General features: G+C 67.9%; 51 protein-coding genes and 1 pseudogene (2 of these 52 cut by a window edge). 43 read left to right on the top strand and 9 right to left on the bottom strand.

Features of this window, described 5'->3' with window-relative positions; all coding sequences use genetic code 11:
* A protein-coding gene (locus AC3WR5_RS20005; RefSeq protein ID WP_492486582.1) for a LytR/AlgR family response regulator transcription factor crosses the window boundary here: on the top strand, positions 1-489 show its 3' portion. 378 nt of this gene lie to the left of the window's left edge; only the last 489 of its 867 coding nucleotides appear in the window; the start codon falls outside the window, past its left edge; the stop codon is at positions 487-489.
* 14 nt (positions 490-503) lie between these two features.
* Here the strand turns inward: AC3WR5_RS20005 and AC3WR5_RS20000 are convergent, their stop codons facing one another.
* Together AC3WR5_RS20000 and AC3WR5_RS19995 are read right to left on the bottom strand one after the other, a co-directional pair.
* On the bottom strand, positions 504-2,327 hold the full coding sequence (locus tag AC3WR5_RS20000; protein ID WP_492486580.1) for a S8 family peptidase: 1,824 nt from the start codon (positions 2,325-2,327) through the stop codon (positions 504-506).
* A gap of 169 nt (positions 2,328-2,496) precedes the next feature.
* A complete protein-coding gene (locus AC3WR5_RS19995) occupies positions 2,497-3,201 on the bottom strand; it encodes a lysoplasmalogenase (RefSeq protein ID WP_492486579.1) in 705 nt (234 codons plus the stop codon).
* 168 nt (positions 3,202-3,369) lie between these two features.
* Between AC3WR5_RS19995 and AC3WR5_RS19990 the strand changes: the two genes are divergently transcribed.
* From AC3WR5_RS19990 to AC3WR5_RS19845, 30 genes are all read left to right on the top strand, one after another.
* Entirely contained in the window at positions 3,370-4,281 is a 912-nt protein-coding gene (locus AC3WR5_RS19990; protein ID WP_492486578.1) for an SMP-30/gluconolactonase/LRE family protein, read from the top strand.
* A gap of 180 nt (positions 4,282-4,461) precedes the next feature.
* Positions 4,462-4,947: an ATP synthase subunit I gene (locus tag AC3WR5_RS19985; RefSeq protein ID WP_492486576.1), complete on the top strand. Its 486-nt coding sequence runs from the start codon at positions 4,462-4,464 to the stop codon at positions 4,945-4,947.
* A gap of 21 nt (positions 4,948-4,968) precedes the next feature.
* On the top strand, positions 4,969-5,847 hold the full coding sequence (gene atpB, locus AC3WR5_RS19980) for a F0F1 ATP synthase subunit A (RefSeq protein ID WP_141287880.1): 879 nt from the start codon (positions 4,969-4,971) through the stop codon (positions 5,845-5,847).
* A gap of 69 nt (positions 5,848-5,916) precedes the next feature.
* Positions 5,917-6,183 (top strand): F0F1 ATP synthase subunit C, encoded by a 267-nt coding sequence (gene atpE / locus AC3WR5_RS19975; protein ID WP_492486574.1) that lies wholly within the window; start codon positions 5,917-5,919, stop codon positions 6,181-6,183.
* Positions 6,184-6,269: 86 nt separating this feature from the next.
* A complete protein-coding gene (locus AC3WR5_RS19970; protein ID WP_141287878.1) occupies positions 6,270-6,740 on the top strand; it encodes a F0F1 ATP synthase subunit B in 471 nt (156 codons plus the stop codon).
* Positions 6,741-6,743: 3 nt separating this feature from the next.
* Positions 6,744-7,277 (top strand): F0F1 ATP synthase subunit delta, encoded by a 534-nt coding sequence (locus AC3WR5_RS19965; protein WP_492486572.1) that lies wholly within the window; start codon positions 6,744-6,746, stop codon positions 7,275-7,277.
* Positions 7,278-7,353: 76 nt separating this feature from the next.
* The gene (atpA, locus tag AC3WR5_RS19960) at positions 7,354-8,904 is read left to right on the top strand and encodes a F0F1 ATP synthase subunit alpha (RefSeq protein ID WP_141287876.1); all 1,551 of its coding nucleotides are present in this window, start codon (positions 7,354-7,356) and stop codon (positions 8,902-8,904) included.
* A gap of 35 nt (positions 8,905-8,939) precedes the next feature.
* Positions 8,940-9,824, top strand: coding sequence for a F0F1 ATP synthase subunit gamma (gene atpG, locus AC3WR5_RS19955; RefSeq protein WP_492486570.1), 885 nt, complete (start codon positions 8,940-8,942; stop codon positions 9,822-9,824).
* A 58-nt stretch (positions 9,825-9,882) separates the two neighbouring features.
* Positions 9,883-11,307, top strand: a complete 1,425-nt coding sequence (gene atpD / locus AC3WR5_RS19950) for a F0F1 ATP synthase subunit beta (protein ID WP_141287874.1) — start codon at positions 9,883-9,885, stop codon at positions 11,305-11,307.
* A 126-nt stretch (positions 11,308-11,433) separates the two neighbouring features.
* Complete coding sequence (locus AC3WR5_RS19945; protein WP_141287873.1) at positions 11,434-11,850, top strand: F0F1 ATP synthase subunit epsilon; 417 nt, start codon at positions 11,434-11,436, stop codon at positions 11,848-11,850.
* Between the two features lie 118 nt (positions 11,851-11,968).
* A complete protein-coding gene (locus AC3WR5_RS19940) occupies positions 11,969-12,685 on the top strand; it encodes a beta-ketoacyl synthase chain length factor (protein ID WP_492486567.1) in 717 nt (238 codons plus the stop codon).
* Positions 12,682-13,470, top strand: coding sequence for a lysophospholipid acyltransferase family protein (locus AC3WR5_RS19935; RefSeq protein WP_492486565.1), 789 nt, complete (start codon positions 12,682-12,684; stop codon positions 13,468-13,470). The genes AC3WR5_RS19940 and AC3WR5_RS19935 overlap by 4 nt, the downstream gene beginning before the upstream one ends.
* The gene (locus AC3WR5_RS19930) at positions 13,451-13,714 is read left to right on the top strand and encodes a phosphopantetheine-binding protein (protein ID WP_492486563.1); all 264 of its coding nucleotides are present in this window, start codon (positions 13,451-13,453) and stop codon (positions 13,712-13,714) included. Before AC3WR5_RS19935 ends, AC3WR5_RS19930 begins: the two co-directional genes overlap by 20 nt.
* Before the next feature lie 60 nt (positions 13,715-13,774).
* Positions 13,775-14,044, top strand: a complete 270-nt coding sequence (locus AC3WR5_RS19925) for an acyl carrier protein (RefSeq protein ID WP_141291557.1) — start codon at positions 13,775-13,777, stop codon at positions 14,042-14,044.
* A gap of 8 nt (positions 14,045-14,052) precedes the next feature.
* The gene (locus AC3WR5_RS19920; protein WP_492486561.1) at positions 14,053-14,604 is read left to right on the top strand and encodes a COG4648 family protein; all 552 of its coding nucleotides are present in this window, start codon (positions 14,053-14,055) and stop codon (positions 14,602-14,604) included.
* Positions 14,601-16,322, top strand: coding sequence for an ApeI family dehydratase (locus AC3WR5_RS19915; RefSeq protein WP_492486559.1), 1,722 nt, complete (start codon positions 14,601-14,603; stop codon positions 16,320-16,322). Before AC3WR5_RS19920 ends, AC3WR5_RS19915 begins: the two co-directional genes overlap by 4 nt.
* Positions 16,319-17,062, top strand: a complete 744-nt coding sequence (locus AC3WR5_RS19910; protein ID WP_492486557.1) for a glycosyltransferase family 2 protein — start codon at positions 16,319-16,321, stop codon at positions 17,060-17,062. Before AC3WR5_RS19915 ends, AC3WR5_RS19910 begins: the two co-directional genes overlap by 4 nt.
* Positions 17,059-18,003, top strand: coding sequence for a lysophospholipid acyltransferase family protein (locus AC3WR5_RS19905; protein ID WP_492486556.1), 945 nt, complete (start codon positions 17,059-17,061; stop codon positions 18,001-18,003). The genes AC3WR5_RS19910 and AC3WR5_RS19905 overlap by 4 nt, the downstream gene beginning before the upstream one ends.
* Positions 17,996-19,531 carry an HAL/PAL/TAL family ammonia-lyase gene (locus tag AC3WR5_RS19900; protein ID WP_492486554.1) on the top strand — a complete coding sequence of 512 codons (1,536 nt, stop codon included), beginning with the start codon at positions 17,996-17,998 and terminating at the stop codon, positions 19,529-19,531. The genes AC3WR5_RS19905 and AC3WR5_RS19900 overlap by 8 nt, the downstream gene beginning before the upstream one ends.
* Positions 19,524-19,949: an acyl-CoA thioesterase gene (locus AC3WR5_RS19895; RefSeq protein ID WP_492486553.1), complete on the top strand. Its 426-nt coding sequence runs from the start codon at positions 19,524-19,526 to the stop codon at positions 19,947-19,949. The genes AC3WR5_RS19900 and AC3WR5_RS19895 overlap by 8 nt, the downstream gene beginning before the upstream one ends.
* Positions 19,946-20,560: a LolA family protein gene (locus AC3WR5_RS19890; protein ID WP_492486551.1), complete on the top strand. Its 615-nt coding sequence runs from the start codon at positions 19,946-19,948 to the stop codon at positions 20,558-20,560. The genes AC3WR5_RS19895 and AC3WR5_RS19890 overlap by 4 nt, the downstream gene beginning before the upstream one ends.
* Positions 20,557-22,902, top strand: coding sequence for an MMPL family transporter (locus tag AC3WR5_RS19885; protein ID WP_492486549.1), 2,346 nt, complete (start codon positions 20,557-20,559; stop codon positions 22,900-22,902). Before AC3WR5_RS19890 ends, AC3WR5_RS19885 begins: the two co-directional genes overlap by 4 nt.
* Positions 22,903-22,911: 9 nt before the next feature.
* A complete protein-coding gene (locus AC3WR5_RS19880; protein ID WP_492486547.1) occupies positions 22,912-23,985 on the top strand; it encodes a class I SAM-dependent methyltransferase in 1,074 nt (357 codons plus the stop codon).
* Positions 23,982-24,560: a DUF3261 domain-containing protein gene (locus tag AC3WR5_RS19875; RefSeq protein WP_492486545.1), complete on the top strand. Its 579-nt coding sequence runs from the start codon at positions 23,982-23,984 to the stop codon at positions 24,558-24,560. The genes AC3WR5_RS19880 and AC3WR5_RS19875 overlap by 4 nt, the downstream gene beginning before the upstream one ends.
* A complete protein-coding gene (locus tag AC3WR5_RS19870; protein ID WP_492486543.1) occupies positions 24,557-25,756 on the top strand; it encodes a beta-ketoacyl-ACP synthase in 1,200 nt (399 codons plus the stop codon). Before AC3WR5_RS19875 ends, AC3WR5_RS19870 begins: the two co-directional genes overlap by 4 nt.
* Positions 25,749-26,222 (top strand): hotdog family protein, encoded by a 474-nt coding sequence (locus AC3WR5_RS19865; protein ID WP_141289876.1) that lies wholly within the window; start codon positions 25,749-25,751, stop codon positions 26,220-26,222. Before AC3WR5_RS19870 ends, AC3WR5_RS19865 begins: the two co-directional genes overlap by 8 nt.
* A gap of 2 nt (positions 26,223-26,224) precedes the next feature.
* Positions 26,225-26,962 carry a 3-oxoacyl-ACP reductase FabG gene (fabG, locus tag AC3WR5_RS19860; protein WP_375140609.1) on the top strand — a complete coding sequence of 246 codons (738 nt, stop codon included), beginning with the start codon at positions 26,225-26,227 and terminating at the stop codon, positions 26,960-26,962.
* Positions 26,959-28,194, top strand: a complete 1,236-nt coding sequence (locus tag AC3WR5_RS19855; protein WP_492486541.1) for a beta-ketoacyl-ACP synthase — start codon at positions 26,959-26,961, stop codon at positions 28,192-28,194. Before fabG ends, AC3WR5_RS19855 begins: the two co-directional genes overlap by 4 nt.
* A 25-nt stretch (positions 28,195-28,219) precedes the next feature.
* Positions 28,220-28,666 (top strand): excinuclease ATPase subunit, encoded by a 447-nt coding sequence (locus tag AC3WR5_RS19850; RefSeq protein ID WP_492486540.1) that lies wholly within the window; start codon positions 28,220-28,222, stop codon positions 28,664-28,666.
* 39 nt (positions 28,667-28,705) lie between these two features.
* Positions 28,706-29,386, top strand: coding sequence for a 4'-phosphopantetheinyl transferase family protein (locus tag AC3WR5_RS19845; protein ID WP_492486538.1), 681 nt, complete (start codon positions 28,706-28,708; stop codon positions 29,384-29,386).
* Here the strand turns inward: AC3WR5_RS19845 and AC3WR5_RS19840 are convergent.
* Genes AC3WR5_RS19840 through AC3WR5_RS19830 form a run of 3 tightly spaced genes read right to left on the bottom strand, consistent with a single transcriptional unit; the run spans position 29,349 to position 31,466 of the window.
* Positions 29,349-29,876: a TPM domain-containing protein gene (locus AC3WR5_RS19840; RefSeq protein ID WP_492486537.1), complete on the bottom strand. Its 528-nt coding sequence runs from the start codon at positions 29,874-29,876 to the stop codon at positions 29,349-29,351. The two genes, AC3WR5_RS19845 and AC3WR5_RS19840, sit on opposite strands and share 38 nt — an antisense overlap.
* Positions 29,876-30,829 (bottom strand): TPM domain-containing protein, encoded by a 954-nt coding sequence (locus AC3WR5_RS19835; protein ID WP_492486536.1) that lies wholly within the window; start codon positions 30,827-30,829, stop codon positions 29,876-29,878. Before AC3WR5_RS19835 ends, AC3WR5_RS19840 begins: the two co-directional genes overlap by 1 nt.
* 7 nt (positions 30,830-30,836) lie before the next feature.
* Complete coding sequence (locus tag AC3WR5_RS19830; protein WP_492486535.1) at positions 30,837-31,466, bottom strand: LemA family protein; 630 nt, start codon at positions 31,464-31,466, stop codon at positions 30,837-30,839.
* A 111-nt stretch (positions 31,467-31,577) separates the two neighbouring features.
* Between AC3WR5_RS19830 and hemE the strand changes: the two genes are divergently transcribed.
* From hemE to AC3WR5_RS19805, 5 genes are all read left to right on the top strand, one after another.
* Complete coding sequence (gene hemE / locus AC3WR5_RS19825) at positions 31,578-32,678, top strand: uroporphyrinogen decarboxylase (protein ID WP_492486534.1); 1,101 nt, start codon at positions 31,578-31,580, stop codon at positions 32,676-32,678.
* 395 nt (positions 32,679-33,073) lie between these two features.
* Positions 33,074-35,299 (top strand): replication restart helicase PriA, encoded by a 2,226-nt coding sequence (priA, locus tag AC3WR5_RS19820; RefSeq protein WP_492486533.1) that lies wholly within the window; start codon positions 33,074-33,076, stop codon positions 35,297-35,299.
* Between the two features lie 178 nt (positions 35,300-35,477).
* Entirely contained in the window at positions 35,478-35,855 is a 378-nt protein-coding gene (locus AC3WR5_RS19815) for a glutaredoxin family protein (RefSeq protein WP_492486532.1), read from the top strand.
* A gap of 4 nt (positions 35,856-35,859) precedes the next feature.
* On the top strand, positions 35,860-36,129 hold the full coding sequence (locus AC3WR5_RS19810; RefSeq protein ID WP_492486531.1) for a hypothetical protein: 270 nt from the start codon (positions 35,860-35,862) through the stop codon (positions 36,127-36,129).
* Between the two features lie 220 nt (positions 36,130-36,349).
* Entirely contained in the window at positions 36,350-36,529 is a 180-nt protein-coding gene (locus tag AC3WR5_RS19805) for a hypothetical protein (RefSeq protein WP_492486530.1), read from the top strand.
* Positions 36,530-36,567: 38 nt separating this feature from the next.
* On the opposite strand, the gene AC3WR5_RS19800 is transcribed toward AC3WR5_RS19805, so the two are convergent.
* Both AC3WR5_RS19800 and AC3WR5_RS19795 read right to left on the bottom strand, forming a co-directional pair.
* Positions 36,568-37,272 carry a hypothetical protein gene (locus AC3WR5_RS19800; RefSeq protein ID WP_492486529.1) on the bottom strand — a complete coding sequence of 235 codons (705 nt, stop codon included), beginning with the start codon at positions 37,270-37,272 and terminating at the stop codon, positions 36,568-36,570.
* Positions 37,273-37,798: 526 nt separating this feature from the next.
* The gene (locus AC3WR5_RS19795) at positions 37,799-38,629 is read right to left on the bottom strand and encodes a nucleotide-binding protein (protein ID WP_492486528.1); all 831 of its coding nucleotides are present in this window, start codon (positions 38,627-38,629) and stop codon (positions 37,799-37,801) included.
* Between the two features lie 197 nt (positions 38,630-38,826).
* On the opposite strand from AC3WR5_RS19795, the gene AC3WR5_RS19790 reads away from it, so the two are divergent.
* The 4 genes from AC3WR5_RS19790 to AC3WR5_RS19775 all read left to right on the top strand — a co-directional run bounded on the left by AC3WR5_RS19790 (position 38,827) and on the right by AC3WR5_RS19775 (position 44,112).
* A complete protein-coding gene (locus AC3WR5_RS19790; protein WP_492486527.1) occupies positions 38,827-39,966 on the top strand; it encodes a sensor histidine kinase in 1,140 nt (379 codons plus the stop codon).
* Complete coding sequence (locus AC3WR5_RS19785; protein WP_492486526.1) at positions 39,963-40,691, top strand: LytR/AlgR family response regulator transcription factor; 729 nt, start codon at positions 39,963-39,965, stop codon at positions 40,689-40,691. Before AC3WR5_RS19790 ends, AC3WR5_RS19785 begins: the two co-directional genes overlap by 4 nt.
* 80 nt (positions 40,692-40,771) lie before the next feature.
* Entirely contained in the window at positions 40,772-41,968 is a 1,197-nt protein-coding gene (locus AC3WR5_RS19780; RefSeq protein ID WP_492486525.1) for an acyltransferase family protein, read from the top strand.
* Positions 41,969-42,036: 68 nt separating this feature from the next.
* Positions 42,037-44,112: an ATP-dependent helicase gene (locus AC3WR5_RS19775; protein ID WP_492486524.1), complete on the top strand. Its 2,076-nt coding sequence runs from the start codon at positions 42,037-42,039 to the stop codon at positions 44,110-44,112.
* A gap of 15 nt (positions 44,113-44,127) precedes the next feature.
* Here AC3WR5_RS19775 and AC3WR5_RS19770 read toward each other — a convergent pair.
* Positions 44,128-44,325: pseudogene (locus AC3WR5_RS19770) on the bottom strand (response regulator transcription factor); the annotation flags it as partial.
* Positions 44,326-44,898: 573 nt separating this feature from the next.
* Here AC3WR5_RS19770 and AC3WR5_RS19765 point away from each other — a divergent pair.
* Entirely contained in the window at positions 44,899-47,037 is a 2,139-nt protein-coding gene (locus AC3WR5_RS19765; protein ID WP_492486522.1) for an endonuclease/exonuclease/phosphatase family protein, read from the top strand.
* 35 nt (positions 47,038-47,072) lie between these two features.
* On the opposite strand, the gene AC3WR5_RS19760 is transcribed toward AC3WR5_RS19765, so the two are convergent.
* Positions 47,073-48,146, bottom strand: a complete 1,074-nt coding sequence (locus tag AC3WR5_RS19760; RefSeq protein WP_492486521.1) for an AraC family transcriptional regulator — start codon at positions 48,144-48,146, stop codon at positions 47,073-47,075.
* A gap of 308 nt (positions 48,147-48,454) precedes the next feature.
* On the opposite strand from AC3WR5_RS19760, the gene AC3WR5_RS19755 reads away from it, so the two are divergent.
* Both AC3WR5_RS19755 and AC3WR5_RS19750 read left to right on the top strand, forming a co-directional pair.
* A complete protein-coding gene (locus AC3WR5_RS19755; protein ID WP_492486519.1) occupies positions 48,455-53,083 on the top strand; it encodes a YDG domain-containing protein in 4,629 nt (1,542 codons plus the stop codon).
* A 143-nt stretch (positions 53,084-53,226) separates the two neighbouring features.
* Positions 53,227-56,489, top strand: the 5' portion of a protein-coding gene (locus AC3WR5_RS19750) for a two-partner secretion domain-containing protein (protein WP_492486517.1). Its footprint extends 1,897 nt past the window's final position; the window shows 3,263 of its 5,160 coding nt (coding positions 1-3,263); it begins with the start codon at positions 53,227-53,229; the stop codon falls past the right edge of the window.

Below are 56,489 nucleotides of genomic sequence, written 5' to 3'. Positions count from 1 at the left end.
GACCGCCTGCAGCGCACGGTTGAGCGCATCACCAAGCGCCTGGCCGCGCGGCGTGCGGCGGACGACACCGGCTCGGCACCGGCCGCCAGCAGCGCGGCGCTGGACGGCCCGCCTATCCAGCAGCTGCTGCACCGGCTGGCGGCAGGCGGCAGCGCGCAGCCGCAGTACCTGAAGTGGATCCAGGCGACGGTCGGCCAAGGCATCCAGATGATCCCGGTCGAGGACGTGCTGTTTTTCATCAGCGACGAGAAATACACCCGGGTGCAGACGCTGCAGGTCGAGGCCCTGATCCGCAAGCCGATCAAGGAGCTGGTCGACGAGCTGGACCCGCAGCGCTTCTGGCAGATCCACCGCTCGACGCTGGTCGCGGTGAACGCCATCGGGTCCATCACGCGCGACTTCCGCGGCCGCCAGATCGTGGCCGTCAAAGGCCACAGCCAAAAATTGGAAGTGAGCCGCAGCTACGCGCACCTCTTCAAAGGCATGTAGCTCGGGCGCTTCACTTATCTCGTGACTTCCAGGGTATAGCGGCCGCCGCTGTCGCCGACGCCACCACTGGCGCGAGAGACGCGCACGAACAGGTCGGCAGCGGTGCTGGCGCTGTTGGTCCAGCTGAGTTCGTCGGTCAGGCCCTTGGCGCGGACGCTGGTGGCGAGCACCACGCTCTTGGTGTTGCGGAAGGCCAGGTTGTAGTCGGACTCGGCATTGCCGATCAGCCGGGCCTTCACCGTGCCTTTGGCCGGCACGCTGATGCGGTAGGTGTCCAGGTCGCCGTTGGCGTTGATGCTGCCCTTGACCTTGGCCGGGAAGCTGCTCAGCAGCTGGGCCTGGGCGTGGCTGTTGTTGGGTTCGACTTCGGTGACCAGCGTGGGGGCGCTGCCGGCGAGGAAAACCGCATTGACCGCGGCGGCGGCGTCCACAAGCCCGGTGCCGCAACTGGTGCAGGCGCCGGGGATCTTGCGGGTGCTGCTCTTGATCAGCACTTCGACTTCGTCGGGCGTCAGCGCCGGGTTGCGGGCCAGCATCAGCGCGGCCACGCCCGCCACGTGCGGCGTGGCCATCGAGGTGCCTTGTTCGACGCGGTAGCTGTCGCTGCCCACCGTCAGCATGCCGGTGTTGGAGGTCGACAGCACGCCGTTGGCGCTGCCGGTGGCCATGTCGCCGCCGGGCGCGGCCACGTCGACTTCGGCGCCGAAATTGGCGTAGCTCGCGCGCTTGCCTTCACGGCCCAGCGCCGTGACGACGATCAGGTTGCGGCAGTTGGCCGGTGAATACTTGGCTGTCGCGCCGCTGTTGTTGCCGGCCGCGGCAACCACGGTCGCGCCCAGGCTGCGGGCCTGGTCCAGCGCAGACTGCATCGTGGCCGAACAGCTGCCGCTGCTGCCCAGCGAGAGGTTGACGACCCTGGCCTTGCTGGCCGCCGCGGCCACGCCGCTGACGCTGCCGCCAGCGGCCCAGACGATGCCGCTGGCGATGTCCGAGTTGTAGCCGCCGCCGCAGCCCATCACGCGCACCGGCAGCAGCCTGGCGCCGTAGGCCACGCCGGCCACGCCGAGGTTGTTGTTGGCGACCGCGGCCAGCGTGCCGGCGACGTGCGTGCCGTGCCAGCTGGCGGCCGCAGTGCCGCAGCCGTCGCCGGGATCGGTCGCGTCGGCGTCACGGCCATCGCCATCGGCGGCGGTGGTCTTGTTGGCAACGAAGTCGTAGCCGGCGAGCAGGTTGCCCACCAGGTCGGCATGCGGGCGAACGCCGGTGTCGACCACGGCAATGGTGACGCCGCTGCCTGTGGAAAGGTCCCAGGCGGCCGGCAGGTTCAGGCCGGCAGTGGCCTCGAAGTAGTGCCACTGCTGGCCGTACATCGGGTCGTTGGGCACCGATTGCGGCTGCATCAGCAGGTCCGGCTCGGCGTAGGCGATGTTGGGGTCGGCTGCGACCATGGCCGCTGCGACCTGGCGCAGCTCGGCGGCGCGGGCCCAGCGGTTCAGGTGCAGCACCTGCGCGCCTTGCGCGGTGCTGTGGCTGTCCAGCGCCTGCAGGCCGAAGCGCTGCAGGTGCTGCTGGGTCTTGTTGGCGGCGCTGAGCAGCGTGCGGCGCACCGGCGTGGTCTCGGCCGCGCGGTAGGCGATGACCAGGCGGTCGGTCCAGGCGTCGGCTTCGAGTGCGGGGTCAACGGTGACGGCCAATGCGCGCGCATGGGTCGGGCTGGGCCACAGCACGGCGGCGCCGCCGGCCAGCAACAGCGCGGCCAGTGCGATGCGGGCCAGGGCGGCGGCAGGCGAAGTCGGCATGGCCTTGGCGCGGGTTGCGTCGGCTCGGGCATGGCGCATGAAATGGGGTGTGGAAGATTCGGTACGGAGCGGCATGCCGGGCAGTCGTGGGCTCGTCGCAGATCGACGTCCCTCTGCTTTCGTCCGCTGCGCGCCGGGATCCAGGGCTGGCCACTTCCGCGCCGGGCACCGCTGTGCACTGCGTCACGCCAGGGCTTGTGGCGTGGGCTCAGCTGTCGGCGGGCGGCGGCGGCAGCGAGCCGGCAATGCAGGCCTGGGCCAGCCAGTAGCTGGCCAGCACCCACAGCGTGTCCAGCGGCACCGGCGGACGGAACTTGTTCGTCGCCAGGATCGCGTCCGACAGCATGAACAGCGCGCCGCCCAGCGCTGCGCGGCGCAGCCAGGGCGCGGTGGCCTGGTTGCCACGGCCATGCCACCAGCGGCCCAGCGCCAGCCCGGCCATGCCGGCCAGTGCCAGCACATAGACCAGCACCGGCAGCTGCAGCTCCGCCGGCACGCCTGGCCACAGCTGGCTCAGCACGCCGGCTGCCACCAGGCCGTAGATCGCCATGCCGGGCATCCACACGCAGCGCCCCGGTCCCCGCGTGAAGCCGAACATGTAGGCCAGGTGGGCCAGCAGGAAGCAGATCAGCCCGGGCAGGAAGCCTTGTTGCGGCCACATCAAGGCCACATCGCCTCCCAGCGACAGCCACAGCCCGGCCAGCAGCGCTGTGCGGGCCGGATGCTGCCGGCCGCGCGGCCAGGCCCAGGCGATCAGCAGCAGCGTGGTCAGCGGCTTGAAGGCGAAGTTCAGCCAGGGCCGGTTCAGCGCCCACGGCGCGGCGGCAATCGCCAGCGCGGCGCTGATGGCGGCCAGGCGCAGCAGCCAGGCGGTCGAGGTGCCGGCGGCGCGCGGCAAGGGCAGGGACGTCATCGGCCAAAGTGTCGGACCGGGCCCGCGGGCCGGCCATGCGGAGAAGGCCCCATTGCCTGGTGTTGGTAACCGGGATGTTCCTGCGCCGGCTGGCCGGCCGCGACAATGCGGGCCGGGCTGGCGGCGCTGCCGGCCGTTCACCTGACGAATCTGCCAAGGACCGTGCCGATGCCTGCCGAATTGCTGTTCGACCCCCATCCGCTGCCGGTGGCGCCCTCGCTGCTGGGCGAGTCGCCGTTCTGGCACCCGGAGCAGGCGGCGCTGTACTGGTGCGACATTCCAGGCAAGACCTTGAACTGCTTCCATCCGGCCAGCGCGACGCACGAACATTGGGCCTTCGAGACCGAACCCTGCAGCATCGCACCACTGCTGGGCGGCGGGCTGATGCTGGCCATGCGCGATGGCCTGTGGACCTTCGACACGCGCAGCGGCGAGCGCAGCCGCTTGGCGCGGCCGCCCTACGACCCGCACAAGGAGCGTTTCAACGATGGCAAGGCCGATGCGCAAGGCCGCTTCTGGGTTGGCACCCTTTACGAGCCGCGCGAGCCGGCGCTGGCGGCGCTGTACCGCTGGTCCGACGAGCGCCTGGCGCGCGTGGCCGGCGACGTGACGGTCAGCAACGGCCTGGCCTGGAGCCCGGACGGCCGCACGCTGTACTGGAGCGACACCAAGGCCCACACCATCCATGCGCTGGACTTCGATCCGGCCAGCGGTGAACTGTCGCGCCAGCGGGTCTTCGCCAGCTTTCCGTTGAAGCAGGCCGGCCAGGACCTGGCGTCGTACGGCGGCCGGCCCGATGGCGCGGCTGTCGACAGCGAGGGCTGCTACTGGGTCGCGATGTTCGAGGGCCAGCGGTTGCTGCGCCTGGCGCCCGACGGCACGCCGCTGCAGGAAGTGGCGCTGCCGGTGCGTTGCGCGACGATGCCGTGTTTTGGTGGCGACGACCTGCGCACCTTGTACCTGACGACCTCGCGCGAAAACCGGCCGGCCGAAGAGTTGCAACGCCAGCCCTGGGCCGGTTGCGTGCTGCAGATGCGGGTCGAGGTGCCGGGGCTGCCGGTGCATTTCGCCCAGGTTTGAGGCGTGGCGCGAGGCTCGGCAGGTGCTCGCACCGAACCGGGGCTGGTGTCAAGCAGAGCCGGAGCAATTCCGGCGGCCTTGGCAGGCCAAGACCGACAGGTTTTGGACAGGCAGGCTTTCACCCTATAATTCCGAGGCTTTGTCGCCTCCAATGTCCTTTACCAAGGAACTTTTTTGTCCATGTCAGATCGGCAAGCCCGCTTTGACCGCTGGTCAGATTCCGAGCAAGAGGGCGATGAGCCAAAGTTTCAAGCCCTGAATCGCGAGCAGGCGCAAGCCCTCGCGGCGCGGCACCCATCGGTGTCGCCATGGCGGGTGGTCGCGGTGCAGGCCGTGATGGGGTTGGTGCTGGCCACGGCGACATGGCTGGTCACAGGTCGACAGGGGTGGGCGTGGTCGCTGCTGTATGGCGCGGCTGCGGTGGTGGTGCCGGGTGCCTTGATGGCGCGCGGCATGACCAGCCGGCTCAGCAGCTTGGCGCCCGGCGTTTCCGCCGTGAGCTTCATGCTGTGGCAGTTCGGCAAGATGGGGATTTCGGTGGCCATGTTGATGCTGGCCCCGAAGCTGGTGCCTGACCTGAGCTGGCCAGCCTTGCTGGTGGCGCTGGTCCTGTGCATCGAGGTTTATTGGCTCGCGCTGTCGTGGCGTGGTCGCCGCAAGCGTTGAACGAACGAGAAGCAATCAATCATGTCAGCTGAAGGTCCAGTCGCAGAGCACGCGCCCACCGCCGGTGAGTACATCGTTCATCACCTGACCCACTGGCGCAACAAGGAGTTGAACGGCCCGTTCGACCTCTCGGTTGTCAGCTGGGACTCGATGTTCTTCTCCATCGTGCTGGGTGTGCTCACCTGCTTCGTGCTGTGGCTCGCCGCGCGCAAGGCCACGTCCGGCGTGCCGGGTCGCTTCCAGGCCGCCGTCGAGATCCTGGTCGAGATGGTGGAAAACCAGGCCAAGGGCATCGTGCACAACGCCAACAGCCGCAAGCTGGTCTCGCCGCTGGCGCTGACGGTGTTCCTGTGGATCTTCGTGCTCAACGCAATGGACCTGCTGCCGGTCGATCTGCTGCCCTGGATCTGGGAGAAGATTGTTGTTGCCAATGGCGGCGATGCCCACCACGCCTACCTGCGCTCGGTGCCGACCGCCGACCTCTCGGTCACGATGGGCATGTCACTGGCCGTGCTGATCGTCTGCCTGGTCTACAACGTCAAGATCAAGGGCCTGGGCGGCTGGATCCATGAGCTGTTCTCGGCACCGTTTGGTGACCACTGGGCGCTGTATCCCTTCAACTTCTTGATGCAGATCATCGAGTTCGTGGCCAAGACCGTCTCGCACGGCATGCGGCTGTTTGGCAACATGTATGCCGGCGAACTGATCTTCCTGCTGATCGCCCTGATGGGTGGCGCCTTCGCCTCCGTCGGTCTGGGCACCGGCATCGGTCTGGCCATCGGCCACATCATTGCCGGCTCCGCCTGGGCGATCTTCCACATCCTGATCATCACGCTGCAGGCCTTTGTGTTCATGATGCTGACGCTGGTGTACATCGGCCAGGCGCACGACTCGCACTGACAGCGGCCGTTCAGGATTTCTCTCGCTTTTCCCTTTTCGTAAACATAACCTCTCGACCTAGGAGTCATCATGGAAGTCATCAGCTTTGTTGCCCTCGCCGCCGGCCTGATCATTGGTCTGGGCGCGCTCGGTGCTTGTATCGGCATCGGCGTCATGGGCAGCAAATACCTGGAATCCGCCGCTCGCCAGCCCGAACTGATGGGCGAACTGCAGACCAAGATGTTCCTGCTGGCCGGCCTGATCGACGCGGCGTTCATCATCGGTACCGGTATCGCGCTGTGGTTCGCCACCGCCAACCCTTTCCTGGGCCAGATCGCACAGCTCGCCGCCAAGTAAGCGGCGTCTGTCGAGTTTGAGAGGCCGGGCGCACCCCCAGGGTGCGCCTTGTGCTGAATGTCCCAGTCACCGTTTGAGGCAATAAAGTGAGCATCACCGGTACCCTCATCGTCCAGATGATCGTCTTCCTGATCCTGGTCGGGTTCACGATGAAATTCGTCTGGCCGCCGATTGCCGCCGCGCTCGACGAGCGTGCGCAGAAGATTGCCGCCGGCTTGTCTGCCGCCGACAAGGCCAAGGCCGAGTTGGTTGCTGCCGACAAGAAGGTCCAGGCCGAGCTGTCCGCCGCAAAGGACAGCGCCGCGAAGCGCCTGGCCGATGCCGAGCGTCTGGCCCAGCAGCTGGTGGAAGAGGCGAAGGCCCGCGCCAGCGAAGAAGGCGCCAAGATCGTTGCCGCCGCCCATGCCGAAGCGCAGCAGGAGTCCACGAAGGCCCGCGAGGTGCTGCGTGAGCAGGTCGCCGTGCTGGCAGTCAAGGGCGCTGAAGCGATCCTGAAGCGCGAAGTCAACGCCGGCGTTCACGCCGAGTTGCTGACCCGCCTGAAGACCGAGCTGTAAACCATGGCCGAGCTCGCAACCATCGCCCGTCCCTACGCGGAAGCCATGTTCAAGGCCGTCGCTGGCGACAACGCCGCCGCACTGGCCGAACAGCTGGAAGCCGTCGGCAAGGTCGCCGGCAACCCGCAACTGCGTCAGTTCGCCGACAGCCCCAAGGTCAACGCCGGCCAGGTGTTCGAGCTGATCGCTGGCGTTGCCAACATCAGCCTGTCGCCCAAGGTCGCCAATCTGCTGACCGCTGTGATCGACAACGGCCGACTGGTTGCGCTGCCCGAGATCGCAGCGCAGTTCCGCGCCCTGGCCAATGCCAGCAGCGGCGTGTCGGACGCCCGCATCGCCAGCGCTTTCCCGCTGTCGGACGCGCAGCTGGCCGAGACCGTGGCGGTGCTCGAACAGCGCTTCGGTCGCAAGCTCAATGCGACAGTGGACGTCGACGAGTCGCTGATCGGCGGCATCCGCGTGGTCGTGGGTGACGAGGTGCTGGACACCTCGGTCAAGGCCCGCCTCGAGCAGATGAAGTTCGCGCTGACCCACTGAACGCGCCGCACGCCCCGCATCCGCACATTCATCCTTCGGCAGCCGCAAACGGGCTGCCGCGCTTTCGGAGAAAGCAATGCAACTCAATCCTGCAGAAATTTCGGAACTGATCAAGAGCCGCATCGAGGGCCTCGGCACCTCGACGGACATCCGCAACCAGGGCACCGTCGTCTCGGTGACCGACGGCATCGTCCGCGTGCACGGCCTGTCCGATGCGATGCAGGGTGAAATGCTCGAGTTCCCGGCCACCAAGGATGGCGTGCCCAGCTACGGCCTGGCGCTGAACCTGGAGCGCGACTCGGTCGGCGCGGTGATCCTGGGCGAGTACGAGCACATCTCCGAAGGCGACACCGTGAAGTGCACGGGCCGCATCCTGGAAGTGCCGGTCGGCCCCGAGCTGATTGGACGTGTCGTCAACGCGCTGGGCCAGCCGATCGACGGCAAGGGTCCGATCAACGCCAAGATGACCGACGTGATCGAGAAGGTCGCCCCGGGTGTGATCGCCCGCAAGTCGGTGGACCAGCCGGTGCAGACCGGCCTGAAGTCGATCGACTCGATGGTGCCCGTCGGCCGTGGCCAGCGCGAGCTGATCATTGGTGACCGCCAGACCGGCAAGACGGCAGTCGCCGTCGACGCGATCATCAACCAGAAGGGTCAGAACATGACCTGCGTCTACGTTGCGATCGGCCAGAAGGCTTCGACGATCAAGAACGTGGTGCGCGCACTGGAACAGGCCGGCGCGATGGAATACACCATCGTCGTCGCTGCTTCGGCTTCCGAATCCGCCGCGATGCAATACGTGTCGGCCTACTCCGGCTGCACGATGGGCGAATACTTCCGCGACCGCGGCCAGGACGCGCTGATCGTCTATGACGACCTGTCCAAGCAGGCCGTGGCCTACCGCCAGGTCTCGCTGCTGCTGCGTCGCCCGCCAGGCCGCGAAGCTTTCCCCGGCGACGTGTTCTATCTCCACAGCCGCCTGCTGGAGCGCGCCGCCCGTGTCAACGCCGACTACGTCGAAGCCTTCACCAAGGGTGAAGTCAAGGGCAAGACCGGCTCGCTGACCGCGCTGCCCATCATCGAGACGCAGGCCGGCGACGTGTCGGCCTTCGTGCCGACCAACGTGATCTCGATCACCGACGGCCAGATCTTCCTGGAAACCAGCCTGTTCAACGCCGGCATCCGCCCCGCCATCAACGCCGGTATCTCGGTGTCGCGCGTCGGTGGTGCTGCGCAGACCAAGCTGATCAAGTCGCTGTCCGGCGGCATCCGTACCGACCTGGCCCAGTACCGTGAACTGGCTGCGTTCGCGCAGTTCGCTTCCGACCTGGACGAGTCGACCCGCAAGCAGCTGGACCGCGGTGCCCGCGTGACCGAACTGCTCAAGCAGGCCCAGTATTCGCCGCTGCCGATCAGCCTGATGGGCGCCACGCTGTACGCGGTGAACAAGGGCTTCATGGACGACATCCCGGTCAAGCGCATCCTGGCATTCGAAGCCGGCCTGCACCAGTTCCTGAAGGCCAGCCACGCAGCACTGCTGGCGAAGCTGGAAGCCGACAAGGCCATGGACAAGGTCGCCGAAGATGAACTGTCCGGCGCCATCGCCGCGTTCAAGAAGTCTTTCTGACCCTGCCCTGACGCAACGCTGAAAGGAGCACCGTCATGGCGGTTGGAAAGGAAATTCGCGGCAAGATCAAATCGGTGGAGAACACCAAGAAGATCACCAAGGCCATGGAAATGGTTGCCGCCTCGAAGATGCGCAAGGCGCAGGAGCGCATGCGCAATGCGCGCCCGTACAGCGACAAGATCCGCAACATCACGGCCAACCTGTCGCAGGCCAACCCGGAATACCACTCGCCGTTCATGAGCACCGAGCACCGCACCGGTGTCACGGGCTTTGTGGTGGTGACGACGGACAAGGGTTTGTGCGGCGGCCTGAACACCAACGTGCTGCGGGCCGTCACCGGCAAGATGCGCGAGGTGCAGGAAGCTGGCGGCAGGTCGCAGGCCGTGGCCATTGGCAACAAGGGCTTCGGCTTCCTGAACCGCGTCGGTGCCCAGGTCGTCAGCCATGTCACGCAGCTGGGCGACACGCCGCAGCTCGATCGCCTGATCGGCCCGGTCAAGGTCATGCTGGACGCCTTCGTCGAAGGCAAGGTCGACGCGGTCTACCTCTGCTACACCCGTTTCATCAACACGATGAAGCAGGAGCCTGTGGTCGAGCAACTGCTGCCGTTGAAGGCCGACAGCTTGGCCCAGACGCCGGCCGAGAAGTCGGCCTACGGTTGGGACTACCTGTACGAGCCGGACGCAGCGACCGTCATCGACGAGTTGCTCAAGCGTTACCTCGAAGCGCTGATCTACCAGGCCGTGGCCGAGAACATGGCGTCCGAGCAGTCGGCGCGCATGGTGGCCATGAAGGCGGCCACCGACAACGCGGGCACCTTGATCGGTGAGCTCAAGCTCATCTACAACAAGACCCGCCAGGCGGCGATCACCAAGGAACTCTCCGAGATCGTCAGCGGCGCAGCCGCGATCAGCGGTTGAGCCGGCAGCGCCGCAGCCAGACCCGAATACAGCGAATCAAAGATTGAAGGACACCGAAATGTCGAACACTCAAGCAGCCACGGCCGCCGTGGGCAAGATCGTCCAGTGCATCGGCGCCGTCGTGGACGTCGAGTTCCCGCGCAACCAGATGCCGCGCATCTATGACGCGCTGAAGATGGAAGGCTCGGCGCTGACGCTGGAAGTCCAGCAGCAGCTGGGCGACGGCGTGGTGCGCACCATTGCGCTGGGCTCGTCCGACGGCCTGCGCCGTGGCGTGATGGTGACCAACACCGGCTTCCCGATCACCGTGCCGGTGGGCAAGGCCACGCTCGGCCGCATCATGGACGTGCTGGGCAACCCGATCGACGAGCGCGGCGAGGTCTCGCACGAGCTGACCGCCTCCATCCACCGCAAGGCCCCGGCCTACGACGAGCTGAGCCCGTCGCAAGAGCTGCTGGAAACTGGCATCAAGGTGATCGACCTGATCTGCCCGTTCGCCAAGGGCGGCAAGGTCGGCCTGTTCGGCGGCGCCGGCGTCGGCAAGACCGTCAACATGATGGAGCTGATCAACAACATCGCCAAGGCCCACTCGGGTCTGTCGGTGTTCGCAGGCGTGGGTGAACGCACCCGCGAAGGCAACGACTTCTATCACGAGATGGCCGACTCCAAGGTCGTCAACCTCGAGAACCTGCCGGAGTCCAAGGTCGCGATGGTCTACGGCCAGATGAACGAACCGCCGGGCAACCGCCTGCGCGTCGCGCTGACCGGCCTGACGATTGCCGAGTCCTTCCGCGACGAAGGCCGCGACGTGCTGTTCTTCGTGGACAACATCTACCGCTACACGCTTGCCGGTACCGAAGTGTCCGCACTGCTGGGCCGCATGCCTTCGGCCGTGGGCTACCAGCCGACGCTGGCCGAAGAAATGGGCCGCCTGCAAGAGCGCATCACCTCGACCAAGGTCGGCTCGATCACCTCGATCCAGGCCGTGTACGTCCCTGCGGACGACTACACCGACCCGTCGCCGGCGACCACCTTCGCCCACTTGGACTCGACCGTCTCGCTGTCGCGTGAAATCGCCTCGCTGGGCATCTACCCGGCCGTCGACCCGCTGGACTCGACCTCGCGCCAGATCGACCCGAACGTGATCGGCCAGGAACACTACGACACCACCCGTGCCGTGCAGTCCACGCTGCAGCGCTACAAGGAACTGCGCGACATCATCGCCATCCTGGGCATGGACGAACTGGCACCGGAAGACAAGCTGGCCGTCTCGCGCGCACGCAAGATCCAGCGTTTCCTGTCGCAGCCCTTCCACGTCGCAGAAGTCTTCACCGGCTCGCCGGGCAAGTACGTGCCGCTGAAGGAAACCATCCGCGGCTTCAAGATGATCGTGGCTGGCGAATGCGACCACCTGCCGGAACAAGCGTTCTACATGGTCGGCACCATCGACGAAGCCTTCGAGAAGGCCAAGAAGATCCAGTAAGACTTCGCATTCGGGCCTGATGCGTCGTTGCTCTCCTCGCCGTACGGGTGTACGGCTGCGGGGAGCGCCTAGCCTGAGGCCCGACTGCTCGCTTACTGAAACTTCTTGAACTTGAGGAACACGAGCATGGCAACCATTCACGTCGACGTGGTCAGCGCTGAAGAGTCGATCTTCAGCGGCGAGGCCAAGTTCGTCGCGCTGCCGGGTGAAAACGGCGAGCTGGGCATCCTGCCCCGCCACACGCCGCTGATCACCCGCATCAAGCCGGGTGCGGTGCGCATCCAGCGGGCCGACACGGGCGAAGAAGAGTTTGTCTTCGTTGCCGGTGGCATCCTGGAAGTGCAGCCGGGCTCGGTCACCGTGCTGGCCGACACCGCGATCCGCGGCCACGACCTGGACGAAGCCAAGGCCACCGAGGCCAAGAAGGCCGCCGAAGCCGCGATGAAAAACGCCAAGAGCGACATTGACCTGGCGCTGGCCCAGGGCGAATTCGCCACCATGGCCGCCCAGCTGGCCGCCATCCAGCGCCTGCGCAAGAAGTAAGCTGCAGCGCGCAGCGAACCCCGCAAGCCCGCCGCGATCCAGGTCGTGGCGGGCTTTGTGCTTGTGGGGCTTCAAGTTCGCTGCAGCCGTCGCCCTCTCATTCGCCCACCGTCTCGCCATGCCAAGTTTTCGCATCCTGCGCTGGGCGGCCTGGGCGCCGGGCCTGGACGATCCCGCCCACTGGCTGGATTGGCTGGCCGCTCCGCGTGCCTTGCCGGCAGAAGGACTGGCGCCGTTGAGCGAAGTGCCGGCCATGGCCCGGCGCCGCATCGACCCGCTGGGCCGCGCCGCGCTGCAGGTCGCCTTCCAGGCCCAGGGCGCCGATGCCGGCGGCCCGGTGGTGTTCGCCTCGCGCTGGGGCGAGATCGCGCGCTCGGTGGCGATGCTGCAGCAACTCGCGGCCGACGAGCCGCTGTCGCCGACCGCCTTCAGCCTGTCGGTGCACAACGCCCAAAGCGCGCAGTACTCGATTGCCCGCGGCGACAGGTCCAATTTCCTCGCCGTGGCGGCCGGGGCGCACAGCGCCGAAGCCGGTTTTGTCGAAGCCCTGGGTCTGCTGGCCGACGGTGCGGAGCAGGTCACCGTCGTCTGCTCCGATGGTCCGCTGCCAGCGCCTTATGCCGATCTGGCCGAGCCGCCAGGCTTGGCGCCGCTGCGCGCCTGGGCGTGCTTGATCCAGCCCGGCAGCGAGCTTTCGCTGCAGACCACCGCGCCAGGTCCGACCGAGGGCAACGCGGCCTTGGGCGACCTCGCCGTGCTGCGCTTCCTGGTCGGCAGCGACGCGCATTTGCAGCGTGGCCGTTGGCGTTGGCTGCGCGCATCGGCGGCCCCATGATGGACCGCCTGCGCCGCATGCGCGGCCTGCTGGCGACCGCGCTGGCTTTTGGCAGCTTTGGCGCCGGCGGCGTGTTGCTGTGGCTGGTCATTTTTCCGTTGCTGACCTTGGTTGTGCGCAACCCGGTGCGCCGCGCGAGGCTCGCGCGCTCAGCAGTGCACCACCTGTTCCGCGCCTTCATCGGCTGGATGCGGCTGCTGCGCCTGATCACCTACGAGGTGCGTGGCCTGGCGCGTTTGCAGCGCAGTGGCCTGCTGGTGCTGGCCAATCACCCCACGCTGATCGACGTGGTCTTCCTGATCTCGCTGATCGACAACGCCGACTGCGTGGTGAAGTCCACACTCGCCCAAAATCCGTTCACGTGCGGTGCGGTGCGCGCAACGGGCTACATCTGCAACAATTCAGGGTCGGAATTGCTGCAAGACTGCATAGACAGTGTCAAGAACGATGGCAACCTGATCATCTTTCCCGAAGGCACGCGAACGCGCCCGGGCCAGCCCATGAAGATGCAGCGCGGCGCGGCGCAGATTGCGCTGCGTGGCGGCATCGACATCACGCCGGTGTCCATCCAGTGCAAGCCCTTGGGGCTGACCAAGGGGGCGCCGTGGTGGCGGGCCGCACCGGTGCCGCTGCACTTTGTGCTGACGGTGGATGAAGACATCCCGGTCGCGCCATTCCTGGCAGCGACAGGGCAGGAGACTGCGTTGGCCGCGCGGCACCTGACAGACCATTTGATCGGCCATTTCTCGAGGGTAAGAGGGAGTGATGGAAGCGCTGGAACGTGAAATCAAGGAGCTGCTGATCTCGGCGCTCAACCTCGAGGACCTGCGTCCCGAGGACATCGACGCCGAACAGGCCTTGTTCGTCGAAGGCCTGGGGCTGGACTCGATCGATGCGCTCGAACTCGGCCTGGCGCTGCAGAAGCGCTACGGCGTCAGCATGGCGGCCGACTCGGCCGAGACCCGCCGTCACTTCGCCAGCGTTCGGGCACTGGCGCAGTTTGTCGGCGCCGCCCGCATGCCCGCCTGATCGCCCCGACAGATGACTCAGCGGCAAGCCAGTGCCGCCCGCCAGCCCACGAGTTCCAGCATGACCAACCAAGACATTTTCGAGCGCCTGCGCGACATCCTGGTCGAAACCTTCGACATCGCGCCCGACCGGGTCGTGGCCACCGCCCGCCTGCACGAAGACCTGGACATCGACAGCATCGATGCGGTCGACCTGATCGTCCGGCTCAAGCCGCTGGTCGGCAAGCGCCTGCAGCCGGAGGCCTTCAAGGCCGTGCGCACGCTGCAGGATGTGATCGACGCGCTGCAGGGCCTGATCAAAGCCCCTGACGCCGCCGAAACCAGCGCCTGAGTCCGGCCATGCGCTGGGGCCTGGTGGTCGTGCTGACCGCCGCCTACCCGCTGTTGGTCTACCTGGGTCTGGGGCGTTTCGAGCCGCGCTGGCTGGCCTTGCTGCTGGCCGCGCTGGCGGTGGCGCGCGCGCTCGCCAGCCCGCGGCGCGATCCCTTCTGGTGGTGGGCCGCCGCGGCAGCGCTGCTGCTCGCCGCCGCCACCGCCTTGATCAACCAGGCCATGCCGCTGAAGGTCTATCCGGTGGTGGTGAACCTCGGCCTGCTGCTGCTGTTCGGCGCCAGCCTGCGGCACCCGCCCACCGTCGTCGAGCGCATTGCCCGCCTGACCGAGCCGGACCTGGACGCCGCCGGCGTGCGCTACACCCGCTGCGTCACGCAGGTCTGGTGCGGCTTCTTCGTGCTCAACGGCAGCCTGGCGCTGCTCACCGCCTGTTGGGGCGACGACAAGCTCTGGGCGCTCTACAACGGCTTCATCGCCTACCTCCTGATGGGCAGCCTGATGGGCGGCGAATGGCTGGTGCGCCGCAAGGTGCGTGCGGCACAGAGAGCCACGCCATGAGCGACTGGACCGAGCTCTGCCGCCTGATGTGCGCGGACGGTGCCGACCGGCCGGTCGCGCGCAATGCCGCCGGCGAGGTCGTCACGCTGGGCAGCCTGCGCCTTGCCGCCGGGGCGTGGCAGGCCACCTTCGCGGCACAGCCCGGCCAGGCCGTGGCTCTGCACTTCGAGGACACGCTGGACTTCAGCGCCGCGCTGTTCGGCGCCTGGCACGCCGGCAAGATCGTCTACCTGCCCGGTGAGCTCACGGCCGCGACGCTGCAGGCGCTCGGCACCCAGGTCGCCGGCCTGGCCAGCGACGCGGCGGAAGACTTCGCGCTGCCACGGCTGCGCTCGTCGCCCGCGGCCGAACCGCTGCCGGTCTTGCCGCTGAACCCGCAGGCCGAGCAGCTCGTGCTGTTCACCTCCGGCAGCACCGGCGAACCGCAGGCCATCACCAAGCGGCTGGACCAGCTGTTCGTCGAAGTTGCCGCGCAGCAGCAGGCCTTTGGCGCGCGCGCCGGCCAGGCCGAAGTGCTGGGCACCGTTTCGCACCAGCACATCTACGGCCTGCTGTTCCGCGTGCTGTGGCCACTGGCCAGCGGCCGGCTGCTGCATGCGCGGCGCCTGGCCTACATCGAAGACCTGCCGGTCGCCTTGCGTGCGCTGCCCAACACCGCGCTGCTGATCGGCAGCCCCGCGCATCTGAAGCGCCTGCCGCCGGCCTTGCCGGACGACAGCTTCACCGCGCGCGTGGCGCTGGTGTTCTCGTCCGGTGGACCGCTGCCAGACGACGCGCTGCCGGACTGCCGGCGCCTGTTCGGCCAGGCGCCAATCGAGGTCTACGGCAGCAGCGAAACCGGCGGCATCGCGTGGCGCCAGCGTTCGGGCGAGGTGCATTCGCCGGTCTGGCGCGCCCTGCCAGGCGTGGCCTGGCGGGTCGACGGCGAACGGCTGCAGGTTTCGTCGGCGCACCTGGCCGAAGCCGGCTGGCAGGACAGCGAAGACAGGGTGCGCGCCAGCGACGAAGGCTTCGAGCTGCTGGGCCGGCTGGACCGGGTGCTGAAGATCGAAGGCAAGCGTGTCTCGCTGCAGGCCATCGAGCAGGCGCTGCTGGCCACCGAATGGCTCGCCGAGCTGCGCGTGCTGGTGCTGCCCGGCCTGCGCGAACAGCTGGCCGTGGTCGGCGTGCCGACCGAGGCCGGCTGGGCGCTGCACGCCCAGCAAGGCCGCGCCGCACTCGCCGAAGCGCTGCGCCGCCAGCTGCGGCCGCTGCTGGAAACCATGACGCTGCCGCGCCGCTGGCGCTTCGTCTCGCACCTGCCGGCCAACGCGCAGGGCAAGACCACCGCGCAGGCACTGCAGTCCTTGTTCGACCCGCGTCGCCCGGCGATGCAGGTGCTCAGCCAGAGCGCGACCGACGCCACGCTGCGCATCTGGCCAGACGCCACGCTGCCGCAGTTCGACGGCCATTTCAGCGGCCACCCTGTGCTGCCAGGCGTGGCCCAGGTCGAGTGGGCCTTGCTGTTTGCGCAGGAACTGTTTGGCCTGCCCGGCACGTTCCGTGCGCTGGAAGCGCTGAAGTTCCAGCAGGTCATCCGCCCCGGCCAGGCGCTGCAGATGCAGCTGACGATGCAGGCCGCGCAAGGCAAGCTGGTCTTCAAGCTCGAATCCGACTCAGGCCCGCATGCCAGCGGTCGCGTGCTGTTCGAGCTGCCCGCCGCCGAGGCCACGGCATGACGCTGGGTGCAGTGATCCCGGTCTACAACCATGGCGAGGCCATTGGCGCCGTCGTCGCCGCCGTGCGCGCCCACGGCCTGCCGGTGCTGCTGGTGGACGATGGCAGCGAGCCCGGCTGCGCGGCGGTGCTGCAAACCTTGGCGGCCGATCCTGTCGGTCGCGTGCAGTTGCTGCGGCTGGCGCAGAACCAGGGCAAGGGTGGCGCGATGGTGGCGGGCTTCCGCCGTGCCGGCGAACTCGGCTGGACCCATGTGCTGCAGATCGATGCCGACGGCCAGCACGATGCGGCCGACATCCCGCGCTTCGCCGCACTGTCTGCCGCCAACCCGGCGCACATGATCTGCGGCTGCCCGGTCTACGACGACAGCGTGCCCAAGGCACGGCTGTATGGTCGCTATGCCACGCACGTCTGGGTCTGGATCAACACGCTGTCGCTGGCCATCCAGGACTCGATGTGCGGCTTTCGCATCTACCCGCTGGCGCCCACGCTGGCGCTGGTCAACGAGGTGCACATCGGCCGGCGCATGGACTTCGACACCGACATCGCCGTGCGCCTGTTCTGGCGCGGCATGCCGTTCATCAACCAGCCGACGGCGGTGCACTACCCGACCGACGGCGTCTCACACTTCCGCGCGCTGCGCGACAACGTCCGCATCAGCGCGATGCACACGCGCCTGTTCTTCGGCATGCTGCCGCGTGCGCCATTGCTGCTTTGGCGGCGTTGGACGAATTCGGCATGACCGCTGCTGCGAAGCCCACGGCGCGCCATTGGGCGCAGATGGGTGAGACGACATTTGTCGCGGGCATCTGGTTGCTGTACAGCCTGCACCGCATCGCAGGCCGGCGAGGCTTCCGGCTGCTGATGTGGCCGGTCGTGCTGGTGCATTGGCTGACGCGCCCGACGCTGCGCGAGGCAAGCCTGGACTACCTGCGCCGGCAGCAAACCACGAACCGGCTGTGGCCGCACGAGCCCGGCTGGCGCCAGGGCCTGCAGCACGTTGCCTTGTTCGCCGAGACCATGCTGGACAAGCTGCTGGCGATGGCCGGCCGCTACCCGGCCGGCAAGGTGCGCCTGGACGGTGCCGAGGCGGTCGCGCAGCAGGCACTTTCCGGCGGGGGCGGCGTGCTGGTCACGGCCCACATCGGCTGCCTGGAGCTGTGCCGCGCAATGGCCCAGCGCCAGCCGGCTTTCAAGCTCAACGTGCTGGTTCACACGCGGCACGCGCAGGCCTTCAACCGCATCCTGCAGCGCCTGCAGCCGGACGCGGCGCCGAACCTGATCGAGGTCAGCGAGATCACGGTTGCCACCGCCATGCTGCTGGCCGGCAAGCTCGCAGCAGGCGAGTTCGTCGCCATCGCTGGTGACCGTGTGCCGCTGCATGGCGGCCGCACCGTGACGGTCGACTTTCTCGGCAGCCCGGCCCCGCTGCCCATCGGCCCCTACGTGCTGGCCAGCCTGCTCAAATGCCCGCTGTATTTCCTGGGTTGCCTGCATGAAGGCGACGGCTACGCGATGCACTTCGAGCGGCTGGCCGAGCAGGTGCTGCTGCCGCGCAAGCAACGCGAGCAGGCGCTGGCCGAACATGCGGCGCGCTATGCCGAATGCCTGGCGAGGCTGTTGCAGCGCTCGCCTTACGACTGGTTCAATTTCTACCGCTTCTGGGAACCCGCCCATGCTTGAGACCTCCCCCGTCGTGTTTGACGGTCGCCGCCTGTGCATCGAGGACGTGGTGGCGCTCGCGCGTGGTCAGCGCACCGCGAAGCTGAGCACCGAACCGGCCTTCACCGCGCGCATCCAGGCCGGCGCCGACTTCGTCGCCAAGCTGCTGGCCGAAGACGGCGTGATCTATGGCGTGACCACCGGCTACGGCGACTCCTGCACCGTCGTCATCCCGCCCGCACTGGTGGCCGAGCTGCCGCGCCACCTGTACACCTACCACGGCTGCGGCGCCGGCGCGATGCTGGGCCCGCAGGAGACGCGCGCGGTGCTGGCCACGCGGCTGAACTCGCTGGCGCAAGGCGTGTCCGGCGTCAGCCTGGACCTGCTGCGCCAGATCGAAACCCTGCTGCGCGAAGACCTGCTGCCGCTGATCCCGTCCGAAGGCTCGGTCGGCGCCAGTGGCGACCTGACGCCGCTGTCCTACCTGGCCGCCGTGCTCTGCGGCGAGCGCGAGGTGATGTGGCGCGGCGAGCGCTGCAGTGCCGCCTCCGCGCTGCAGGCGCTGGACGTGGCGCCGCTGACGCTGCGGCCCAAGGAAGGCCTGGCCATCATGAACGGCACTGCGGTGATGACCGCGCTGGCCTGCCTGGCCTGGCAGCGCGCCGACTACCTGGGCCGCATGGCGACAAGGCTCACCGCGATGAACGTGCTGGCCAGTGCCGGCAATGCGCACCACTTCGACGAAGCGCTGTTCGCCGTCAAGCCACACGCCGGCCAGCAGCGCGTGGCCGCGCGCATCCGCGAAGACCTGGCCAGCGATCGACCCAGTCGTAACGAGCAGCGCCTGCAGGACCGCTACTCGCTGCGCTGCGCGCCGCACGTCATTGGCGTGCTGGAAGACGCGCTGCCCTTCCTGCGCCAGCTGATCGCAAACGAGCTCAACAGCGCCAACGACAACCCCATCATCGACGCCGAAGAAGGCCGTGTGCTGCACGGCGGCCATTTCTACGGCGGCCACATCGCGTTCGCGATGGATGCGCTGAAGACCGCCGTCGCCAACGTCGCCGACCTGCTGGACCGCCAACTCGCGCTCTTGGTCGACACCCGCTTCAACCATGGCCTGCCGTCCAACCTCTCCGGTGCCAGCGGCGAGCGTGCGGCCATCAACCACGGCCTGAAGGCGCTGCAGATCAGCGTCTCGGCCTGGACGGCTGAAGCGCTGAAGCTGACCATGCCGGCCTCGGTCTTCTCGCGCTCCACCGAGTGCCACAACCAGGACAAGGTCAGCATGGGCACGATTGCCGCGCGCGACTGCCTGCGCGTGCTCGAACTCTCCGAGCAGGTGCTGGCCGCGATGTTGATCGCTGCGCGCCAAGGTGTTGCCCTGCGCGACCGTCAGCAACCACTTTCGCTCAGCCCCGCGCTGGCCGCGATGCAGGCCGACCTGGCAGCGCGCATCCCGCTGATCGAGGAAGACCGCGCGCTGGACGGGGAACTGCAGCGCCTGATCGTCGGCCTGCGCGAAGAAGCCTGGAGCCTGTATGACTGACAAGCCGAGCTTCGTCCACGAGATCGAGCTGACGCCGGCCTTCCACGACCTGGACCCGATGAACGTCGTCTGGCATGGCCACTACGTCAAGTACCTGGAAATCGCCCGCTGCGCGCTGCTGGCCCGCTTCGACTACGACTACCCGCAGATGCGCGATTCCGGCTTCGCCTGGCCCATCGTCGACATGCGGCTGAAGTACGTCGCCTCGGCCACCTTCGGCCAGCCGCTGCGCATCCGCGCCGAGATCACCGAATGGGAAAACCGGCTGCGGCTGGACTACCTGATCAAGGACGGCAGCACCGGCCGCGTGCTGACGCGCGCCCACACCATCCAGGTGGCCGTGGACGTCACTACCGGCCTGATGGCCTATGTGTGCCCGCCGGTGCTGTGGCAGCGCCTGGGCGTGCAGCCGACATGAAGCGCCGTGACCTGCTGGCCGCCGCAGTGGCCTTCTCCACCTGGCCTGCCTGGGCGGAAGACAGCGCTGCGCTGGTGCGCGAGCTGCAGTCGCGCCTCACGCAGCCGGCCTGGCTGCATGGCGAGTTCGAACAGGGCAAACAGGTGCCTGGTTTCAAAAAGCCGCTGGTCTCGCGTGGCGACTTTGTCGTCGCGCGCGGCAAGGGCGTGGTCTGGCGCACCAAGCAACCGTTTGCCAGCGAGCTGCGCCTCACGCGCGACCAGGTGCGCGCCAGCCAGAACGGCGTCACTTCCTTCCAGCTGGACGCTTCGCGTGAGCCGGCGCTGCGCACCATCAACACTTTGATGTTCGCGCTGCTCAATGGCGACATGGCCAGCCTGGCCGAATTGTTCACCTTGCAGGCCCAGCTGCAGCCCAGGACCTGGCAGCTCGCGCTCACGCCGCGCCAGCCAGCGCTGCAGCAGTTCCTGCAGCGCGTCGAGCTGGAGGGCGATGCCTTCGTGCGTCGCCTCGTCATCCTGGAGACCAGCGGCGACCGCAGCACCATCGCCTTCAGCAACCTGCGTGCAGACGCCGCGCCAGGCGCTGGCGATGCAGGGCTGTTTGAGTGACAAACACGCCTCGCGGCCTGCGCTGGCTGGCCTTCATCTGGCTGGCCTGGGCGCTGCTGTGCCTGGGTCACAACGCCTGGCTGTGGACGCGCAGCGGCACGCTGCTGGACACCGACGTGCTGGCCATGCTGCCGCAGGACGAACGCGACCCGCTGGCCGCCGGCGCCACGCGCCTGATGGCCAGCGCCGCCGAGCGCCGCGTCATCGTGCTGGTGGGCGGTGGCGACTGGCCCGCAGCCCGGCGTGCGGGCGACGCCTTTGCCGCCAGCCTGGCCGGCCAGACGGTCGCCACGCTGCGCTACCGCGTCGACGACCAGGCCCAGCAGACCTGGCTGGACTTCTACGCGCCACACCGCGCCGCGCTGCTGAGCGCCGCCACGCGCGAACAGCTCACCCAACAAACCACGCCGCAGCTGGCCGACCAGGCGCTGGCCTGGCTGTACCAACCGGTGGCCGGCCCGCGTGTGGGCCGCTGGGCAGACGACCCGCTGAACCTGCTCGGCCAGTGGCTGGCCGAGCGCTCGCAGCTCAGCCGCGTGCGGGTGCTGGATGGCCGGCTGGCGCTGCAGGACAGCACCCAGGCTTATGCGGTGCTGATGCTGGAACTGCAGGCCTCGGCCTTCGACATTGCCGGCCCGCAGGCGCTGCAGCCGCTGCTGGCGAAAGGCCGCGCCGCCGCGCTGCAGGCCTCGCCCCAGGCGCAGGTCATCCAGGGCGGCGTGCCGCTGTTTGCGGCCGCCGCGGCCGCGCAGGCGCAACACGAGATGCACACGATTGGCATCGGTTCGCTGGTGGGCATCGTGCTGCTGACGCTGCTGGTCTTCCGCTCGCTGCGGCCGCGGCTGCTGGTCACGCTGTCGATGGCGGTCGGCCTGCTCACCGCCATCACCGTCAGCGCACTGGTCTTCCAGCGCCTGCACCTGATCACGCTGGTGTTTGGCGCCAGCCTGCTGGGCGTGGCCGAGAACTACGGCAGCAACTACTTCAGCGCCCGCCTGGGCCTGGCACCCGAGCAGCGCTGGCAGATGCTGCGTGAGCAGGCGCCGGTGATGGGCCTGGCGATGCTCACCACCGTGATCGGCTACGCGCTGCTGGCCCTCACGCCCTTCCCCGGTCTGCAGCAGATCGCGGTGTTTTCGGCCGTTGGCCTGCTGGCTGCGTTCGTCACCGTGCTGCTCTGGTTCCCGCTGCTGGACGGCGGGCAGATGCAGCCCACGCGTTTCGCGCGGTGGCTGGGCGGCTGGCGCGCGCGCTGGCCGCAATGGGGCAGGCAGCCGGTGACCGCGCTGGGTGTGGCAGCGGTCGTGATCGTGACCGCCGCCGGCGCCTGGCGCTTCCAGGCCAACGACGACATCCGCCAGTTGCAGAACGCACCGGCCGCGCTGGTGCAGGACCAGCGCGAACTCGGCCGGCTGATGGACCTGCCCGGCGTCGCGCAGTTCTTCATCGTGCAAGGCCAGGACGAACAGCAACTGCTGGCCCGCGAAGAAGCGCTGACCAACCGGTTGCGCGCGTTGCAGGGCGCGGGCCAGCTGCGCGGCTGGCAGGCCGTGTCCGACTGGGTGCCTTCGGCCGCGCGCCAGGCGCAGGACTTGGCGCTGTTGCACCAGCGCTTCGACGGCGAAGCCGGGCTCACGGCTCTGCTGGCACAGCGCCTGGAACAGCCGGTCGACAGCCCGCTGCCGGCCCAGGCACCGCCGGCGCTGACGCTGCAGGCCTGGCTGGCCTCGCCCGTCTCAGAGCCGCTGCGCCACCAGTCCCTCGGCCATCTGGGCGACGGCCCGGCCAGCGCCGTGCTGCTGCGCGGCGCCGAGTCTGCCGAAGCCCGCACACGCCTCGCCGCTTTGGCCACCGAATTGCCCGGCGTGCGCTGGGTCGACAAGGTGGCCGATGTCTCGTCGCTGCTGGGCCGCTACCGGGTGCGCATGAGCGGCGTGATCCTGCTGGCCTACGCGCTGGTCTGGGCCGCACTCGCCTGGCGTTTTGGCCGCGCGGCCTGGCGGGCGCTGCTGCCCACCGCGCTGGCCAGCGTGTTGACGGTGGCGCTGCTGGCGCTGGCCGGCCAGCCGCTGCAGTTGTTCCATGTGCTGCCGCTGTTGATCCTGCTCGGCCTGGGCGTGGACTACGGCATCTTCCTGCTGGAGCGGCCGGCGCCCGAGGCGACACGGCCGTTTCTCTCCGTGACGCTGGCCGCCGCCTGCACGCTGCTGTCCTTCGGGCTGCTGGCGCTGTCCGGCACGCCAGCGCTGCGGGCCTTCGGGCTGACACTGCTGATCGGCGTGACACTGGCCTGGGCCCTCACGCCTGTCTTCTTGCCCCGCTCCCCTTCTTCATCGAACTGACCCTCCTTCATGCTGGACAAGAAGTTTTCCCCCGAGCCGCAGCACGCGTTTGCAGCCCGTTTCGAGGCCCAGAAGATCGCCTTTGGCCCGGTCGTTTTCCACTGCGTGCGCTACGCCTGGAAGCGCGGCCTGCTGCAGGCGCTGGCCAAGGCGGGAGACCGCGGGCTGACGCAGGCGCAGCTGCTGGCCAACGGCGAGTGGAGCGACTACGCGCTGAAAGTGGTGCTGGAGTCCTGCCTGTCGGCCGGCGTGCTGCTGCGCGCCGACGGGCGTTGGGTGCTGGACAAGACCGGCTACTGCATCCTCAGCGACCGCATGACCCAGGTCAATTTCGACTTCGTGCACGACGTCTGCTATCAGGGCCTGTTCGAGCTGGAACGCTCGCTGGATGCGCAGCAGCCGATGGGCCTGGCCCACCTGGGCGACTGGCCCACGCTGTACCAGGGCATGGCCGAGCTGCCAGAGCCAGCCAAGAGCAGCTGGTTCGCGTTCGATCACCTTTATTCAGATACCTCTTTTCCCGACGTGCTGCCCGATGTGTTTGCCACCGGCCCGCGCCGGGTGATGGACGTGGGCGCCAACACCGGCAAGTTCAGCTTGGCCGCGCTGGGCTACCAGCCCGAGGTGGCGCTGCACCTGGTGGACCTGCCGCAGCAACTGGCGGTGGCCGCGCAAAACCTGGCGGACGCCGGCCTGTCCGCGCGCGCCAGCCTGCACCCGGTGGACCTGCTGGACACGGCATGTGCCTTGCCGGGCGAGATGGACCTGGTGTGGATGAGCCAGTTCCTCAGCTGCTTCAGTGAGGACCACATCGCCGGCATCTTCGAGCGCGTGGCTGCCGCGCTGGCGCCGCAGGGCCAGGTGCTGGTGATGGACACCTTCTGGGATCGCCAGCGCTACGACATTGCCGCCTATTGCCTGATCAACACCTCGCCCTATTTCACCGCCATGGCTAGCGGCAAAAGCAAGGTCTATGAGAGCGCAGACTATGTGCGCCTGGCCGAGCGCGCCGGCCTGAAGCTGCTGACCACGCGCGACGGCATTGGCTACTGCCACAGCCTGCTGAGGTTTGCCCGCGCATGATCGTCCATTCCCGTCGCCTTTGGCTGGCCAGCGTCGTGTTGGGCCTGTGCGCCTGCGCCGCCGCGCCGGTGGCCGGGCGGCACGAGCTGCCGATGCTGCGGCTGTCACCCGCGCTGCTCACCGAGTCCGCCAGCCTGCAGCAGCGCCTGAGCGTCACGCGGCTGGACGACGGCCGTGTCGCCGCCCAGTCGATTGACGTGCAGTTGCAACTCGAACCCGGCGGCCTGCTGCTGGCCGCTTTTGTACTGGGCCAGCGCGTGCTGCTGCTGCAATGGGACGGGCAGGATCTGCAGGAACAGCGCCACGCGATGCTGCCGGCCAGCGTGGACGCGGCCCACCTGTTGCGCGACATGAGCCTGGTCTACTGGCCGGCCGCCAGCGTGCAGCAGGCGCTGCCACAGGGCTGGTCCTTCAGCGAAACCGAGGCCGGCCGCGAACTGCGTTACGACGGGCAGCTGGCCGTCAGCGTCCGCATCGACGGCCCGTTGCTGGGCCGCAGCCAGGTGCAGCTGCGCAACCTGCAGGAGCACTACGCGTTGCAGATCGAGTCTGCGCCGCAGGAGGGCGCACCTTGAGTGGCGCGGTCTACCTGCATGCTTTGGGCTTGACCTGCGCGCTGGGCGAAGGCCAGGCGGCGGTGCGCGCCGGGCTGTTTGCCGACGCACCGGGCGGCGTGGCCGAGAACACCGCGATCTGGCCCGGCCGCAGCCTGCACCTGGGGGCCGTCACGTCACCGTTGCCCAGCGTCGACCACCTCCCGCTGCGCCACCGCAGCCGCAACAACGCGCTGCTGCTCAGCGCGCTGGCGCAGATCCGCGCCGAGGTGGATGCGGCCATCGCGCGGCACGGCGCCGCACGGGTCGCGGTGGTGCTGGGCACCAGCACCTCGGGCGTGGGCGAGAGCGAGCTGGCCTTCGAGTGGCGGGCGCGTGAAGGCGGTTTCCCGCCCAGCTTCGACCTGGGGCAGCAGGAAATCGGCTCCCCCGCGCTGATGCTGGGCGAGCTGCTGGCACTGGGCGGGCCGTGCCACGTGGTGTCCACCGCCTGCTCGTCCAGTGCCAAGGCCATGGCCAGTGCCGCGCGGCTGCTGCGTGCCGGCATGTGCGACGCGGTGATCACCGGCGGTGCCGATTCGCTGTGTCGCTTCACGGTGGCCGGCTTTGCCGCGCTGGAGTCGGTGGACCCACAGCGCTGCAACCCGATGAGCGTGCACCGGCACGGCATCAACATCGGCGAAGCCGCGGCGCTGTTCCTGATGACTCGCGAACCGGGGCCGGTGCGGCTCTCGGGCTGGGGTGAAAGCTCCGACGCGCACCACATTTCGGCCCCCGAGCCCAGCGGCGCCGGCGCGCTGGCCGCGATGCAGCAGGCGCTGGCCCGGGCGGGCCTGCAGCCGCAGGACATCGATTACCTGAACCTGCACGGCACCGCCACGCCGCAAAATGACGCGATGGAAAGCCGCGCCGTGATGCAGCTGCTGGGCGAGAGCGTAGCCTGCAGCTCGACCAAACCGCTGTCCGGCCACACGCTGGGGGCTGCGGGCGCGCTGGAGGCGGCGTTTGCCTGGCTGTGCCTGGTGGGCAACCCGCAAGGCCGGCTGCCGCCGCACTGGTGGGACGGCGCCGCCGACCCGCAGCTGCCGCCACTGAACCTGGCGCACCCCGGCCAATCGCTGGGCCGCCCGCTGCGCCACGTGCTGAGCAATTCCTTTGCCTTTGGCGGCAGCAATGCCGCGCTGGTGCTGAGTGCGGAAGAGGCGCCTCATGGCTGACACCGAGGACTGGCAGATCCAGGAACTGGTGCCGCACGCGGGCCGCATGTGCCTGCTGGATCGGCTGGTGTCGGTCGAGGGCGAGACCTTGATTGCCGAAGTCGAATTGCGCGAGGACCATCTGTTCCTCGACAGCCTGGGCCCGGGCACTGGCGTGGGCGCGTGGGTGGGCATCGAGTACATGGCGCAGGCGGTCGCGGCCTGGGCTGGTGCGCAGGCGCGGGCTGCGGGCGAAGCACCGAAAATCGGCTTCCTGCTCGGCAGCCGGCGCTACCGCTGCGAGCTGCCGCGTTTTGAACGCGGGCAGGTGCTGCAGGTGGTGGCAAGGCGCGAGTACCAGGCCGACAACGGCCTGGGCCAGTTCGCTTGCGAGATCCGGTTGGCAGACCGGGTGGTCGCGAGCGCGCAGGTCACCGTCTTCGGTCCCGATGATCCCGAAAAATTCATCAGAGGCGAGACAACATGACGATGACATCGACGGCGAAGACCGTGCTGGTCACCGGCTCCAGCCGCGGCATCGGCCGAGCGATCGCGCTGCGGCTGGCGCAGGACGGGTATGACTTGGTGCTGCATTGCCGCAGCCAGCTCGAGGAAGCTCGGAAGGTGGCACAGCAGATTGCTACGCTGGGTCGCCAGGCCCGGGTGCTGCAGTTCAACGTGGCCGAGCGCGAGCGCGTGGCCGAGATCCTGCTGGCCGACGTGGAAGCGCACGGCTGCTACTACGGCGTGGTCTGCAATGCCGGCATCGCGCGCGACGGCGCCTTCCCTGCGCTGAGTGGCGAAGACTGGGACCAGGTCATCCACACCAACCTGGACAGCTTCTACAACGTGCTGCAGCCGCTGACGCTGCCGCTCGTGCGCCGCCGCCAGCCCGGCCGTATCGTCACGCTGGCTTCTGTCTCGGGGCTGATGGGCAACCGCGGCCAGGTCAACTACAGCGCGGCCAAGGCCGGTATCATCGGCGCGAGCAAGGCGCTGGCGGTCGAGCTGGCGAGCCGCGGCATCACGGTCAACTGCGTGGCGCCGGGCCTGATCGCCACCGAGATGGTGGACGAGCGGGTGCTGGAAGAAGCGATGAAGATGATTCCTGCCAAGCGCGTCGGAAAACCCGAAGAGGTGGCGGCGTTGGTGGCCTTCCTGATGAGTCCGGACGCCGCCTACATCACGCGGCAGGTGATTTCGGTGAACGGGGGGATGGTGGGATGAGCAGGCGCGTTGTCGTCACAGGCAGGGGCGCGATCAGCCCGCTGGGTACCGACTGGATCACGGTCGAGGCCAAGCTGAAGGCCGGCCACAACGCCGTTCAACGCATGGCCGAATGGGCTGGCTACGAAGGCCTGAACACGCAGATCGGCGCACCGGCCGTGGCCTTCGAGCTGCCGCCCGAGCGCTACCACCGCAAGAGCATGCGCAGCATGGGCCGTGTCGCGCTGATGGCCACGCGCGCCAGCGAAATGGCGCTGGCCGACGCCGGCCTGCTGGGCGACGATTGGTTGAAGAGCGGCGAGATCGGCATCTCCTATGGCTCGTCTTCCGGCACGCCCAAGGCGATTGGCGACTTCGGCCGCATGATGCTGGAGAAGAACACCGAGGGCATCAACGCGACAACCTACATCAAGATGATGTCGCACAGCGCCGCGGTCAACATCGGCGTGTTCTTCGGCCTCACCGGCCGCATCGTTCCCACCAGCAGCGCCTGCACCTCGGGCAGCCAGGGCATCGGCTATGCCTACGAGATGATCCGCCATGGCCAGCAGGTGGCGATGCTGGCCGGCGGCGCCGAGGAGCTGGACGCCACTCAGGCGGCAGTCTTCGACACCTTGTTCGCCACCAGCGTGAAGCACAACGACACGCCCGAGCTGAGCCCTCGGCCCTTCGACGCCAACCGCGACGGCCTGGTGCTGGGCGAAGGCGCCTGCACGCTGGTGCTGGAAGAGCTGGAACACGCGCGGGCCCGCGGCGCCACCATCCACGCCGAAGTCGTCGGCTTCGGCACCAACAGCGACGGCAGCCACGTCACGCAGCCGAATGCGCCGACCATGGCGCAGGCCATCCGCCTGGCGCTCAAAAGCGCTGGCCTGGACCCGGCCGCGATTCCCTACGTCAACGCACACGGCACCGCGACCGACCATGGCGACGTGGCCGAGTCGCAGGCCACGCACCAGGTTTTCGGACCCAAGGTCGCCATCTCTTCGCTGAAGAGCTACATGGGCCACACGCTGGGCGCCTGCGGTGCGCTCGAAGCCTGGATGAGCATCGAGATGATGCGCAGCGGCTGGTTCGCCTCTACGCTCAACCTCACGCAGGTGGACCCGCGCTGCGCCGAACTGGACTACGTTACCGGCAACGGCCGCGCGTTGCAGACCGAGCTGGTGATGAGCAACAACTTCGCTTTCGGCGGCATCAACACCTCGCTGATCTTCAAACGATTCGACTGACCCCCAAAACCTCAAAGGAGCTGACATGAAAAAAACCAGTCGACTGGCCTTCGCCACGCTGGCCCTGCTGGCGGGCATGCCGCTGGCGCAGGCACGCGACTCCATCCTGAACATTCCGCTGGAAGAGGTGCTGGCCCTGCCCGAGGCCAAGACCAAGCTGGACGGCAGCGTCAAGTTCTACCTGAAGGGCCAGGCCACGCCGGCGGTCACGCGCCGCATGGGCTCGGATGTGTCCAACCCCAAGACCAATGGTTTTGGGAAGTCCGATGAGTTCGGCTGCAAGTGGGCCATCCTGACCGCGTTGATCAACTTCCAGGCCAGTGCCAAACGCGAAGGCGCCAATGCGGTGGTCGACATCGTCAGCTACTACAAGAAGAACGAAACCCAGAGCCCGACGACGATCGAGTGCCACGCCGGCGCCCTCATCATCGGCGCGGCGCTGAAGGGTGACTACGCCATCATCAAGGACTGAGTGCCTCGACGCACCGTCTGAGCCGCCCAGGCCACGATCGTGCTGCAAGTCCTGCGGCTGACGCGATGGGCGCAGGCGCAGCCACCCGGCTCGGCGTGGCTGACCGTTGCCGAGCAAACGCGTTGGCATGGGTTCAGCCAGGCCGCGCGCAAACAGACCTACCTGGCCGGCCGCTGGCAGTTGCGAATGGAACTGGCAGGGCTGCGCGGCGGCGAGCCGCAGGCGCAGCCGGTGGACCTCGCCGCTTCCGGCGCCACCACGCTGGCAGGCACCGGCTTGCACGCCAACCTCTCGCACAGCGGCGACTGGCTGGCGGTGGCGATTGCCGATGCGCCGATCGGCGTGGACATCGAGCAGCTCAATCCCAAACGTGACGTGCTGGGCCTGGCACAGATGGTCTGCAGCCCGGCGCAGATCGCCTTGCTGCAGGCGCAGCCTGACGCGCTGCTGCGCATGCAGCAGTTCTACCGCTGGTGGACGCTGAAGGAAGCCTGGCTGAAGCACCGTGGGCAGGGGCTGCAATTTCCGACGCTGCAGTCGCTGGCGTTTGAGGCGGCCGGGCCGGACATTGCGCCCGCTGCGAGTGGCTTGTTGACGGATCCGCCGCTGGCCGTCGCTTTGGTCAGTGCCAGTGCGCTGGGGCCACTGCCGGCCTTGCCGACAGGCACGCCCTGGCAGCATCTCAGCCCAGGATCACCACCGCATCCGGCAGCTCGTTGAGCTGGCGTTCACCTGTCAGCGGGAAGTGCTGGCGCAACAAGGCGTCGATCTCGGCCACCGCGTGGCCGAGACCTGGTTCCCATTGGCCCTGGCTAAAGGCCTCGCGCAGCTCGGCGATGACGCGGGCCCAGGTGGCAGCGTCGACCTGATGGTTCAAGCCTCGGTCGGCCACCAGCTCGATGGTGCGTTCTGCCAGCAGCAGGTAGACCAGCACGCCGTTGTTGTGCTCGGTGTCCCACACGCGCAGCTTGCCGAACATCGCGATGGCGCGTTCACGCGCACTGGCGCGGCGCCAGAGGTAGCTCAATGGCAGGCCGGCTTCGACGCAGATGCGGATCTCGCCGCTGTGTCCGGCCTCGCTGGCCGTGACCTGGGCGGCCAGCCGCTGCAGCGCGGTCGGGCTCAACAACCTGCGCGCGTCGGTCACATCCCAGCGGCGGTGTTTCAGCAGGCGCAGCAGCCGGCTGCCGCTTCGGTTGGATACTGCCATCACCAGTCTCCCGACGCGCCGCCGCCACCAAAGTCGCCACCGCCGCCGGATGAAAAGCCACCGCTGTCGCCGCCGCCACCCCCGCTCCAGCCGCCACCTCCGCCGCCCCAGATGACGGGCGGCACAAAGCCGCCACCACCCAGCCCGCCCCGGCCACGCCGCGTGCTGCCAATGCCCAGCAGCCCGACCAGCACCAGCGCACCAATGCCCGCGCCCAGCGCTATGGGCCAGCTGCCGGCCAGCAGGCCCGCCGCGGTGCCGGCGCCGCCTGCGGTGGCGAGGGACCCCAGCTTGCGGCCCAGCATCGCGCTGAGCAGCGCGCCGGCCACCGGCACGCCAAGGAAGAAGAACAAGGCCAGCGACTGCCAGCCGCCGAGCGAGTCGCCCGTCGCGTGGCCGCCTGCACTGCCGTTTTGCGCTTGCACGCCGCTGCGCGGCTGAGGCGCCGGCAGGTGCTCGCCGCGGATGCGCGCCATCAACTGGTCCACGCCAGCGTTCAGGCCGCCGGCATAGTCGTTCTTCTGGAATGCGGGCTTGATCGCGCGGTCGATGATCTGCCGCGCCGCCAGGTCCGGCACCGCGCCTTCCAGCGCCTTGGCCACCTCGATGCGCACGCGCCGGTCGCCCTTGGCCACGACGACCAGCACCCCGTCGCCTACCTCGCGCCGGCCGATCTTCCATTGGTCCGCCACACGCCAGGCATAGGCCGCGATGTCTTCCTGCTGCGTGCTGGCGACCAGCAGCAGCACGATCTGCGGCCCGGCCTCGGCTTCGAAGCGGGCCAGCTTGCCGTCCAGCGCCTGGACCTGCACAGGCGTGAGCGTGCCGGTCTGGTCGACCACGCGGCCGCTCAGCGGCGGCACGGCCAGTTCGGCCTGCGCTGGCGCAGCGGCCAGCAGGCCCAGCGCAAGGAGGCTCAGCAGCGCGCCAAGCCAGCGGGTGAACAGCCGCATGGCGGGCTTACTTCGAGGCCGGCTTGTCGAAACTGACCGAGGGCGGCGCCGAGATGGCTTTTTCGTTTTCCACCGTGAAGACCGGCTTCACGTCGTAGCCGAACATCTTGGCCGTCAGGTTGGTCGGGAAGCTGCGGGCCAGCACGTTGTAGCCCTGGACCGTCTGGATGTAGCGGTTGCGCGCCACGGTGATGCGGTTCTCGGTGCCTTCGAGCTGCACGCGCAGGTCCTGGAAGCCCTGGTTGGCCTTCAGGTCCGGGTAGCGTTCACTGACCACCATCAGCCGGCTCAAGGCGCTGGTCAGCTCGCCCTGCGCGGCCTGGAATTTCTGGAAGGCCTCGGGGTTGTTGATCAGCTCCGGCGTGGCCTGGATGGACGTGGCCTTGCTGCGCGCCTCCACCACCTTGGTCAGCGTTTCCTGCTCGAAATTGGCCTCGCCCTTGACGGTCGCCACAAGGTTGGGCACCAGGTCAGCCCGGCGCTGGTATTGGTTCAGCACCTCGGACCAGCCGGCTTTCACCGCCTCGTCCTTTTGCTGGAACTCGTTGTAGCCGCAGCCGCTCAGGCTGGCGGTCAGCGCGGCGGCGCCCAGCGTCAGGGCCAGCGTGCGGGACAGGCCGCTCCAGGTCAGGTACATGTTGATCTCCATCAGAAAACAGGTGACAGCCGCCCAGGCATGAGGCAGCGTTCCCGCTCAAGATGAGGGGTGCACGGCGGGCTTCAAGCGGCCCGGCAGGATAATCGCTTCATGTTCGCCCCGCTGCAAAACGACACCTTCCTGCGCGCCTGCCTGCGCAAGCCCACCACGCACACGCCCGTCTGGCTGATGCGGCAGGCTGGCCGCTACCTGCCGGAGTACCGCGAGACGCGGGCCAAGGCCGGCAGCTTCATGGGCCTGGCAACCAACACCGACTACGCCACCGAGGTCACGTTGCAGCCGCTGGAGCGCTACCCGCTGGACGCCGCCATCCTGTTTTCCGACATCCTCACGGTGCCCGACGCGATGGGCCTGGGCCTGTCCTTCCAGCAGGGCGAAGGGCCGCGTTTTGCCTATCCTGTGCGGGATGAAGCGGCCGTGCAGGCGCTGGCCGTGCCGGACATGGACAAGCTGCGCTACGTGTTCGACGCCGTCACCTCCATCCGCCGCGCGCTGAACGGCCGGGTGCCGCTGATCGGCTTCTCCGGCAGTCCGTGGACTTTGGCCTGCTACATGGTCGAAGGCGCCGGTTCGGACGACTACCGCCAGGTCAAGAGCATGCTCTACAGCCGGCCGGACCTGATGCACCGCATGCTGCAGGTCAATGCCGACGCGGTGGCGCTCTACCTGAACACACAGATCGAGGCTGGCGCACAGGCGGTGATGATCTTCGACAGCTGGGGCGGCGTGCTGGCGGACGGCGCCTTCCAGCGTTTTTCGCTGGACTACACCCGCCGCGTGGTCTCGCAGCTCAAGCACGAGCAGGGCGGCGAGCGGGTGCCGGTGATCGTCTTCACCAAGGGCGGCGGCCTGTGGCTGCAGCAGATCGCCGAATGCGGCGCCGATGTGGTCGGCCTGGACTGGACCGTGAACCTGGGCGAAGCCAGGCAGCGGGTCGGCGCGAGTGTCGCCCTTCAAGGCAATCTGGACCCGAACGTGCTGTTTGCACCACCCGAAGTGGTGCAGGCAGAAGCCCGTTTGGTGCTCGACAGCTTTGGCCGGCCGCAGCGCGCGGACGGTGGCTGGGACGGCCATGTGTTCAATCTGGGCCATGGCATCAGCCAGTTCACGCCGCCCGAGCGGGTGCTGGACCTGGTCCAGGCTGTGCACGAACACTCACGGGCCTTGCGCGCCAGCCCCGCCGCGGCCTGACTAGGTGCAAATACCAAGGTCTGTCCGACGGGTTTTGCAGGGTGAGTGAGCGCTCAGGGGCTTGACTTATCCCCAAAAAACTCTAAGCGAGACGGTGGCATAAGCGGCGTTCGCGAAAAGCGGAAAAAATACCGGCGAATCGTGGCAAGTGCTTGATTTGTAATAACAAATGAGCACTGCTCCGAATTGGGGCAATCTGTCGCAAAGCGCGCTGGATCAAGCAGTTAGCGCACGCCGATGAAGCTTTCCCACAAAGTTATCCACAGAAAACCTGCACAAGTGGGAAAGGCGTTTCCAATCATGGGCTTACGGCACCTTTCTCAAAACTGTCACAGAGATGACCTGCAAATGACGGAATGCCCGGGCTTGTGGACAACTGTGACGCTGGGTTCGTCATGTCCATGCCGCACATGACAGCGCCGGCCGACGGCGCCACGCAAGCGAGTGCTCACCGTGTCCGCGTGGCCGTCGAGACTCCCCAGCACGCCGGCATGGCCGATGTGCTGGACTACCTCGCCGAGGCCGAGCTGCCGCCCGGCACGCTGCTGCGTGTGCCGCTGGGCCGGCGCGAACTGCCGGGCGTGGTCTGGCCCGGCGAGCCCAGCGCAGAAGAAGCTGCCAACGCGCTGCCGGCCGGGCAACTGCGACCGGTGCGCGAGGCGCTGCTGGCGCTGGCGCCGCTGCCGCCGGCCTGGTGCCAGCTCGTCGAATTCACCGCACGCTATTACCAGCGCGCCATTGGCGAAGTCGCGCTGGCGGTGCTGCCGCCGGAATTGCGCAAGCTGGACAACACCGGCCTGGCCAAGCGCCTGAAGCGCCTGCACAAGCAGATGGGCCTGCCGGACCCGGACGCCAAGCCGAAGAAGCGCCGAAAGGCCGACCTGCAGCCCGAGCCGGAAGCCGTGCCCGAAGTGCCCGCTTCGCCGCCGCCCGTCCGCCCGGCCTTGACGATCGAACAAGCCGAGGTGCTGGCCCGGCTGTCGCCGCAGTTCGAGGCCGAGGCGCCGGCCTGCCACTTGCTGTTTGGCGTCACTGGCAGCGGCAAGACCGAGGTCTACCTGCGCGCAGCCGAGCAGGCGCTGGCCGCCGGCCGGCAGGCGCTGGTGCTGGTGCCCGAGATCAACCTGACGCCGCAGCTCGAAACCCGTTTCGCCGAGCGTTTTCCCGGCCGCCGGCTGGTTTCGCTGCACAGCGGGCTGACACCGGCCCAGCGCCTGCAGAACTGGCTCTCGGCGCACGAAGGCCATGCCGAACTGGTGCTGGGCACGCGGCTGGCCATCTTCTGCCCGCTGCCGCGGCTGGGGCTGATCGTCGTCGACGAGGAACACGACCCCAGCTACAAGCAGCAGGATGGCGCGCGTTATTCAGCGCGCGACCTGGCCGTCTACCGCGGCAAGCTGGAGCGCGCGCCGGTGCTGCTGGGCTCGGCCACGCCTTCGCTCGAAACCTGGCAGCACGCCCGCAGCGGCCGCTACCAGCTGCTGACGATGGCGCAGCGCGTGGGCCAGGGCGCACTGCCGGCCGTGCGTGTGGTCGACATGGCCAAGCAGCCCTCACCCGGCCAGGGCCAGGAGGCGCCGGCCCTGTGCCCGCCGGTGCTGGCGGCGGTACGCGACCGCATTGAGCGTGGCGAACAAAGCCTGCTGTTCCTGAACCGCCGCGGCTTTGCGCCGGTGCTGAACTGCGGCGCCTGCGGTTGGAAAAGCGGCTGCCCGCACTGCAGCGCCTGGCGCGTCTTCCACAAGCTGGACCGCACGCTGCGCTGCCACCACTGCGGCTTTGCCGAACGTGTGCCCAAGGCCTGCCCGGACTGCGGCAACCTTGACATCCAGCCGGTGGGCCGAGGCACCGAACGTCTGGAGGAACAAATCGCCACGCTGCTGCAAGGCGTGGAACGCCCCGGTGGCGGCGGCGTGCGTGTCGCCCGCATCGACGCCGACACCACCCGCCACAAAGGCAGCCTGGAAGAACAACTCGCTGCGGTGCATGCCGGCGAGGTCGACGTGCTGGTCGGCACGCAGATGATCACCAAGGGCCACGACTTCCGGCGTGTCACGCTGGTCGCCGCCGTCAACCCCGACAGCGCCCTGTTCGCCGCCGACTTCCGTGCCGCCGAGCGCCTGTTCGCCAGCCTGCTGCAAGCGGGCGGACGGGCAGGGCGAGACGCCGAGGCGGCCGCGCGCAGCGAGATGTGGGTACAGACCTGGAACCCGCAGCACGCACTGTTCGCCGCCCTGAAGGCGCACGACTTCACCGCCTTCGCCGCCAGCCAGCTGGCCGAGCGCGAAATGGCCGGCCTGCCGCCCTACAGCCACCTCGCGCTGCTGCGCACCGAAGCCCGCGAAGGCCCGGTCGCCGAAGCTTTCCTGCAGCAGGCGCGGGATGCCGCACAAGCTTGGCTCAAGACTCACGGCGGTGCCGACGTCATGCTCTACGCCCCGGTGCCACCGCCCGTCGCCAAAGTCGCCGGCCTGGAACGCCGCCAGATGCTGATCGAGTCACCGTCCCGCGGCGCGCTGCAGCGCCTGCTGGCGAACTGGCTGCCTGAGCTGCATGTGCTGCGCAGCTCGATGAAAGGCATTGCGCGCTGGGCGGTGGATGTGGATCCGTTGAGTATTTAGTCCAGTTGGCGACAGATTTTTAACATCTGGATACCCCATCATCCTGTGACAGGGGAAATCCCCCTATATGTAGGGATAGGGTTTGGTGGATGTGTGTCTAAACTGGATTTTGGTTTATGTAAAGAATGCGTTCAGAATTGATCTTGGCAGTAATGGTCAATAGCGCTTTGATGCTGCCATGAAAAATATCAAATCGGTTGCTGTATACGTTGCACTTTTGCTTGCCGGGCTTGCTGTGGGTTACGCGGTACCCCGTGTGCCATCATGGCTTCACAGGAATTACGTTGAAGGCGACTACTCGGCGTACTTCCACGACGAGCACACGCGAGTCATAGTTTTCGGTACAAAGAGTTGTAGCTTCTGCAAGCGCGCAGAGGCATACATGAAGACTCGGGGTATCACGTACGCTTTTGAAGATGTCGAAAGCTCACCAAGCTCTGCCGCGTCTCATGCCAAGCTGGGAATCGGTGGGGTCCCCGTTGTCATCATTGGCAACCGAGTCGTTCAGGGCTTTCGCCCGGATGACTACGCAGAAGCCCTGAGGCGTCTCAATTGAGAAAATGGTCTGGCCTTCCCGTGGAATTGAATATCGCGAAATCGATGGCGCGAGTCCAAATACCATCGAATTCAATAAAGGAGGTTATGTGAAGAAATGGATTTCCAAAGCGGCCGTGTTCATGTTTGCTGCCGCTGCGATGGTGGCTTTTGCCGAACCACCGCCGCTTGCTCGTTGTTACATGAATTGTGCCGCCAAATATGGGAAGACGGGGGTTGAGTATCCCGCGTGTATTGCTGATTGCGATGATATGTATGGGGAGTATCCGCTATAAAGTCAGTCAGGTAGCAAACCCAGCATCGCTGAAAATATTCAGAGGTTAAGCCTGTCGGTCGCCATTATGTGGCGCTCGGCAGTCTCCAAACTGCGGCTAGGAGCGCTGCTTCGCACCGAAGCCCGCGAAGGCCCGGTCGCCGAAGCTTTCCTGCAGCAGGCGCAGGAGGCCGCCCAGTCATGGCTGAAAGCCCACGGCGGGGCGGCGAACGTGATGCGCTATGCCCCCGGTGCCGTCGCCCGTCGCCAAGGTGGCATGCCTGGAACGTCGCCAGATGCTGATCGAGTCACCGTCCCGCGGCGCGCTGCAACGCCTGCTGGCGAACTGGTTGCCTGAGCTGCGCAGCTCGATGAAAGGCGTTGCGCGCTGGGCGGTGGATGTGGATCCGTTGAGCATTTGAGCGGCCGGTCACTGCCGCCGCATGACGCGTTGTCCACGCTAGTCGTACACATGCCCCGAGTCGCCGGTGATGTTGGCGCCCGGCGTCGGTGAACTGAGGATCACGCGGGCCTTTTTCAGGCTCAACTCGCCAGTCACCGGCACGCCATTGACCAGAGTGCCGCCCACCTGGTTGTAGCTGTTCATCAGCGCGCGCACCACCAGCTTCTGGCCGACCACCGCGTCGTAGACAGCGCTGAGCGTCACCTCCTGCTCGGCGTCCAATGCGTCTGGGCCGTACCAGAATGCGCGTGAGTCCTCGACCTGCACCATGGTCTCCAGGTACATGTAGCCGAAGTCCGGCGGCGGCGCCACAAGGCTGAGCTTGAGCTTCATTTTGGCGATGTAGCGGATCGGCGTGCCGTCCGCCAGGCCGGGCGCCCACGCAGTGACCGAGTCGCTGGAGTCCACCGAGGTCTGGCAGCCGAACCATTCGTTGTCGGCGCGAACCTCCCGGTGCAGCTTGAAGCTGCTGGGCATGAAGATGCCGTTGGAACCGCCGGCCTTGCAGTCCACCACGCTGCCATCGGCCGCAGTGCCGCCGGCGCTGATGGGCGTGTTGCTCAGGCCGTTGGTGGTGAGCGTGTTGCTCTCCCAGATTTCGGCACCATAGGCCCAGGCCGACAGGGAGGTGGCGGCGGCGTTGCAGGCACAGGCGAGGGAGATGGCTGCCACGAGGGCGTGGCGAACGAAGCGGTGCGACATGAAAAGTCTCCAGGTTGGCATGGGTGTGAAACCGCTTTACCAGCCGGGGAGTGCAGGCTATCAGCGCCGATGCCAACCCGCCAAGCCTCATTCAAGGGGGGGCGCGTCCGGGCCCTGGCTCACCCCCCGCTGCAACTGCGTGGTGCTGGGCAACTCCCTAAACCGCAACCGATGCGCCTGGCTGAACTTGCTGGCGTTCTGGAAGCCCCAGCGCAGCGCCACGTCTCGCACCGGCAACCGGGGTGCCCCAGCAGTTTGCGGCGGACAGTCTTGAGGCAGCTGCAAGGCGAGGCGCCGAGCTGGCGTTGAACTGGCGTACTGGGCTGCTGACGCTGAGGCAGGCCGCTTCGGTGATGTCCGCCAAGCCAATCGCGCCCTCTGCATGGGCGTGGATGTCGTCCATCGCCCGGTGCAGGCTGGCAATCCTGGGAGCGAGCCCGCCGCTCTGGCATTCCGCCGTGCGCGGCGCTGCTCCGAAATGCGCCCGAAATGCGCGGCTTGTGGCGCCGCGCCTTTGCAGCTTGGATCAGGCGGCCGAGCGCAGCGCGGTGAAGAACCGGCCCAGGCTCTGGCCCAGCCCCAGCATGGCGGGACCGTTTGCAGCCAAGGGGCTGCCCGTGGCGCCCAGCCGCGTCGGATGGCTGTGCTTGGGCACCGAGGCGGCTGGCATCGCCGTCCGCTCTGCGTGGCCGACTGCCAGCGACGTTTGCCGGCCCTGGGGCGCATTGTTCACCCAGTCCAGCAGACCTTGCCACTGCGCGAGGTCCGTGCGGACCTGTTCGGCGGGCAGGTCGAACAGGCTCAGGCCGTCTTCTGCGGTGCGCGGGTACACGCGGCTGTCGCGCAGCGCGCCCAGGCAGCACACCTGGTGGGACGTGGCCCACCGGTTCAGCAGCGCGATGTCGCGGCTGCGCGCATCCATGCGCATGCCGATCACGGCCAGCCGACAGCGACCCGTGGCCACGCGTGGCAGGCGCAGCAGCTCCGACAGGGACTCCGCGGCAGACTCCCGGTCGAACGCGCTGGGACTCACCGGTACCAGGATCATGTCGGCGTTCATCACCACCCTGGCCAGTTCCAGGCCGTGCATGCCACCGGGGGTGTCCAGCACGACATGGCTCACCCCGGGCGGCGGACGGCGCGCATTGCGGGTGTCCAGGGCCCAGGGCAGGATCTCGGCCATGCGCGCCAGCGGGTGCGTGGCACGGCGGCGCAGCCAGGCCAGCGAGGACTGCTGACGGTCCACATCGCCCAGCATCACCTTCAACCCGCACTGTGCAAAGTGGCCAGCGAGTTGGGTCGCAAGCGTGCTTTTTCCACTCCCGCCTTTGCGGTTGATGACGGCGACAACAGGCATGGTGGCTCTCGGTACGGGCGGGGCGAAGCGATTGATTTCAGCATCCGAGCTCCGCCGCAGGCGTGCCAGCGCGTTGCAGAACGCAACAAGCATGGCGGCAGGTGCCGGTGCTGCAACATCTGGAAGCCCGGCTTGCGTGGGCGCTACAGGTGAGACGGGGCGGTGCCGGCCCTGAGGGCGGTGATATGGTCCCGCGCATGTCGCCCGAGTCACCGGTCCTGCCCCCTGAGGATTTGCCGCAGACCCCCGCACCGTTGTCGCCGCGCGCGCTCTGGGGTGGCTACGCCGCCATCGTGCTGGTCGTCGGCCTGCTGCAAGGCCTGGCGGAACTGCAGCACTACCTGGAACGTGGCGGCCAGCACCCTTGGGAGCCGCTGCTGTGGGAGCTCAGCTCGGTCGTCTGCGTGGGGCCGCTGGGCGTGGCGGTCTATCGCTGGCATGCGCGGGCCTGGCAGCGGCTGCAGGACGGTGGCAGCCGGCTGGCGCTGCTGGGCCGGCATGTGCTGGGCGCGCTGGCTTATGCGGTGCTGCACGTGAGCGGCATGTTCGCGCTGCGCTTCGGCTTCTATGCCTTGATGGGAGTGGCCTACGAGCCCGGTGGGCCGTTGAAGGTCATGGCCTACGAGCTGGGCAAGGACCTGGTCACCTACACCGTGATGGTCGCGGTCTGCCATGGCCTCTTGCTGCTGTTTGCCGAGCAGCAGCGCCAGCGCGAGCTGGCCCGGCTGCGCGCGGAGCTGGCCGAGGCCCGGCTGGCGCGGCTGGCCGAGCAGATCCAGCCGCACTTCCTGTTCAACACGCTGAACCTCATTTCCTCTGTCATGTACGAAGACGTGCCGCGCGCCGACCGCATCCTCTGCGACCTGGCCACGCTGCTGCGCCAGGCGCTGGCGGCCGAGCAGGCGGGCCGGCATGCGCTGGACGAGGAGCTGGCGCTGGTGCAGCCCTACCTGTCCCTGATGCAGGCGCGTTTCGGCGAACGGCTGGTGGTGGAGATCGACGTGTCGCCGGCTGCGCGCATCTGCCAGGTGCCGGCGCTGCTCTTGATCTCGCCTGTCGAAAACGCCATCAAGCACGATGTGGCGCAAAGCAGCGGCCCGGTGCGTGTGACGGTGCGCGGCGAGCTGCGGGCCGGCCCGCGCCTTTGGCTGCAGGTGCAGAACAGCGGCGTGACGCCCACGCGTGACGAGCGCGAAGGCGCCATCGGCCTGGCCAACACCCGCGCGCGGCTGCAGGCGCTGTATGGCGACGCGGCCAGCGTCACGCTCGCGCCTGCACCCGGCGGTGGTGGCCAGCTCACCTTGGTCTTGCCTGCGCAAGGGGCGGTCGCCGCATGAAACTGCTGATCGTGGATGACGAACCACCGGCGCGCGCCAAGCTGCGCCGCCTGCTGTCGGACATGCCCGGCGTGACCCTGGTCGGCGAGGCGGCAGATGCCGACGAAGCGCTGGCGCTGGCCATCACGCACGCGCCCGATGCGGCGCTGCTCGACATCCAGCTGCCCGGCCGCAGCGGCCTGGAGCTGGCGCTGCTGCTGCCGCCCGGTGTGGTCTGTGCCTTCTGCACCGCGTTCGACCAGCACGCCGTGCGCGCCTTCGAGCTGAACGCGGTCGACTACCTGCTCAAGCCCTACACCGGCGAGCGCCTGGCCGAGGCCATCGCCCGCATGCAGCAGCGCCTCGCCGCTGCCGGTGCCGCCCCTCGCCGCGGTGCATTGCTCACCGCGCTGCAACAACTGCAGCCGCTGACGGGTGACTGGCTGGTGCCGCAGCGCGGCGGTGGCCTGCGCCGCCTGCCGCTGGCCGAGGTCGAATGGGTGTCCGCGGCGGACAACTACATCGAGCTGCACGCCCCGCCCGCCTGCCACCTGGACCGCCGCACGCTGGCCGAATTCCTCGCCCACCCGGCCGCCAAAGGCTTTGTGCAGGTGCACCGCTCGCATGCAGTGAACCCGGTGCATGTGCTGGGCATCGCGCCGCTGCCGCGCGGCGAGGCCCAGCTGACTTTGCGTTCCGGCGAGACGCTGCGGATTTCGCGCAGCTTCCGCGATGCTTTGAAGTAGATCCTCCAACTCGCCCCAGCCGCCGTCCACTTCGCCCCAGCGCGCTTGAGCGGCGCGCACCTGCCGGCGATGCTGGCGGCATGAACGCTACACCCCTCGCGCCACCTGCAGCCGGGCGCCTCTTTTTCCTCGACTGGCTGCGCATCCTGGCCTTTGCCCTGCTCGTGCCGTACCACGTGGGCATGTACTACGTGAGCTGGGACTGGCATGTGAAGAGCCCGCATGCCGGTGGCGCGATCGAGCCGCTGATGATGCTGACCTCGCCGTGGCGGTTGTCGCTGCTGTTCTTCATTGGCGGCGCGGCCACGCAGGCGCTGCTGCGGCGCCAGAGCGGGCTGGGCTTCGTGGGCCAGCGCAGCGGCCGGCTGCTGTGGCCGCTGCTGTTCGGCATGCTGGTCGTCGTGCCGCCGCAGGCCTATGTGCAGGCCCTCACGCAGCTGGGCTTCGTGGGCGACTACGGCGCGTTCATGCAGCGGTACCTGCAGGGCGGCAAGCTGTGCAGCGGCGCCAACTGCATTGACCTGCCGACCTGGAACCACCTCTGGTTCCTGCCCTACCTGTGGGTCTACAGCCTGATCGCCTGGGCCCTCGTGCGCTGGGCGCCGAAGCTGCTGGACGCTGCCGCTGCGCGCCTGCCTGTGGGGCCGTGGGGCCTGCTGTTGGGCCTGGCCTTGCCGACCATGGCAGCGCGGCTGATGTACGGCCTGTTCCCCTCCACCCATAACCTGACCTGGGATTGGTACAACCATGCGCAATACCTGTGGGCCTTCGGCCTCGGCATGGTGGGCGCGCGCGCTGGCGACCGGCTGTGGGCCGGCCTGCAGGCACAGCGCTGGCCGGCACTGGGCCTGGCTTTCGCCGGCTGGGCATTGTTGTGCCTCTATTTCTTCGGCCCCTGGCATGACCAGAAACTGCCGGACGGGCTGCTGACAGCCCAGCGCCTGCTGTGGGGTGCCACGCAGTGGTGGGCCATCGTCGCGGCCTGCGGTTTTGCGCGGCGCTGGCTGGACCATGACGGCCCGTGGCGCCGGCGCCTGACCGGCGCGGTCTTCTGCCTGTACGTGATGCACCAGACCGTGATCGTGCTGCTGGCCTGGTGGCTGCAACCGCTGGCGCTGCCGCCGGTGCCCGAAGGACTGCTGCTGATCGTGGCCACCTTCTCTGTCAGCGGCGCGGTGTACCTGGTGGCGCAGCATGTGCCGGTGCTGGCCGGGCTACTGGGCATCTCGCGGCGCAAGCCGCCGCAGGCGGGGCTGCTGGCCGGTTCGCTGGCCTGACCCGCGCACCCTTGCGCGCGGGTGGACGGGGCGGTTGGCTATGATCCGCGGCCACCCTGTCTGCCGCCATGTCCTCCGCCTCGCCTACCCCCCCGTCCACGCTGAATGCCGCCCAGATGGAGGCGGTGCACTACCTGAGCGGGCCTTGCCTGGTGCTGGCCGGCGCGGGCTCGGGCAAAACGCGGGTCATCACGCAGAAGATCGCCCGGCTGCTGCAGGCGGGGCTGCAAGCCAAGCAGATCGCCGCCATCACCTTCACCAACAAGGCCTCGCTGGAAATGCGCGAGCGGGCCAAGAGCCTGGTGGGCGCGCGGGCGGCGAAGGACTTGGGGATCAGCACCTTCCACTCCTTGGGCGTGCGCATGCTGCGCGAGGACGGCACCCGGCTGGGCCTGAAGGAGAAGTTCTCCATCCTCGATTCGGACGACGTGCTGGGCGTGATCCGCGACGCCGGCTCGTGCACCGACAACGCCATCGCCCGCAAATGGCAGTGGACCATCAGCCTTTGGAAGAACCAGGGCCTGGACAGCGATGGTGCGATGGCCGCTGCGAAAGACAGCGACGAGCAACTGGCGGCTCGCGTGATGAAGCTCTACGAAGAGCGGCTGGTGGCCTACCAGGCGGTGGACTTCGACGACCTGATCAGCATGCCGCTCAAGCTGATCCAGAAGATCCCGGAAGCGCGCGAGAAATGGCAGAACCAGTTCCGCCATGTGCTGGTGGACGAATACCAGGACACCAACGCCGTGCAATACGAGCTGCTGAAGGCGCTGGTGGACCACCCGGACGAACGCCGCCGCGGCATGTTCACGGCCGTGGGCGACGACGATCAGAGCATTTACGGCTGGCGCGGCGCGACCATCGAAAACCTGAAGCGCCTGCCCGAGGAGTTCCCGAACCTGAAGGTCATCCCGCTGGAGCAGAACTACCGCTCCACCTCGGCCATCCTGCGCGCGGCCAACGAGGTGATTGGCGGCAACCCGAAGATCTTCCCGAAGAAGCTCTGGAGCGACCTGGGCGAAGGCGAGCCGGTGCGCATTGCCGAGTGCGACAGCGAAGACCACGAGGCCGAGCGCACGGTCGCGCGCATCCAGGCGCTGATGGCGCAGGATCCGCGCATCAAGCTGTCGGACTTCGCGGTGCTCTACCGCACCAACTTCCAGGCCCGGCCCTTCGAGCAGAAGCTGCGCGCCGCGCAGATCGCCTACAAGGTCTCCGGTGGCCAGAGCTTTTTCGACCGGGCCGAGATCAAGGACCTGTGCGGCTGGCTGCGCCTGCTCGTGAACCAGGACGACGACCCGGCCTTCCTGCGCGCCATCACCACGCCCAAGCGCGGCATTGGCCACACCACGCTGGGCAAGCTGGGCGAGTTCTCCGGCAAGTGGAAGCTCAGCATGTTCGAGGCACTGTTCGCCGAGAGCCTGGGCGTGGCGCTGCCGGCCAAGGCCATCGACTCGCTGCACGAGTTCGGCCGCTACCTCAACGATCTCGAATACAAGGCCCGCACGACGATTGGCGCCGAGGCTGCCAAGCCGATGCTGCTGGAGTGGCTCAAGGAGATCGGCTACGAGCAGCACCTCTACGACAGCGAGGACAGCGAGAAGGTGGCAGCCGCCCGCTGGACCAATGTGCTGGACTTCATCGACTGGGTGGCCAAGCGCTGCGGCGGCGAGATCAGCCAGGACGGCGGCATGACCGTCGAAGGCGAGAAGAAAAGCGTGCTCGACGTGGCGCAGACCATCAGCGTGATCCTGAGCCTGGCCGAGCGCGGCGAGGAGCAGGACGTGGTGACGCTGACCACGCTGCATGCATCGAAAGGCCTGGAGTGGCCGCACGTGATCCTGGTCGGCATCAACGAAGGCATCCTGCCCTTCAAGAGCGACGCCGAGGACATGACGCCCGAGCGACTGCAGGAAGAGCGCCGGCTGATGTACGTGGGCATCACGCGCGCGCAGAAGACGCTGCTGTGCACGACGCTGCGCCGCCGCAAGAAAGGCCGCGAAACCGTGGCCGGCATTCCCAGCCGCTTCATCAAGGAGATGAAGCTGGACCTGGCCGGCAGCAAGGAAGACCCGAAGGAAAAGTTGAAGCGCATGCGCGAAGCGCTGGCCGCCAAGGTGGCAGGCGCGCCACCGCCTGCCTGATCCTTCCGCCTGCCTTCAATCCGCCAGCAGGCGCTGCTGGTGGGCTTCGTAGATGGCTTCCGCCTTCGAAGAGACGTTCAGCTTCTCGTAAATGCGCCGCACGAAGCTGCGCACCGTGAAGGGCGAGAGCTGCATCAACCTGGCAATCTCGTTGGCGGTGAAGCCCTTGGCCAGGTAGCCCAGCACCTCGCGCTCGCGGGCTGACAGGGCTGGCGCACCATCGTTCGCTGCCGCGGGTGTGGTCGGCGTGGGCGGCGCGATGGAGCAGGTCACCTGCGCGTCGTCATCGATGCTCACGACGATATTGCACGCCGCCCGCGGCCCATGCGCCGCGCGGCTCAGGTCCGATACCGCCTGCATCGCCGCGCACAGCGCTCTCAGGAAGCCGGGGTCGTTGCGGGCAGTGTCGAAGGCGGGCACGAAACCCTGCGCGGCATCGCTCCAGGCGAGGCGGTAGGCGTTACTCATTTTGGGGCTCCAGGGCAGTCGGCGGCATGGAATGGACTGTCGGGGAGCGACCCCTGCGCCGTCCTTCAGCGGCGCTTGTGGCTTGTTAAGCCTTTTGAACCCACGGCTTCTGCCGCGGCGATTAAGAACTTTTAAAGACCGCTTAAGAAGCCTGGTGCAGCGCTGACGCGCCCTCGTCAAACCGGAGGATGGCCGTAGCGCATTCGTTCTACGGACGCCGAGCCGGCGCTTTCCTACGATCAAAACGTGATGGCTGAAGGCTTGCGAACCCCGCAACGGCAGCCCCCACATCTCCAAGATCGCAAGGGAAACAACACCATGACCTACTTCCTGTTGACTGGCCAGAAGCTCCGCGCTGGCGAACACCTCACGTCGCCGGACCGCAGCTGTTTTCTCACGCAGCAGCGTGATGGCAACCTTTGCCTCTACCAGGGCGCCGGACCGGAGGCACGGGGCGGCTGCATCTGGGCTGCACTGGGCGCTTCGCTGCCGCAGGGCGACTACTTCGCCGCGATGCAGGGCGATGGCAACCTCTGCGTCTACCGCCAGAAGCCCGACGGCAACACCGACTTCATCTGGAGCACCGGCACCGTGGCACCGGGCGGAAAGTTCATGGCGGTGGTTGAAGACGCCGGCCTGCTCACGGTGCGTGTTGGCGAGGCCGACGAGCACGCGAAGCAACCGGTGCTTTGGGCCTCGCGCCGTTTGCGCCTGCTGAGCTTCAACACCCACTTGATGGAGGGCTCCGCCATCGTGACCGGGGCCAAGCTCACCGGCAAGCTGCCGGTCACCTTCCGCGACGACGAGCGCCACGCCTTCATCGTGGAGAAGGTCAAGCAGTCCGGCGCCGACGTGGTGGCGCTGCAGGAGGTCTGGTCCGCCAACCGCATGGACAACATCCGTGACGACCTGAAGAGCGTCTATCCGCACAGCGTCCGGGGCACCAGCGGGGCCTTGAACCGGGCGGGCTCAGGCATCGTGCTGGTCAGCAAGTTTCCGCTGGAGGACTGGCAGTTCAACCAGTTCCCCGAGACTTCGGAGGAAGACAGCGAAGATGCCTGGGCCACCAAGGGCGTGCTGTCGGCCACCATGAAGCTGGACGGGGGTGTGAAGCTGCGCATCGGCATGACCCACGCCTGGACCAACGCGGGCAACAAGGATGCCCGCTGCACCAACATCGAGAACCTGATCGGCTGGACCCTGGGCGGCCGGGGCGACATGCCCGCGGCCTTGCTGGGCGACTTCAACGTGCACCGCATTGGCGATCCGGCCAAGTTCGCCACGCTGGAGAGCTTGATGGCGGCCCAGGGCGCGACCGACAGCTGGACCCGCGTGCACGGCCCGGACCAGGCGCTGGCCTCGGCCACCGACGACCACATCCACAACACGCTGGATCAGTTCTTCACCCCGGGAAGCGACACGCCCGATTCCGACTGCCTGGACTACGTCTACCTGAAGGACGGCGCGCAGACGCCGCTGCGGCCGCTGCAGGCGACTGTGCTGCGCGACTGGCACTACCCGCTGAACACCTCCAACCCCGCGTGGTACTGGGTTCACAAGGGCACCCTGGCGCACCTGCCGTCTGCCGCGGTGGCCGGCGACAAGCTGTGGGTGGCCACGCGCGCCGCGCATGACCGCAGCCTGCAGATCAGCCGCTTCGACCAGGCGACCAAGCAGTGGCGCCACGAGGTGCTGCCGGACGTGAGCAGCGACGGCGCGCCGGGGCTGGTGTGGTTCGCGGGCTGCCTGCACCTGTTCTTCCAGCAAGACCGGCAGGTGATGAAGATGGAATCCGTGGATGGACGCAAGTGGTCGCGAGCCGAGAGTCAAGGCGGTGAAATGCGCTCCTCCGGCGGTGTGTGCGCGGTGGTGCACCAGGGCCGGCTGTACGTCTTCTGCCGTGATCCGAGTGGCGAACAGGTCTGCGTGCACCAGTGGGGTCCTGGGGGCTGGTCCAAGCGGGACTGGCTGCACATCGACACACCGCACGACATTGCGGCCGCGTCGCTGGGTGACACGCTGTGTGTCGTGACGGTGGATGCCGGCTCGGGCAGCCCGCGTGGGCTGATGCGCGCGGTGCTGAACCACACCGGCAAGTGGCAGCCGGCGCAGCTGGAAAGAGGCGCCACCGCGACCGGCTCGCCCGGCATCACCAGCCGCAATGGCCGCTTCGAACTGTTCTACCGCGAGCCCGGCGGCGCCGGCATGTTCCATCGCTCGTCTGCTGACGGGCTGAACTGGTCCGGCCAGGACTTCGATGCGCGCCTGGCGACGATGGACACGGTCTGCCCGGCGGCATTCGGCGATGACTTGCTGCTGTTCTACGCGCATGTGCACGAAAGCGGCGAGGGCTACGCGAAGCGCGCCCTGGCGCACAGCCACTACCCGGCCGGCGTGCAGCTCGACGCTTCGGACCACTACCCCTACCAGGTCGACCTGGTCTGGCCGCAGGGCTGACGAGGCCCGAGGCCTGCGCGTCGCGCAGGCCTTGTTCAGCGCGCTTTGGCCGCTGGCAGCCCCATCGCCCTGAAGTCCTGCGGCGCCATGCCGTAGGCCCGGCGGAAGGCGCGGGTGAAGTCGGAGGCGCTGTTGAAGGACAGGCCGTAGGCGATGTCGATGATGGGCTTGTTCGGTGCGCTCAGCAGCTCTTCGGCGGCCTCGCGCAGCCGGCAGTTGCGGATGTAGGCGGCCAGCCCGCCCTCGGGCTCGAACAGACGGTACAGCGTGGCGCGTGGCAGCCGGAACTGCAGGCGGATGCCGTCGGGCGACAGCGTGTCCTGGTGCAGGTTCTCCTGCACATGGTGCTGCAACCGGTCCAGCAGCGCCATGCGCACGGCATTGCGCGCATGGCCGTGCAAGCGGGCCTGGCGGCCGAATGCGGCCAGCATCAGCTCGGCACCGCTGCGGATGGCGCGTTCGGCTTCGGCTGGTGGCAGGCGCGGCAGGGTGGTGGCCAGCGTCTGCAACTGCGCCAGCAGCAGCCGGGCCAGTGACGAGGTGTAGGTCACCACCTGGCCGTGGATCGCCGGGGCATCGGGGATCACGGCCTCCACCATGGCGCGCGGCAGCATGAAGGCCAGCACGCGGGCCTGCGTCGGGCGGTGCATGCGCCAGGGCTGGCGCATGTCCAGCGCCAGCACGCCGGGCATGAACTGCGTGGACCGGCGCGGCCGATGCCCCTGGGCCACCGATTCGATCAGCCCTTCGACGGCGACGTGGAAGACGTAGTCGTCCAGCGTGTCGGTGCCAATGCGCGCGGCGCTGCGCAACTGGGTCACCGCGTCGCTGTGGATGTCCATGAACACCATGTCGCTCAGCACGTGGGTGGCGATCTCGCCGTGGAAACCGGCAGCCACCTGCGAGCGTGAGAGCGGCACGTCCAGCGAGCGACCCACGTAGTCGCGCCAGGCCGGGGCCTGCAAGGTGCGCGCCTCGGCAGCCACGCTGAAGTGGTGCCGCAGCACCGCGGGTGCCTCGGCGGGGGAAGCGGTGGCACCAGGGTGCGCGTAGCGCTGCGCTGGAGAGGCCAGGAGCTGGCGCACGGTGGGCGAGTAATCGCTGGTCATGGAGGAACTGCTGGCCATGAAGAGGAGGGCAAGGCGGTGTACCCCCAATCCTGGGGATTCATTTTGGCAACTGAGACACCTGGTCAAGCCGCCGGCCGCCGCTGAAGAAAATCACGCGGCACCCCAAGCGGCTTGGCGCGGCGCCGCTTGAGCGCTGGTGTGCGCAGCCGCCGAGTGTGTCGCAGGTTTGCCAGCGGCCAGTGTGAGTGGCCGCTGGCGACGCGGCTGTAGCGCATTTGTTCTACGGACAGGCCAAGGCCTGCTCCCTAGCATCCCGCCAACCCTCTTTCCCTCCAATTCTCCCCGCCATGAACCACGCCTACCACCTTGTCTGGAGCGACCTGTTCCAACGTTTTGTCGCCGTGCCGGAGACAGCCAAGGCGAGGGGCAAGCGCAGCGGTGCGGTGCTGCTTGCAGCGGCTGCCTTGAGTGGCGGTGCCTTCGCTGGGCCCACCGGCGGTGCGGTGAGCACCGGCAGTGGCACGATCACGCAAAGCGGGAGCACCACAACCATCAACCAGGGCAGCCAGAACCTGGCGATCAACTGGGCGACCTTCAACGTGGGCAAGGGCGAGAGCGTCAAGTTCGTGCAGCCCGGGGCTTCGTCCATCGCGCTGAACCGCGTGCTGGGCACCGATGCTTCGAGCATCAATGGCAGCCTCACGGCCAACGGCCAGGTGTGGATCCTGAACCCGAACGGCGTGCTGTTTGGCAATGGCGCGAGCGTCAACGTTGGCGGTCTCGTTGCATCCACGCTGAGCATGAGCGACAGCGACTTCGCGGCCGGCAAAGCAAGCTTCAGCGGCAACGGCAACCAGGGCAGCGTCGTCAACCAGGGCAGCCTGACCGGCGGCTACGTGGCGCTGCTTGGCAAGCAGGTCAGCAACAGCGGCAGCATCACCACGCCCAACGGCACCGCAGCCCTCGCAGCCGGCGACAAGGTCACGCTGGACTTCAGCGGCAGCCAGCTGCTCAGCGTGACGGTCGACGAAGGCACGCTCAACGCATTGGCCGAGAACAAGGGCTTGATCCGTGCAGACAACGGCAGCGTCTTGCTCAGCGCGAATGCCAAGAACGCGCTGCTGGACACGGTGGTCAACAACGAAGGTGTGATCGAAGCGCGCGGCATCGACAGCAGCGGCGGCAGGATCATCCTGCTTGGCAGTTTCAACGGCGGCACCGTGAAGGCCGGCGGCACGCTGGACGCCTCGTCCGTGAACCACGACGGCGGCTTCATCGAGACCAGCGGTGCGCATGTGCAAGTGGCAGACGGCGCGCAGATCAGCACGTTGTCGCAAACCGGCAAGACCGGCACCTGGCTGGTGGACCCGACGGACTTCACGATCAGCGCGGGCAGCGGCGGCCAAACGACGAGCGGCATCGGCGCGGGCACGCTGGCTGCGAACCTGGCGAGCAACAACGTCACGCTGGCGACCGACAACAGCACCGGCACGGACAGCGGCGACATCAACGTCAACGCAGCGGTCAGCTGGAGCGCCGATACGACGCTGACGCTGAACGCCTACCGCAACGTCAACCTCAACGCAGCGATCACGGCCACTGGCGAGGCAGCCGGACTGGCGCTGAACCATGGCGGCGACTACAAGGTCAACGCCCCTGTCACGCTCAGCGGCGCCAACGCCAGTCTCAGCCTCAACGGCAATGCCTACACGCTGATCCACAGCATGGCCGAGCTGCAGTCGGCCGACAACCACGGCCTGCTCGCGCTGGCGCAGGACCTGGACGCCAGCGACACGGTCTACGGTGGCGCGGTGATCGGGACGTTTTTCGGTACGCTGGCCGGCCTGGGCCACACCATTCATCGGTTCAACGTGGCGGGCGCAGGCAGCCTTGCCGGGCTGATCGGCCAGATCCGCAATGGCGCCGTGGTGCGCGACCTCAGCCTGGTGGGCGGCAGCGTGCAGGCCTCGGGCCCGGGTGCGGGCGCGCTGGCCGGGCTGAGTGACGGGACGATCCTCAACGTGCATGCCGCCGTCGATGTCAGCGGTGGCGACGATTCGGGTGGGCTGGTCGGCTACAACACCGGCCGCATCACACGGTCGGACGCCACCGGCACGGTCACCGGCGGCAATGACACCGGCGGGCTGATCGGGCGCAACAAGGGCAACCTGGACCAGGTGTGGGCCAGCGGTGACGTGACGGGCGCATCGTACGTCGGGGGGCTTGTCGGTTTGCAGACCGAGGCCGTGACCCTCAACAACGCCCATGCCAGTGGCGACGTCAGCGGCAACCTCTACGTTGGCGGCCTGGTCGGTGTGGCCTACAACACCTCGGTCTTTTCCAATGTCTATGCCACTGGCAACGTCACCGGTCTCACCGGTTCGGTCGGCGGGCTGGTCGGCCACAACGACGCCTCTTTCATCATCAGCGCCTTTGCCACCGGCAACGTTAAGTCCGCTGGTGGCGAAGGCGTGGGCGGCCTGATCGGCTCGGCCAACTACGACAGCACGGTCGTCTACGCCTATGCCACTGGCGACGTGAGCGGCGACTCGCGCGTGGGCGGCCTGATGGGCAAGGGGGCCGGCGTGCTGACCGATGTCTATGCCAGTGGCCATGTCAGCGCCAGCTATCAACCTGGCGGCCTGATCGGCGGCTTCGACGGCTTCTACCCCACCGTCACCAACGGCTACTGGAACCTGGAGACCACCGGCCAGTCCACCAGCCTGGGTGGCGGCACCGGGCTGAGTTCCGCGCAGATGATGCAGGCGTCCAGCTTCAGCGGCTGGGACCTGGCCAGCAGTGGCGGCAGCAACGCCGTGTGGCGCATCTACGAGGGCCAGACCGCGCCCTTGCTGAGGTCCTTCATGCCAGCGCTCACCGTCAGCGCCGACGGCGTGAGCAAGGTCTATGACGGCACGGTGAATTTCAGCGGCGGCGGCTACGCCACCAGTGACGCTGGCGCCGACCGCAGCCTCATCCTCGGCACGGCGGTTTACGGCGATGCCGGCAGCAAGAACGTTGGCAGCTACAGCATCGGCCTCAGCGGCCTCTATTCCGGCCAGTTTGGCTATGACCTGAGCTTTGCCGAAGGCACCGCCAAGGTCACCGCCGCCAGCTTGACCGTCAGCGGCGGCACCGCGGCCAGCAAGACCTACGATGGCACGACGCTGGCGAGTGTCAGCGGTGGCAGCCTGGGCGGGGTGCTGGCCGGCGACAGTGTCGCCCTCAGCCAGAGCGGCAGCTTCAGCGACAAGAACGCCGGCAGCGGCAAGACAGTCACGGTCACCAACAGCCTGGCCGGCGACGATGCGGGCAACTACGTGCTGGTCGGCCCGGTGGCGAAGGTCGCCGCCGACATCGACCCTGCGCAACTGCAAGTGAGCGGCGCGCAGGCGAGCAGCAAGACCTACGACAGCACGGTGGTGGCACAGCTCAGCGGCGGCAGCCTCGTGGGCGTGGTTGCGGGCGACCAACTGGGGTATTACCTGAGCGGCAGCTTCAGCGACAAGAACGTGGGCACCGGCAAGACCGTGAGCATCACCGGCGCGCTGTCCGGACCCGATGCCGGCAACTACGTGCTTGGCCCCCAGGCCGGCACGGCCCAGGCCGACATCTCGGCCGCCACCCTCTACCTCGTCGGCGGCACAGCCCTCAGCAAGGTCTACGACGGCAGCACAGCTGCCAGTGTCAGCGGAGGCCACCTGGATGGCCTGTTCAACGGGGACCTGGTCACCGTCAACCAGAGCGGCAGCTTCGGCGACAAGAACGTGGGCTACGGCAAGCAGGTCGCCGTCAGCCGCAGCCTGGGTGGCGCCGATGCCGGCAACTACCTGCTGCTCAATCCGTCAACCGTCATGGCGGCCGACATCACGCCCAAGCTGCTGTCTGTGGACCTCGTGGTGGCCGACAAGACCTACGACGGCTCGTCCCGCGCCAGCGTCACCGGCAGCCTTGGCGGCGTGATTGCCGGCGACGCGGTTTCGGCGGATGTCGTCGGCTACTTCGACGACAAGAACGTTGGCACGAACAAGAGCGTCAGCGTGGGCCTGTCCCTGCTGGGCGCGGACGCGGGCAACTACAGCTTCGATCGCCTGGGTGCGAGCACCGCCAGCATCAGCGCGGCGACCTTGACAGCGAGCGGTGGCGCGGCGGCCAACAAGACCTACGACGGCACGACCCAGGTCAGCCTGGGCCAGGGCACGCTGCTGGGCCTGCTGCCGGGCGACAGCGTCAGCCTCAGCCAGAGTGGCAGCTTTGTCGACAAGCATGCCGGCACGGGCAAGACGGTCAACGAACAGTTCGCCATTGGCGGTGTCGATGCCGGCAACTACGTGCTGGCCAATGCCACCGGCACCACCACGGCCGACATCGCCGCCGCCACCTTGCTGGTGGCCGGCACCGTGGCGGCCAACAAGACCTATGACGGCAAGACCGCCGCAGTGGTCGGTGGCGGCCAACTGATGGGCGTGCTCGCCGGCGACAGCGTCACGCTGAGCCAGAGCGGCGCATTCGTTGACAAGAACGCCGGCAGCGGCAAGGTGGTGGTCGTGACCAACGACCTGGGCGGCAGCGATGCGGGCAACTACGTCGTCGCCAACGACAGCACCAGCGCCAGCATCGCCCAGGCCCAGCTGACCGTGACCGGCGCCAAGGCGCAAGACAAGGTGTTCGACGGCACCAAGACCGCCACCGTCACCGGCGGCACGCTGACCGGCCTGGTCGCGGGCGACGACGTGGCGCTCAGCCAGACCGGCCAGTTCGTCACCGCCTTGTGGGGCCACTACAAGCCGGTGGTCGAAACCTTTGCCATCAGCGGCGCGGATGCGCAGAACTACCAGCTGACCAAGACCCAGCAACTGGGCCAGGCGGACGTGTTCAAGCCCGCGGCCGTGACCGTGGCCCAGCAACTGAAGCTGGCCGCGTTGCTGAGGGGCCTGGGCCTGACGGTGCTGGAGGCCGACGCTGCGGCGCGCTGAGCTCGCTTCCGCCGGCCGCTGCGATGCCGGCCGCCCACGCTGCACGGGCGTGGGCGGCCGGCTGTAGCGCATTTGTTCTACGGACAGCGGCGGGGCCGCTTCCTAACATTCCGTCAGCCCCTTCTTCCTCATTCTTCCCTGCCATGAACCACGCCTACCGCCTTGTCTGGAGCGACCTGTTCCAACGTTTTGTCGCCGTGCCGGAGACTGCCAAGGCGCGTGGCAAGCGCAGCGGCGCGGTGCTGTTGGCAGCGGCGGCACTGAGCGGTGCTGTGCTGGCCGGGCCGACGGGTGGCGCGGTGAGCACGGGCAGTGGCACGATCACGCAAAGCGGCAGCACGACCACCATCACCCAGGGCAGCCAGAACCTGGCGATCAACTGGGCGACGTTCAACGTGGGCAAGGGCGAGAGCGTCAAGTTCGTGCAGCCAGGCGCCTCGTCCATCGCGCTGAACCGGGTGCTGGGCACGGAGGCGTCCAGCATCAACGGCAGCCTCACGGCCAACGGCCAGGTGTGGATCCTGAACCCGAACGGCGTGCTGTTTGGCAATGGCGCAAGCGTCAACGTGGGTGGCCTCGTTGCATCCACGCTGAGCATGAGCGACAGCGACTTCGCGGCCGGCAAAGCAAGCTTCAGCGGCAACGGCAACCAGGGCAGCGTCGTCAACCAGGGCAGCCTGACCGGCGGCTACGTGGCGCTGCTTGGCAAGCAGGTCAGCAACAGCGGCAGCATCACCACGCCCAACGGCACCGCAGCCCTCGCCGCCGGCGACAAGGTCACGCTGGACTTCAGCGGCAGCCAGCTGCTCAGCGTCACGGTCGACGAAGGCACGCTGAACGCGCTGGCCGAGAACAAGGGCCTGATCCGCGCGGACAACGGCAGCGTGCTGCTCAGCGCCACAGCCAAGAACGCGCTGCTGGACACAGTCGTCAACAACGAAGGCGTGATCGAGGCCAAGGGCATCGACAGCAGCGGCGGCAAGATCATCCTGCTCGGCGGTTTCAACGGCGGCACCGTGAAGGCCGGCGGCAAGCTGGACGCCTCGTCCGTGAACCACGACGGCGGCTTCATCGAGACCAGCGGCGCGCATGTGCAAGTGGCAGACGGTGCGCAGATCAGCACACTGTCGCAAACCGGCAAGACCGGCACCTGGCTTGTCGACCCGACGGACTTCACGATCAGCGCCGGCAGCGGTGCGTTGACCAGCAGCGGCATTGGCGCGAGCACCTTGGCCACGAACCTGGCGACGAACAACGTCACGCTGACGACCGACAACAGCAAGGGCAGCGACAGCGGCGACATCAACGTCAATGCCGCGGTGAGCTGGAGTGCCAACACCACGTTGACGCTCAACGCCTACAACAACATCAACCTGCTGGCCGAGCTCACCGCCACTGGCGCGAATGCCGGCCTGGTGCTGAACACCGGCAACTACGCCGCCTCCGGCAGCGTGCGCAGCGGCGCGGACTACAAGCTGCACGCGCCTGTCACGCTCAGTGGCGCCAATGCCTCGCTGAACGTCAACGGCACGGCCTACACCCTGGTCCACAGCCTGGCGGACCTGGAGGCCATCAACAGCCAGGGGCTGGCCGGGCACTACGCGCTGGCGCAGGACATCGACGCCAGCGCCACGGTCTACAGCGGCGCGCTGATCGCCAGCACCGACAGCCCGTTCACCGGCAACCTGGCCGGCCTGGGTCACGCGATCAAGGGCTTCACCATCGCCGAGGCTTCCGGCCAGGACGTGGGCCTGATCGCCGCCGCCGGCAGCGGCAGCGAGATCCGGGACCTGGCACTGCAAGGCGGCAGCGTCAGCCTGGGCGAGTACGGCTTCGGCGCCTACATCGGCGCGTTGGTGGGCCACAACTGGGGCAGCGTCCGCAACGTCAGCAGCAGCGTGGACGTGTGGGCACCGCAGGGCTCCAACGTGGGCGGCCTGGTCGGCTTCAACTTCGGCAGCATCACCGGTGCAGCGGTCAGCGGCAGCGTGACGGGGCACGACATGGTGGGCGGCCTGGCGAGCTACAACGCCGGCAGCATCAGCGACAGCACGGTGAGCGGCAGCGTCAGCGGCGTCAATGCCGTGGGCGGCCTGGCAGGGGTCAACTGGAATGCGATCCGCAATGCCTATGCGGCGGGTTCAGTGCAGGGCCAGTCCCAGGTGGGCGGGCTGGTGGGCCTCAATGGCGGGGAAATCCGCTACCTGGTGTGGGACGGCAGCAGCACCGGGCAAGCCAGCGCCGTCGGCACTTCGGCTGGCGGCTACAGCAGCAACATTGGCAACGCCGCGGGCGGCAGCAAGCATGGCGACTATGCCAACCTCGGCAACTGGCACGAAAGCACGCCGGGCTCGGGCTTCTGGGTGGCGAACGACGTCGACGGCCAGCCGGCCTGGATCATGGTGGACGGCCTGCGCCCGGTGCGCGTGGCCGAGTACGTGCGCGGCATCCACACCGTGCGTCAGCTGCAGCTGATCGGCTACGACCTTGGTGCCAGCTACACCCTGGCCAACGACATTGCCGCCAGCCCGGCCGACAACACTGGCCAACTGGGCGACAGTGGCTTCGTGCCGCTGGGCACTGCCGCCGCGCCCTTCACCGGCAGCCTGGACGGCCAGTCGCACAGCATCGACGGCCTGGTGATCAACCGAGCCGGCCAGGACAACGTGGGCCTGGTGGGCGTGCTGGGCAACGGCGGCAGCATCAGCCACCTGGCGCTGAGTGGCGGCAACACCACCGGTGGTACCCACGTAGGCGGCCTGGTCGGCCTGGTCAACGCGGGCGGCAGCGTCAGCGACGTGCGGGTCAGCGGCAGCGTCACCGGCAGCAGCGCGGTGGGCGGGCTGGCCGGCCTGAACCTGGGCACCATCGCCGGTAGCCAAAGCCTGGCCACCGTGAGCGGTGGCGACAAGGCCGGCGGCCTGGTGGGCGACAACGAGCTGGGCGGCCTGGTGCAAGCCAGCAGCGCTGCGGGCACGGTCAGCGGCGGCAGCTCGGTCGGCGGCCTGGTGGGCTGGGACAGCGGCACGCTGAGCGGCGTGAGCAGCGGCGGCAGCGTGAGCGGCACCTCCGACGTGGGCGGGCTCGTGGGCACGCTGAGCCGGCCCAGCGTGGCGGGCACCGATGCCAACGGCCAATCCACCACCGTGAAGCTGCCCCTGAACCTCAGCAACGTCTCGTCCACGGCATCGGTCGACGGCGAGGCCAACGTGGGCGGGTTGGTCGGCTGGAGCGACGCCACGCTGAGCAATGTCAGCGCCAGCGGCGCTGTGAGCGGCGACTGGAGTGCCGGCGGCGCGGTGGGGGGGCTGGTCGGGCGCAATGCCGGCAGCATCGGCAACTCGCAGGCGACCGCCTCTGTCTACGACGGCAACCAGGTGGGCGGCCTGGTCGGCATCAACGACGG

The organism is Ideonella sp. FW305-24 (assembly GCF_058788035.1).
The sequence above is the reverse complement of the archived record's forward strand: the minus strand, read 5'-3'. Positions and strand labels throughout refer to the sequence as shown.

Excerpts from the sequence above, each read along its gene's own strand:
- AC3WR5_RS20000 (WP_492486580.1), bottom strand. The coding sequence starts at position 2,327 with ATGCGCCATGCCCGAGCCGACGCAACCCGCGCCAAGGCCATGCCGACT.
- AC3WR5_RS19995 (WP_492486579.1), bottom strand. The coding sequence starts at position 3,201 with ATGACGTCCCTGCCCTTGCCGCGCGCCGCCGGCACCTCGACCGCCTGG.
- AC3WR5_RS19990 (WP_492486578.1), top strand. The coding sequence starts at position 3,370 with ATGCCTGCCGAATTGCTGTTCGACCCCCATCCGCTGCCGGTGGCGCCC.
- AC3WR5_RS19985 (WP_492486576.1), top strand. The coding sequence starts at position 4,462 with ATGTCAGATCGGCAAGCCCGCTTTGACCGCTGGTCAGATTCCGAGCAA.
- atpB (WP_141287880.1), top strand. The coding sequence starts at position 4,969 with ATGTCAGCTGAAGGTCCAGTCGCAGAGCACGCGCCCACCGCCGGTGAG.
- atpE (WP_492486574.1), top strand. The coding sequence starts at position 5,917 with ATGGAAGTCATCAGCTTTGTTGCCCTCGCCGCCGGCCTGATCATTGGT.
- AC3WR5_RS19965 (WP_492486572.1), top strand. The coding sequence starts at position 6,744 with ATGGCCGAGCTCGCAACCATCGCCCGTCCCTACGCGGAAGCCATGTTC.
- atpA (WP_141287876.1), top strand. The coding sequence starts at position 7,354 with ATGCAACTCAATCCTGCAGAAATTTCGGAACTGATCAAGAGCCGCATC.
- atpG (WP_492486570.1), top strand. The coding sequence starts at position 8,940 with ATGGCGGTTGGAAAGGAAATTCGCGGCAAGATCAAATCGGTGGAGAAC.
- atpD (WP_141287874.1), top strand. The coding sequence starts at position 9,883 with ATGTCGAACACTCAAGCAGCCACGGCCGCCGTGGGCAAGATCGTCCAG.
- AC3WR5_RS19945 (WP_141287873.1), top strand. The coding sequence starts at position 11,434 with ATGGCAACCATTCACGTCGACGTGGTCAGCGCTGAAGAGTCGATCTTC.
- AC3WR5_RS19940 (WP_492486567.1), top strand. The coding sequence starts at position 11,969 with ATGCCAAGTTTTCGCATCCTGCGCTGGGCGGCCTGGGCGCCGGGCCTG.
- AC3WR5_RS19935 (WP_492486565.1), top strand. The coding sequence starts at position 12,682 with ATGATGGACCGCCTGCGCCGCATGCGCGGCCTGCTGGCGACCGCGCTG.
- AC3WR5_RS19930 (WP_492486563.1), top strand. The coding sequence starts at position 13,451 with ATGGAAGCGCTGGAACGTGAAATCAAGGAGCTGCTGATCTCGGCGCTC.
- AC3WR5_RS19925 (WP_141291557.1), top strand. The coding sequence starts at position 13,775 with ATGACCAACCAAGACATTTTCGAGCGCCTGCGCGACATCCTGGTCGAA.
- AC3WR5_RS19920 (WP_492486561.1), top strand. The coding sequence starts at position 14,053 with ATGCGCTGGGGCCTGGTGGTCGTGCTGACCGCCGCCTACCCGCTGTTG.
- AC3WR5_RS19915 (WP_492486559.1), top strand. The coding sequence starts at position 14,601 with ATGAGCGACTGGACCGAGCTCTGCCGCCTGATGTGCGCGGACGGTGCC.
- AC3WR5_RS19910 (WP_492486557.1), top strand. The coding sequence starts at position 16,319 with ATGACGCTGGGTGCAGTGATCCCGGTCTACAACCATGGCGAGGCCATT.
- AC3WR5_RS19905 (WP_492486556.1), top strand. The coding sequence starts at position 17,059 with ATGACCGCTGCTGCGAAGCCCACGGCGCGCCATTGGGCGCAGATGGGT.
- AC3WR5_RS19900 (WP_492486554.1), top strand. The coding sequence starts at position 17,996 with ATGCTTGAGACCTCCCCCGTCGTGTTTGACGGTCGCCGCCTGTGCATC.
- AC3WR5_RS19895 (WP_492486553.1), top strand. The coding sequence starts at position 19,524 with ATGACTGACAAGCCGAGCTTCGTCCACGAGATCGAGCTGACGCCGGCC.
- AC3WR5_RS19890 (WP_492486551.1), top strand. The coding sequence starts at position 19,946 with ATGAAGCGCCGTGACCTGCTGGCCGCCGCAGTGGCCTTCTCCACCTGG.
- AC3WR5_RS19880 (WP_492486547.1), top strand. The coding sequence starts at position 22,912 with ATGCTGGACAAGAAGTTTTCCCCCGAGCCGCAGCACGCGTTTGCAGCC.
- AC3WR5_RS19875 (WP_492486545.1), top strand. The coding sequence starts at position 23,982 with ATGATCGTCCATTCCCGTCGCCTTTGGCTGGCCAGCGTCGTGTTGGGC.
- AC3WR5_RS19865 (WP_141289876.1), top strand. The coding sequence starts at position 25,749 with ATGGCTGACACCGAGGACTGGCAGATCCAGGAACTGGTGCCGCACGCG.
- fabG (WP_375140609.1), top strand. The coding sequence starts at position 26,225 with ATGACATCGACGGCGAAGACCGTGCTGGTCACCGGCTCCAGCCGCGGC.
- AC3WR5_RS19855 (WP_492486541.1), top strand. The coding sequence starts at position 26,959 with ATGAGCAGGCGCGTTGTCGTCACAGGCAGGGGCGCGATCAGCCCGCTG.
- AC3WR5_RS19850 (WP_492486540.1), top strand. The coding sequence starts at position 28,220 with ATGAAAAAAACCAGTCGACTGGCCTTCGCCACGCTGGCCCTGCTGGCG.
- AC3WR5_RS19840 (WP_492486537.1), bottom strand. The coding sequence starts at position 29,876 with ATGGCAGTATCCAACCGAAGCGGCAGCCGGCTGCTGCGCCTGCTGAAA.
- AC3WR5_RS19835 (WP_492486536.1), bottom strand. The coding sequence starts at position 30,829 with ATGCGGCTGTTCACCCGCTGGCTTGGCGCGCTGCTGAGCCTCCTTGCG.
- AC3WR5_RS19830 (WP_492486535.1), bottom strand. The coding sequence starts at position 31,466 with ATGTACCTGACCTGGAGCGGCCTGTCCCGCACGCTGGCCCTGACGCTG.
- hemE (WP_492486534.1), top strand. The coding sequence starts at position 31,578 with ATGTTCGCCCCGCTGCAAAACGACACCTTCCTGCGCGCCTGCCTGCGC.
- priA (WP_492486533.1), top strand. The coding sequence starts at position 33,074 with ATGTCCATGCCGCACATGACAGCGCCGGCCGACGGCGCCACGCAAGCG.
- AC3WR5_RS19815 (WP_492486532.1), top strand. The coding sequence starts at position 35,478 with ATGAAAAATATCAAATCGGTTGCTGTATACGTTGCACTTTTGCTTGCC.
- AC3WR5_RS19810 (WP_492486531.1), top strand. The coding sequence starts at position 35,860 with ATGGTCTGGCCTTCCCGTGGAATTGAATATCGCGAAATCGATGGCGCG.
- AC3WR5_RS19805 (WP_492486530.1), top strand. The coding sequence starts at position 36,350 with ATGCCCCCGGTGCCGTCGCCCGTCGCCAAGGTGGCATGCCTGGAACGT.
- AC3WR5_RS19800 (WP_492486529.1), bottom strand. The coding sequence starts at position 37,272 with ATGTCGCACCGCTTCGTTCGCCACGCCCTCGTGGCAGCCATCTCCCTC.
- AC3WR5_RS19795 (WP_492486528.1), bottom strand. The coding sequence starts at position 38,629 with ATGCCTGTTGTCGCCGTCATCAACCGCAAAGGCGGGAGTGGAAAAAGC.
- AC3WR5_RS19790 (WP_492486527.1), top strand. The coding sequence starts at position 38,827 with ATGTCGCCCGAGTCACCGGTCCTGCCCCCTGAGGATTTGCCGCAGACC.
- AC3WR5_RS19785 (WP_492486526.1), top strand. The coding sequence starts at position 39,963 with ATGAAACTGCTGATCGTGGATGACGAACCACCGGCGCGCGCCAAGCTG.
- AC3WR5_RS19780 (WP_492486525.1), top strand. The coding sequence starts at position 40,772 with ATGAACGCTACACCCCTCGCGCCACCTGCAGCCGGGCGCCTCTTTTTC.
- AC3WR5_RS19775 (WP_492486524.1), top strand. The coding sequence starts at position 42,037 with ATGTCCTCCGCCTCGCCTACCCCCCCGTCCACGCTGAATGCCGCCCAG.
- AC3WR5_RS19765 (WP_492486522.1), top strand. The coding sequence starts at position 44,899 with ATGACCTACTTCCTGTTGACTGGCCAGAAGCTCCGCGCTGGCGAACAC.
- AC3WR5_RS19760 (WP_492486521.1), bottom strand. The coding sequence starts at position 48,146 with ATGACCAGCGATTACTCGCCCACCGTGCGCCAGCTCCTGGCCTCTCCA.
- AC3WR5_RS19755 (WP_492486519.1), top strand. The coding sequence starts at position 48,455 with ATGAACCACGCCTACCACCTTGTCTGGAGCGACCTGTTCCAACGTTTT.